51 protein-coding genes and 1 riboswitch (1 of these 52 running past the window's edge) are annotated in these 57,671 nt (G+C 52.4%); of the genes, 21 read left to right on the top strand and 30 right to left on the bottom strand.

What is annotated here, in order from left to right; all coding sequences use genetic code 11:
- Positions 1-161, top strand: the 3' portion of a protein-coding gene (locus tag BGK46_RS12235; protein WP_175418659.1) for a LysM-like peptidoglycan-binding domain-containing protein. It extends 448 nt beyond the left edge of the window; 161 of the gene's 609 nt are visible here — the last part of the coding sequence; the start codon falls outside the window, past its left edge; its stop codon occupies positions 159-161.
- 371 nt (positions 162-532) lie between these two features.
- Positions 533-2,164 carry a methyl-accepting chemotaxis protein gene (locus tag BGK46_RS12230; RefSeq protein WP_069589665.1) on the top strand — a complete coding sequence of 544 codons (1,632 nt, stop codon included), beginning with the start codon at positions 533-535 and terminating at the stop codon, positions 2,162-2,164.
- A gap of 89 nt (positions 2,165-2,253) precedes the next feature.
- Here the strand turns inward: BGK46_RS12230 and BGK46_RS12225 are convergent, their stop codons facing one another.
- On the bottom strand, positions 2,254-2,706 hold the full coding sequence (locus BGK46_RS12225; RefSeq protein WP_069589663.1) for a GNAT family N-acetyltransferase: 453 nt from the start codon (positions 2,704-2,706) through the stop codon (positions 2,254-2,256).
- A 78-nt stretch (positions 2,707-2,784) separates the two neighbouring features.
- A complete protein-coding gene (locus BGK46_RS12220) occupies positions 2,785-4,749 on the bottom strand; it encodes a bifunctional 2',3'-cyclic-nucleotide 2'-phosphodiesterase/3'-nucleotidase (RefSeq protein ID WP_069589661.1) in 1,965 nt (654 codons plus the stop codon).
- Between the two features lie 296 nt (positions 4,750-5,045).
- Here BGK46_RS12220 and cysG point away from each other — a divergent pair, with 296 nt between their 5' ends.
- The 5 genes from cysG to cysC are packed head-to-tail and all read left to right on the top strand — an operon-like array spanning position 5,046 to position 11,235.
- Positions 5,046-6,473, top strand: a complete 1,428-nt coding sequence (gene cysG, locus BGK46_RS12215) for a siroheme synthase CysG (protein WP_069589659.1) — start codon at positions 5,046-5,048, stop codon at positions 6,471-6,473.
- Between the two features lie 12 nt (positions 6,474-6,485).
- Complete coding sequence (gene cysD, locus BGK46_RS12210; RefSeq protein ID WP_069589657.1) at positions 6,486-7,394, top strand: sulfate adenylyltransferase subunit CysD; 909 nt, start codon at positions 6,486-6,488, stop codon at positions 7,392-7,394.
- Between the two features lie 9 nt (positions 7,395-7,403).
- Entirely contained in the window at positions 7,404-8,828 is a 1,425-nt protein-coding gene (gene cysN / locus BGK46_RS12205) for a sulfate adenylyltransferase subunit CysN (protein WP_069589655.1), read from the top strand.
- Positions 8,829-8,831: 3 nt separating this feature from the next.
- Complete coding sequence (locus tag BGK46_RS12200; RefSeq protein WP_069589653.1) at positions 8,832-10,574, top strand: SLC13 family permease; 1,743 nt, start codon at positions 8,832-8,834, stop codon at positions 10,572-10,574.
- Positions 10,575-10,608: 34 nt separating this feature from the next.
- Positions 10,609-11,235, top strand: a complete 627-nt coding sequence (gene cysC, locus BGK46_RS12195) for an adenylyl-sulfate kinase (RefSeq protein ID WP_069589651.1) — start codon at positions 10,609-10,611, stop codon at positions 11,233-11,235.
- Here cysC and BGK46_RS12190 read toward each other — a convergent pair.
- The 7 genes from BGK46_RS12190 to BGK46_RS12160 all read right to left on the bottom strand — a co-directional run bounded on the left by BGK46_RS12190 (position 11,232) and on the right by BGK46_RS12160 (position 16,571).
- Positions 11,232-12,134, bottom strand: a complete 903-nt coding sequence (locus tag BGK46_RS12190; RefSeq protein WP_069589650.1) for a TIGR03899 family protein — start codon at positions 12,132-12,134, stop codon at positions 11,232-11,234. The two genes, cysC and BGK46_RS12190, sit on opposite strands and share 4 nt — an antisense overlap.
- Positions 12,135-12,373: 239 nt before the next feature.
- On the bottom strand, positions 12,374-12,871 hold the full coding sequence (locus tag BGK46_RS12185; protein WP_069589648.1) for a DUF3299 domain-containing protein: 498 nt from the start codon (positions 12,869-12,871) through the stop codon (positions 12,374-12,376).
- A 3-nt stretch (positions 12,872-12,874) separates the two neighbouring features.
- Positions 12,875-14,134: an ABC transporter permease gene (locus BGK46_RS12180; RefSeq protein ID WP_069589646.1), complete on the bottom strand. Its 1,260-nt coding sequence runs from the start codon at positions 14,132-14,134 to the stop codon at positions 12,875-12,877.
- Entirely contained in the window at positions 14,131-14,826 is a 696-nt protein-coding gene (locus BGK46_RS12175; RefSeq protein ID WP_069589644.1) for an ABC transporter ATP-binding protein, read from the bottom strand. Before BGK46_RS12175 ends, BGK46_RS12180 begins: the two co-directional genes overlap by 4 nt.
- Positions 14,827-14,866: 40 nt before the next feature.
- The gene (locus BGK46_RS12170; protein WP_069589642.1) at positions 14,867-15,604 is read right to left on the bottom strand and encodes a ZrgA family zinc uptake protein; all 738 of its coding nucleotides are present in this window, start codon (positions 15,602-15,604) and stop codon (positions 14,867-14,869) included.
- 25 nt (positions 15,605-15,629) lie between these two features.
- Positions 15,630-15,917 carry a DUF2607 family protein gene (locus tag BGK46_RS12165; protein WP_069589640.1) on the bottom strand — a complete coding sequence of 96 codons (288 nt, stop codon included), beginning with the start codon at positions 15,915-15,917 and terminating at the stop codon, positions 15,630-15,632.
- A 96-nt stretch (positions 15,918-16,013) separates the two neighbouring features.
- Positions 16,014-16,571 carry a YtfJ family protein gene (locus tag BGK46_RS12160; RefSeq protein ID WP_069589638.1) on the bottom strand — a complete coding sequence of 186 codons (558 nt, stop codon included), beginning with the start codon at positions 16,569-16,571 and terminating at the stop codon, positions 16,014-16,016.
- Positions 16,572-16,943: 372 nt separating this feature from the next.
- On the opposite strand from BGK46_RS12160, the gene BGK46_RS12155 reads away from it, so the two are divergent.
- Positions 16,944-17,150: a DUF1107 domain-containing protein gene (locus BGK46_RS12155; protein ID WP_069589637.1), complete on the top strand. Its 207-nt coding sequence runs from the start codon at positions 16,944-16,946 to the stop codon at positions 17,148-17,150.
- A gap of 81 nt (positions 17,151-17,231) precedes the next feature.
- On the opposite strand, the gene msrA is transcribed toward BGK46_RS12155, so the two are convergent.
- The gene (msrA, locus tag BGK46_RS12150; protein WP_069589636.1) at positions 17,232-17,870 is read right to left on the bottom strand and encodes a peptide-methionine (S)-S-oxide reductase MsrA; all 639 of its coding nucleotides are present in this window, start codon (positions 17,868-17,870) and stop codon (positions 17,232-17,234) included.
- 183 nt (positions 17,871-18,053) lie between these two features.
- Here msrA and tamA point away from each other — a divergent pair, with 183 nt between their 5' ends.
- Together tamA and tamB are read left to right on the top strand one after the other, a co-directional pair.
- Positions 18,054-19,757 (top strand): autotransporter assembly complex protein TamA, encoded by a 1,704-nt coding sequence (gene tamA, locus BGK46_RS12145; protein ID WP_069589633.1) that lies wholly within the window; start codon positions 18,054-18,056, stop codon positions 19,755-19,757.
- Positions 19,754-23,524 (top strand): autotransporter assembly complex protein TamB, encoded by a 3,771-nt coding sequence (gene tamB / locus BGK46_RS12140; RefSeq protein WP_069589630.1) that lies wholly within the window; start codon positions 19,754-19,756, stop codon positions 23,522-23,524. Before tamA ends, tamB begins: the two co-directional genes overlap by 4 nt.
- A 51-nt stretch (positions 23,525-23,575) precedes the next feature.
- Here the strand turns inward: tamB and ppa are convergent, their stop codons facing one another.
- Both ppa and fbp read right to left on the bottom strand, forming a co-directional pair.
- The gene (gene ppa / locus BGK46_RS12135) at positions 23,576-24,103 is read right to left on the bottom strand and encodes an inorganic diphosphatase (RefSeq protein WP_069589628.1); all 528 of its coding nucleotides are present in this window, start codon (positions 24,101-24,103) and stop codon (positions 23,576-23,578) included.
- Between the two features lie 128 nt (positions 24,104-24,231).
- Positions 24,232-25,254, bottom strand: a complete 1,023-nt coding sequence (gene fbp, locus BGK46_RS12130; protein ID WP_069589626.1) for a class 1 fructose-bisphosphatase — start codon at positions 25,252-25,254, stop codon at positions 24,232-24,234.
- Positions 25,255-25,513: 259 nt separating this feature from the next.
- Here fbp and mpl point away from each other — a divergent pair, with 259 nt between their 5' ends.
- Positions 25,514-26,887, top strand: a complete 1,374-nt coding sequence (mpl, locus tag BGK46_RS12125) for a UDP-N-acetylmuramate:L-alanyl-gamma-D-glutamyl-meso-diaminopimelate ligase (RefSeq protein ID WP_069589624.1) — start codon at positions 25,514-25,516, stop codon at positions 26,885-26,887.
- A complete protein-coding gene (locus tag BGK46_RS12120; protein ID WP_069589616.1) occupies positions 26,877-27,497 on the top strand; it encodes a flavin prenyltransferase UbiX in 621 nt (206 codons plus the stop codon). Before mpl ends, BGK46_RS12120 begins: the two co-directional genes overlap by 11 nt.
- Positions 27,498-27,538: 41 nt before the next feature.
- On the opposite strand, the gene BGK46_RS12115 is transcribed toward BGK46_RS12120, so the two are convergent.
- The 3 genes from BGK46_RS12115 to argR form a co-directional block, all read right to left on the bottom strand.
- The gene (locus BGK46_RS12115) at positions 27,539-27,970 is read right to left on the bottom strand and encodes a universal stress protein (protein WP_069589614.1); all 432 of its coding nucleotides are present in this window, start codon (positions 27,968-27,970) and stop codon (positions 27,539-27,541) included.
- A 61-nt stretch (positions 27,971-28,031) separates the two neighbouring features.
- Positions 28,032-30,602 (bottom strand): TRAP transporter permease, encoded by a 2,571-nt coding sequence (locus tag BGK46_RS12110; RefSeq protein ID WP_069589611.1) that lies wholly within the window; start codon positions 30,600-30,602, stop codon positions 28,032-28,034.
- Positions 30,603-30,906: 304 nt separating this feature from the next.
- Entirely contained in the window at positions 30,907-31,377 is a 471-nt protein-coding gene (argR, locus tag BGK46_RS12105; protein WP_069589610.1) for a transcriptional regulator ArgR, read from the bottom strand.
- 293 nt (positions 31,378-31,670) lie between these two features.
- Between argR and mdh the strand changes: the two genes are divergently transcribed.
- Entirely contained in the window at positions 31,671-32,609 is a 939-nt protein-coding gene (mdh, locus tag BGK46_RS12100) for a malate dehydrogenase (protein WP_069589609.1), read from the top strand.
- An 81-nt stretch (positions 32,610-32,690) separates the two neighbouring features.
- Here mdh and ispB read toward each other — a convergent pair whose 3' ends face one another.
- Complete coding sequence (gene ispB, locus BGK46_RS12095; protein ID WP_069589608.1) at positions 32,691-33,662, bottom strand: octaprenyl diphosphate synthase; 972 nt, start codon at positions 33,660-33,662, stop codon at positions 32,691-32,693.
- A 364-nt stretch (positions 33,663-34,026) separates the two neighbouring features.
- On the opposite strand from ispB, the gene rplU reads away from it, so the two are divergent.
- The 6 genes from rplU (at position 34,027) to folA (ending at position 37,940) form a co-directional block, all read left to right on the top strand.
- A complete protein-coding gene (gene rplU, locus BGK46_RS12090) occupies positions 34,027-34,338 on the top strand; it encodes a 50S ribosomal protein L21 (protein ID WP_069589607.1) in 312 nt (103 codons plus the stop codon).
- A gap of 19 nt (positions 34,339-34,357) precedes the next feature.
- Positions 34,358-34,615 (top strand): 50S ribosomal protein L27, encoded by a 258-nt coding sequence (gene rpmA / locus BGK46_RS12085; RefSeq protein WP_069589603.1) that lies wholly within the window; start codon positions 34,358-34,360, stop codon positions 34,613-34,615.
- A gap of 219 nt (positions 34,616-34,834) precedes the next feature.
- The gene (cgtA, locus tag BGK46_RS12080; protein ID WP_069589601.1) at positions 34,835-35,998 is read left to right on the top strand and encodes an Obg family GTPase CgtA; all 1,164 of its coding nucleotides are present in this window, start codon (positions 34,835-34,837) and stop codon (positions 35,996-35,998) included.
- A 200-nt stretch (positions 35,999-36,198) separates the two neighbouring features.
- Positions 36,199-36,978: a threonine/serine ThrE exporter family protein gene (locus BGK46_RS12075; protein ID WP_069589598.1), complete on the top strand. Its 780-nt coding sequence runs from the start codon at positions 36,199-36,201 to the stop codon at positions 36,976-36,978.
- Entirely contained in the window at positions 36,975-37,439 is a 465-nt protein-coding gene (locus BGK46_RS12070) for a threonine/serine exporter family protein (protein ID WP_069589596.1), read from the top strand. Before BGK46_RS12075 ends, BGK46_RS12070 begins: the two co-directional genes overlap by 4 nt.
- An 18-nt stretch (positions 37,440-37,457) precedes the next feature.
- The gene (gene folA, locus BGK46_RS12065; RefSeq protein WP_069589594.1) at positions 37,458-37,940 is read left to right on the top strand and encodes a type 3 dihydrofolate reductase; all 483 of its coding nucleotides are present in this window, start codon (positions 37,458-37,460) and stop codon (positions 37,938-37,940) included.
- Here folA and apaH read toward each other — a convergent pair.
- The 6 genes from apaH to lptD are packed head-to-tail and all read right to left on the bottom strand — an operon-like array spanning position 37,937 to position 44,640.
- Positions 37,937-38,767, bottom strand: coding sequence for a bis(5'-nucleosyl)-tetraphosphatase (symmetrical) ApaH (apaH, locus tag BGK46_RS12060; RefSeq protein ID WP_069589592.1), 831 nt, complete (start codon positions 38,765-38,767; stop codon positions 37,937-37,939). The two genes, folA and apaH, sit on opposite strands and share 4 nt — an antisense overlap.
- Positions 38,768-38,788: 21 nt before the next feature.
- Positions 38,789-39,172 carry a Co2+/Mg2+ efflux protein ApaG gene (gene apaG / locus BGK46_RS12055; RefSeq protein ID WP_069589589.1) on the bottom strand — a complete coding sequence of 128 codons (384 nt, stop codon included), beginning with the start codon at positions 39,170-39,172 and terminating at the stop codon, positions 38,789-38,791.
- A gap of 14 nt (positions 39,173-39,186) precedes the next feature.
- Positions 39,187-39,993 carry a 16S rRNA (adenine(1518)-N(6)/adenine(1519)-N(6))-dimethyltransferase RsmA gene (rsmA, locus tag BGK46_RS12050; RefSeq protein ID WP_069589588.1) on the bottom strand — a complete coding sequence of 269 codons (807 nt, stop codon included), beginning with the start codon at positions 39,991-39,993 and terminating at the stop codon, positions 39,187-39,189.
- On the bottom strand, positions 39,990-40,976 hold the full coding sequence (pdxA, locus tag BGK46_RS12045) for a 4-hydroxythreonine-4-phosphate dehydrogenase PdxA (RefSeq protein WP_069589587.1): 987 nt from the start codon (positions 40,974-40,976) through the stop codon (positions 39,990-39,992). The genes rsmA and pdxA overlap by 4 nt, the downstream gene beginning before the upstream one ends.
- Positions 40,966-42,261 (bottom strand): peptidylprolyl isomerase SurA, encoded by a 1,296-nt coding sequence (surA, locus tag BGK46_RS12040; protein ID WP_069589586.1) that lies wholly within the window; start codon positions 42,259-42,261, stop codon positions 40,966-40,968. The genes pdxA and surA overlap by 11 nt, the downstream gene beginning before the upstream one ends.
- Positions 42,262-42,315: 54 nt before the next feature.
- Positions 42,316-44,640: an LPS assembly protein LptD gene (gene lptD, locus BGK46_RS12035; protein ID WP_069589585.1), complete on the bottom strand. Its 2,325-nt coding sequence runs from the start codon at positions 44,638-44,640 to the stop codon at positions 42,316-42,318.
- 154 nt (positions 44,641-44,794) lie between these two features.
- Between lptD and djlA the strand changes: the two genes are divergently transcribed.
- Complete coding sequence (gene djlA, locus BGK46_RS12030; protein ID WP_069589584.1) at positions 44,795-45,628, top strand: co-chaperone DjlA; 834 nt, start codon at positions 44,795-44,797, stop codon at positions 45,626-45,628.
- A gap of 12 nt (positions 45,629-45,640) precedes the next feature.
- Here the strand turns inward: djlA and BGK46_RS12025 are convergent, their stop codons facing one another.
- From BGK46_RS12025 to rapA, 3 genes are all read right to left on the bottom strand, one after another.
- Positions 45,641-46,618, bottom strand: coding sequence for a D-2-hydroxyacid dehydrogenase (locus tag BGK46_RS12025; protein ID WP_371440487.1), 978 nt, complete (start codon positions 46,616-46,618; stop codon positions 45,641-45,643).
- An 86-nt stretch (positions 46,619-46,704) separates the two neighbouring features.
- Positions 46,705-47,424 (bottom strand): bifunctional tRNA pseudouridine(32) synthase/23S rRNA pseudouridine(746) synthase RluA, encoded by a 720-nt coding sequence (gene rluA / locus BGK46_RS12020; RefSeq protein ID WP_069589580.1) that lies wholly within the window; start codon positions 47,422-47,424, stop codon positions 46,705-46,707.
- A gap of 39 nt (positions 47,425-47,463) precedes the next feature.
- Positions 47,464-50,373, bottom strand: a complete 2,910-nt coding sequence (gene rapA, locus BGK46_RS12015; protein WP_069589578.1) for an RNA polymerase-associated protein RapA — start codon at positions 50,371-50,373, stop codon at positions 47,464-47,466.
- A 311-nt stretch (positions 50,374-50,684) separates the two neighbouring features.
- Between rapA and BGK46_RS12010 the strand changes: the two genes are divergently transcribed.
- On the top strand, positions 50,685-52,058 hold the full coding sequence (locus BGK46_RS12010) for a PhoH family protein (RefSeq protein WP_069589577.1): 1,374 nt from the start codon (positions 50,685-50,687) through the stop codon (positions 52,056-52,058).
- Positions 52,059-52,094: 36 nt separating this feature from the next.
- On the opposite strand, the gene BGK46_RS12005 is transcribed toward BGK46_RS12010, so the two are convergent.
- From BGK46_RS12005 to BGK46_RS11985, 5 genes are all read right to left on the bottom strand, one after another.
- The gene (locus BGK46_RS12005) at positions 52,095-53,099 is read right to left on the bottom strand and encodes a GGDEF domain-containing protein (protein WP_069589575.1); all 1,005 of its coding nucleotides are present in this window, start codon (positions 53,097-53,099) and stop codon (positions 52,095-52,097) included.
- Positions 53,100-53,166: 67 nt separating this feature from the next.
- A complete protein-coding gene (gene thiQ, locus BGK46_RS12000) occupies positions 53,167-53,871 on the bottom strand; it encodes a thiamine ABC transporter ATP-binding protein (RefSeq protein WP_069589573.1) in 705 nt (234 codons plus the stop codon).
- A complete protein-coding gene (gene thiP / locus BGK46_RS11995) occupies positions 53,865-55,454 on the bottom strand; it encodes a thiamine/thiamine pyrophosphate ABC transporter permease (RefSeq protein ID WP_069589572.1) in 1,590 nt (529 codons plus the stop codon). Before thiP ends, thiQ begins: the two co-directional genes overlap by 7 nt.
- Positions 55,455-55,459: 5 nt before the next feature.
- Complete coding sequence (gene thiB, locus BGK46_RS11990; protein WP_069589736.1) at positions 55,460-56,446, bottom strand: thiamine ABC transporter substrate binding subunit; 987 nt, start codon at positions 56,444-56,446, stop codon at positions 55,460-55,462.
- Between the two features lie 52 nt (positions 56,447-56,498).
- Positions 56,499-56,600, bottom strand: a riboswitch (TPP riboswitch).
- A 38-nt stretch (positions 56,601-56,638) separates the two neighbouring features.
- Entirely contained in the window at positions 56,639-57,430 is a 792-nt protein-coding gene (locus BGK46_RS11985) for a DUF547 domain-containing protein (RefSeq protein WP_069589570.1), read from the bottom strand.
- Between the last annotated feature and the right edge of the window lie 241 nt (positions 57,431-57,671).

Genomic DNA, 57,671 nt, shown 5'->3' with positions numbered 1-57,671 from the left:
AAGGCGAAGGAAAACCCATTAGCCGTATCCAGCCGGGTCAATGGATTCGGTTTAAGCGCACCGACAGTGGCGCGCTCGACATTCTTCAAGTGGAAACGCAGGCAGGTCAGTCCGTATTGTATTTCCGTTTATCGGATGGAGGCTTTGCGCGCCAACGCTAGTCCTTCTTTTCAGGCACGGGTTCACCGTGCCTACGCTTTCCTTCTTGTTTATTTTTTAAACTTCCTTGCCGATAAATTCGCCGTTGGTGTTTTTTTCATCTACTTTTTAATAAATCAGTCAATATGGCTGGGTTTATGCTGTGATTTGGAGGTTTTTAGCGATTATTCGCTAAATTACGCGACCGTGCCTGCGAATTTGACCAGCGTGCATGACATACTTTTTCAGAAAATAATGAGTTTTATGTCACACTTTGGTGAATTTTTGTGCTAGTATTCGCGCCGGCTGTGTAGGGGATACACGCAAGCCGCCTCAACATGGATGTCCAGGCATTGACACGCTAACCATAAATCTGTTGAGGACTCGCTTTTCCATGTTGAAGAATTTGTCTATTGGTAAAAAGTTTATTGCGGCTTTTTCCCTGATTGGTGTCGCTGTCGCGATCTTTGGGTTTTACATTTTTACCCAAGTGAGCGGCATGCGCGATAATATGCTGAACTTTACTGACGATACCCTGCCTGCGGTGCTTGAGATCGAGCGACTCAATGAAGAGATAATACGTATTCGTCAAGACCAGTATGCTGTGCTTACCTTTGACGACCCAGCGACACGGCGTGAAATCTTGGGTGAAATCGAGGCGATGAAGCGCCAATATAGCCAAGATCTTGATGCCTATGAACAAAGCCTTTGGTATGACAACGAGAAGGCGATATTTACGCGTATCCAAAATAACTGGGATAAACACAATCAAGAGCTCAGTGCTTTTCCTGACCTTGTTGAAGACGGGCAACTGACCGCGGCACAACAAATTTTATCTAAGTCATTTGGTACTTTCGGCCAGTTAGATAAAGCGCTTACAGAAATGTCTGAGCTGACTCAAGGTTTTATTACCTCAAACCGCACCTCCATGCTGAATCAAGTGTCGACGGTGAGCATGACCATTATCGGCGTACTGTTCGCAGTAATCGCCTTTATGATTGTGGTAGCGGTAGTCTTCACCCGCGCGATTATTAATCCACTCCGTTTAGTGATGGAACAATCCTCTGCGATTGCCAAGGGCGACCTGACTTACCAATTAGATCGTAGCCAAATCGGTAACGATGAAATGGGGCAGTTGGCAGATTCGAGCATCGCCATGCAAGATAGCCTGCGCACGCTGATTGAAGAAGTGATTGCCGCGGTGACCCAGCTAAGCAGTGCGGTCGAAGAAGTCAGCGCGGTATCTAGCCAAACTTCAAGCGGCATGCAAAGTCAGCAACATGAGATTTCGCAAGTTGCCACTGCGATGGCGCAAATGAAAGCCACTGTCGCGGATGTTGCGCAGAATACCGAAAGCTCGTCGACCGCGGCTAACGAAGCCAGTGAGCAGGCGCGCCTCGGCGGACGTGATGTTGACAGTATGGTGGGAGCTATCACCAAAGTGGCAGAAGACATGCGTAAAACGGGTGACACAGTCAACGAGTTGGACCAGCAGTCGAAGCAAATCAACGTTGTGGTGGATGTTATTCGTGATATCGCTGAGCAAACTAACCTGTTGGCACTGAATGCGGCGATCGAAGCGGCGCGTGCCGGTGAGTCTGGCCGAGGCTTTGCGGTGGTAGCCGATGAAGTCCGCACACTGGCCGGTCGTACTCAGGACTCGACGGGTGAAATTACCGAAATTATCGAGAAGCTCCAGCAATTCGCGACCCAAGCGCGCGATGCCACCACTCAAAGCCGTGAGAGTATTGAGCAGTGTGTGGAGCAAGGTAGCCAAGCGCAGCAATTGATCCGTGGCATCGAAACATCGGTTGAGAACATTGCTGATATGGGCATGCAGATTGCGAGTGCTTGTGGTGAGCAAGACTCAGTTGCCGATGAGCTAAGCCGCAACATTGAGCGCATCAACGATTCGTCACAAGAAGTGGCGGGTGGTGCGGATCAAACCGCGCAAGCGTGTAGCGAGCTCAGCCAGTTGGCGCACTCGCTGCAAAGCACCATGCAGCGTTTCCGTTTGACCAAGTAACGCCACGGACGCTCGCAAAAAAACAGCTGAACTCAACACGCTTGTTATTTGCCTAGACATAAAATCCCGCGCGCTGTCGCGGGATTTTTTTATGGAGTGGAAAGGCGCATATCAATATGTGGGATCCCATCTTCCAGATAGGGCTCGGAAAAGGCCACAAAACCATGCTTTTGGTAAAAGTGTTGTAGGTGAGCTTGAGCGCCTATTTCGATGTCTTGCTCGGGCCATTGCTGTTGGCATATTTGAATGGCTTGGCGGATGAGCTGATGCCCCCATCGCCCGCTGCGATTTGCGGGGGCAATGATCACGCGGCCAATGCTGCTTCCAGAGTAACTCGCGCCCGGTGCAAGAATACGGGCATAAGCGGCTAGCTCGCCATTCAGCCAGCCCAGTAAATGCACGGTGTCTGGTGCGGTATCATGTGTGTCTAACTCTGGGTAAGCACACGCCTGCTCGACCACAAACACATCGACACGCAATTTCATCAATGTGAATAAAGTGCGAGTATCCAGTGTGTCAAAGGTTGCCCGTTGCCATTCCATACGACGTCCTCCTGATTAAAGATAAAAAATACCGCAGACAAGCTGCGGTATTCAAAGACTATTTATTGTGCAGGCTATTTATTGGCGAGGTTGGCTTAAATCGACGCGATAGACCGCGAAGCCAACGTCATCTTTACCGGCTTTAGTCATCGCCCAGCGGCCTTTTTGCTCAATAAACTGCGCGGCTTTCTCGCTGGGTGAGGTTTCAAAGTGCACGATGGCATCGCCTTTTATTGGGGCGATGGACCAGTTGTTGTCAGCACTCACCGTGACTTGGCCTTTTTCATCACTCACGCGGCTGATGTAGTTGGCGACCACGGTGCGGTTTTCATCCGGCGCGGCAAAGGCAATATGATCGCTGCCGGTGCCCGGGAACTTCGCCCCATAAGCGCGATAGTTGTTGGTGGCGATCAAGAAGGTTTGCTCGGGGTCAACCGGTTTGCCTTGATAGGTGAGATTGACGATCCGTGATGCGTCTGGATTCACTTCATTACAATCGCCGTCGTAACGAGCAGGTTGAGTAATATCAATTTGATACTCTACCCCGTCAATCACATCAAAGTTGTAAGTACGGAATCCGTCCCAGTTCACAAGCGTCTGAGGCTGCTTCGCATTGGGGTTGATTTGGTTAAATTGGCCAGCGCTGCACTCCAGCCATTGGGTGACTTCGGCGCCAGATACTTTCAGTGCGACCAAGGTATTTGGATACAGGTAAAGATCGGCGGCGTTACGGAAGGTCAGTTGGCCGGCTTCCACTTCAGTAAAGTTGCTCGGATCGTTTTTGCGACCACCGGCCTTAAAAGGCGCAGCAGCAGACAGTACCGGCAGCTCTGCTAAGTCGGGATCGCCTTGGATCATACGCTCGACATAGTCTTGCTGTGCCAAGTTAACAATCTGTACGGTGGGGTCGTCTTGGAGCAAAGCCAAATAGGAGTACATCACATCATTGGCTTGGCCAATTGGCTGATTAACGAACTCACGAGTGGCATTGTGGTCTTTTTCAACGGCGTTGAGCAGGGCTTTATCGGCATCGACCAACGCTTTTCCGCTGGTCCGATCAAAGATCGGGCGAGCATGCGCTTCACTATCCACCACTTGCCACTGACCATCGACTTGCTCGAGCTTCAAATCTATCACGCCGACATGGCTACCCCAGCGACCGGCCATCACACTGGCCACGCCATTGATGGTGCCCTTTTCAATATCGGCACCGGGAATATTGGCAAAATCATCGCTTGGGAATACTGCGTGTGAGTGACCAAAGGCAATCGCGTCAATGCCATCGACTTCTGAGAGGTAATAGACAGAGTCTTCAGCCATCGCTTTATACGGTGCTTGAGAGACGCCAGAGTGTGGAATAGCGACCACTACGTCCGCGCCTTTGGCTTTCATCTCTGGAACAAGCTTTTCCGCGGTTTGCTTAATGTCTTTGGCAATGACTTTGCCTTCAAGATTGGCTTTATCCCACGTCATGATTTGAGGCGGGACAAAGCCAATGTAACCGACTTTTATGGTGTGGCTGTCACCGTCTTCATCTTTGAGTTGGTATTCTTTAATTAAATACGGGTCAAAGTAATGCTCGCCAGTCTCTGCATCAAACACGTTGGCGTTGATATACGGGAAGTTGGCGTCATTAATCGACTCTTTTAAGAAGGCTAAGCCGTAGTTGAACTCATGGTTGCCGATGTTACCCACTTCATAATCGAGCAAGTTCATCGCTTTATATACAGGGTGCACCTCACCGGGTTTGATACCTTTGCTGGCCATGTAATCGCCCATTGGGCTGCCTTGCAACAGGTCGCCATTATCGACCAAAAGGGCATTTTGTGCCTCATCACGCGCTTGTTTCACCACAGTAGCGGCGCGGACCAAGCCGATTTTTTGCGAGGGCTTGTTTTTGTAGTAGTCGTAGTCCATCACGTTGGTGTGAATGTCGGTAGTTTCAATCACACGTAGGTTAACGGTGTCGGCAAAGGCACTGCCAGAGGCAGCAAGCAGGCCGGCAACTACCGCTGTAGCGACCGCAGAAGGCATCAAACGCATAACAAAGTCTCCAGTAAAAAAGTGTGCGTCAGGTATCAAGCGGCGCCATTATGCAACTTACATTATGACAAAAGCTGTGGTCTTGATCGGCTTCTGTCATTTTGTCGGAGTTGAGTGTTGAGGAAAGCGGCATTTTGAGACCGTCATCATTGCGTGGTAGATGGACGTGAGTGATTTCAGCGGATAAGTACGCGACTATTAATCACAAAAAAGAATAAAAAATGAATTTATAGAATTTCAGGTAATATTTGCTGGGCGATATAGTGGCTGCATTGTCATCAAGGGAATGCGCGATCATGGATTATCTCCCCCTCTTTGCTCAGCTTAAACAGCGTCCTTGCCTCGTGGTAGGTGGCGGCGAAGTCGCATGGCGCAAAACGCGCATGTTGCTCAAGGTGGGCGCGGCCGTCACTGTGGTTGCCCCTGACGTCGACCGTGAAATTGCAGAGGCGCAAGCGCAAGGAAAGCTGACGGTATTGCGTGAGGCGTTTCGTCCCGAACATCTGGACGGAAAGATGCTGGCGATTGCGGCGACTGACAATACCCTCGTCAATGAGCTGGTCTCCACCGCCGCTGATAGCCGCAATATCTTGGTCAATGTCGTTGATGACACCCCTAAATGCAGCTTTATTGTTCCTTCCTTGGTTGATCGCTCTCCCATCATTATTGCCATTTCATCGGGCGGTAAAGCGCCAGTATTGGCGCGGATGCTACGTGAAAAAATTGAAACCCTGGTGCCTCAGCATATTGGCAAGATGGCGGCAATGGCGGGTGCGTTTCGCGACAAACTGAAAGCGCGCATTCCGACCTTAACGGGCCGGCGCAAATTCTGGGAGGCTGCTTTTAGTGGGCGGTTTGCCGATTTAGTCGCGGCGGGTAAACACCAGCAAGCCGAGCAGGCGCTGGAGCAGCTTAGTGGACAAATCACCACCCAAGGAGAGGTGGCGTTGATTGGCGCCGGGCCAGGGGATCCTGGGTTATTGACCTTGCGTGCGTTGCAATTGATGCAGCAAGCCGATGTGGTGCTTTACGACTACTTGGTGGCTGAACCGATTATGGAGCTGTGCCGCCGAGACGCGGAGCTGATTTGTGTGGGCAAACGGGCGAGCTACCACAGTGTGAGCCAAGACGACATCAATCGTCTGTTGGTCGAGCATGCTCAAGCCGGAAAACGGGTGGTGCGCTTAAAAGGGGGCGATCCTTTCATGTTTGGCCGTGGTGGTGAGGAATTACAAACGCTTGCCAACGCCGATGTCTCATTTCAAGTGGTGCCCGGGATCACCGCGGCAGCAGGGGCGACGGCCTATGCCGGTATTCCGCTCACCCATCGCGATCATGCCCAGACCGCGCTGTTTATTACCGGCCATTTGAAAAAAGAACAAGACACCTTGGAGTGGGCGACGTTAGCGCGTCCGCGTCAGACCTTGGTGATCTATATGGGCTTGATGAAGTCGGCCCATATTCAAAGCCAACTGATTGCTCACGGTCGATCGCCGGATACCCCTGTGGCGGTGATTGAAAACGGCACGCGTCCGGAGCAGAAAGTCTTTACTGGTCAACTCAACAACTTACCGTCGCTGGCGGAGCAAGCTGCGTCACCCGCGCTGATCGTGGTGGGCGAGGTGGCGGCACTCGCCGGTCAGCTGACATGGTTTGGCGAGGGGCGCGCGGTAAGCGATGCCGACCCCACGCAAGCCCCCACCGCTGTGGTTAACTTCGCTTAAAGGATAGTTAGGATGGATGCAAAAACACTCACTCACCTCCAGCAGTTAGAAGCCGAGAGCATTCATATACTGCGGGAAGTCGCGGCGGAGTTTGATAACCCCGTGATGCTGTATTCGATTGGCAAAGACTCGTCAGTGATGCTGCATTTGGCGCGCAAAGCTTTTTACCCCGGAAAGATCCCGTTTCCGCTGCTACATGTCGATACCGACTGGAAGTTTCGCGACATGATTGCCTTTCGCGATCGCACCGCTAAAGAGCTCGGACTAGATCTGATTGTGCACAAAAACCCAGAAGGGATGGCTCAGGGGATCAATCCTTTCGATCACGGCTCCGATAAGCACACCGATATCATGAAAACCCAAGCGCTAAAGCAAGCGCTGGATCAGCATAAGTTTGATGCGGCATTTGGCGGCGCGCGTCGGGACGAAGAAAAATCTCGCGCCAAAGAGCGTGTCTATTCGTTCCGCGATAAGAACCATCGCTGGGATCCGAAAAACCAACGGCCAGAGCTGTGGCGCAACTATAACGGTCAAGTGAACCCGGGCGAGAGTATCCGTGTGTTTCCGCTCTCTAACTGGACTGAGCTCGATATCTGGCAATACATCTATTTGGAAAATATCGACATTGTTCCGCTTTATTTAGCGGCTGAGCGCCCAGTGGTAGAGCGCGATGGCACCTTGTACATGGTGGATGATGCGCGGATGCCGATTGGGCCCGACGAAACCGTGACCCATAAATCGGTGCGTTTTCGCACCCTCGGCTGTTACCCATTAACCGGGGCAGTAGAGTCGAAGGCTAATACCTTGCCAGAGATCATCGAAGAGATGTTGGTCGCCACCTCAAGTGAACGCCAAGGGCGGGCGATCGACCACGATCAGTCCGGATCCATGGAGCGCAAAAAGCGTCAGGGTTATTTCTAAGGAGCAGTCATGAATCCAGCAATTCAACAACAGGTGGCCGATCTGGGCATTGAGGGCTATCTGCAACAGCACCAACACAAAAGTTTATTGCGCTTTTTGACCTGTGGCTCGGTCGATGACGGTAAATCGACTTTGATTGGCCGCTTGCTGCACGACTCACAGCAGATCTATGAAGATCAGCTGGCTGCTGTCCATGCCGATAGCCAGCGTGTTGGCACCACAGGCGAGAAACCGGATCTGGCGCTATTGGTAGACGGCCTACAAGCCGAGCGCGAGCAGGGGATTACCATTGATGTGGCGTATCGCTATTTCTCCACCTCCAAGCGTAAGTTTATCATCGCCGATACCCCCGGCCATGAGCAGTACACCCGGAATATGGCTACCGGTGCGTCGACCTGTGATGTGGCGGTGATCTTAATCGACGCGCGCCACGGCATCTTGGATCAGACTCGTCGTCACTCGTATATCGCTAACTTGTTGGGTATTCAGCATTTTGTGGTGGCGGTGAACAAAATGGACTTGGTGGCATATAGCCAAGCCCGGTTTAATGAAATTCAAGAGCAGTATCTGGCGTTTGCTGATCAGCTCAACCCCGACTTGTCAGTGTCTATGGTGCCTTTGTCGGCACTCGAAGGCGACAACGTGGTCAATGCCAGTGACGCGATGGCGTGGTATCAAGGCGAGCCGCTGCTCAGCCAGCTAGAAGCCATCGATATTGAAAAATCGCGCGGGACGGGTGCGTTCCGTTTTCCGGTGCAGTATGTCAATCGACCGGATCTGAACTTTCGCGGTTACGCGGGCACCCTTGCCAGTGGCGAGTTGCATGTGGGCGATGAGGTTAAGGTACTCCCCTCTGGGCTTACCGCGAAGGTCGCGCGCATCGTCACCTTTGACGGTGATCGTGAATTTGCCTTTAGCGGTCAAGCGGTCACCCTCACTTTAGATAGAGAAATTGATATCTCGCGCGGCGATCTCTTGGTGCGAGCGGATGATGACGTGGCGGTGGGGCAACGATTTGATGCCGACGTGGTGTGGATGACGCAAACCCCACTGGCACCGGGGCGCGAATACGACATTAAGTTGGCCAGCAAGAAAACCTCGGCGCAGGTTGAGGCACTGTCCTATGGGGTCGATGTTAATACGCTTAATACTCATGACGCAGACACCTTGCCGCTCAATGGCATAGGTCGTTGCACCTTGACTCTGAGCGAAGCGGTGCCGCTGGATACCTATCACGATAGCCCGAATACCGGTGGCTTTATCCTGATTGATCGCCTCACCAATGTGACGGTTGGCGCGGGCATGATCCGTCATGTGGCGGAGGCGCAGCCGCAAACCACCTCGTCGTTCTCAGCGTTTGAACTTGAGTTAAACCAGTTGATCCGCAAGCACTTTCCGCATTGGCAAGCGCGGGATCTACGCCAACTGGGGTAAACGATGAGCTGGCAAGAAACCACGGTACTCACCTTGCTGGTGGCGATTGTCGCCGGCTTGGTGCTCACTCGAATAAAGCCGGTGCTCTTGTTTGCGGGGGCCGCGTTTGTGGCTTTCCAAACTGGGCTCACCTCGGTTGAAGCGCTGACGGCGAACTTTACCGCGCCATCACTGCTGACCTTGGTATTGCTGATTTTGGTTTCTTGTGCGTTGGAGAAAACCCATTTGACCAGCTGGGTTGCGCAGCAGGCGTCGCACGGCGCACTCCCCACCGTGATTGCGAAATTAGGTATCTCAAGTGCGTTGCTATCGGCGCTGGTCAATAACACAGCGGTAGTGGTGTCCATGATTGGCGCGATCAAGCGCAACCGACGTCACTCACCTTCACAGCTTTTGATCCCATTGTCATATAGCGCCATTCTCGGCGGCACCCTAACCCTGATTGGCACGTCCACCAATCTCATTGTGAACAGCTTTGTTGAGCGGGCGGGTTTACCCAGTTTGGGCTTTTTCACCCCAACGGTCATTGGTGCTGCTGCATTGGTGGCAGGGCTATTGGTTTTAATTCCGTTTAGCTATCGGTTACCACGCCATGATAGTGAACAAGAAGAGAGCTTGCCCTATATGCTCGAAGCACGGTTGGCCGCCGACTCCCCCTTATGCGGTCGCAGTGTCGCAGACAATGGCTTGCGGGCACTACGCCGCTTGTACTTGGCCGAAATTCATCGTCAAGACGGCATTATTGCGCCTGTGTGTCCGGATACGCCGTTATTGGCTGGTGACAAGTTGCAGTTTGCCGGCGATGTGGAAAGTGTCGCGACCTTACAAGAGATCCCTGGCTTGACCTTGTTCGGCCAGCATCACATTGATGGACAAAACTTGATTGAGGTGGTGGTGAGCCACAGCGCCAGTATTTGTGGCAAAACCCTCAAAGCCGCCCGATTTCGTGAGACCTTTGATGCCGTGGTGGTCGCCATTCGCCGCGGCCATGAAAAACTCGACGGTGGGTTAGGCAATATTCCTTTGCATGCCGGCGATACGCTGGTGTTGGTGCCGGGCAAAACCTTTCGCCAAGACAGCCAAGCGTTACGGCGTGAATTCGTGCTCTTTAATGGTTTGGAAGCCAGTACCCGTCTTTCCGAGCGTAAAAGCGTTGCGGTACTGGCGGGATTTGTCGCGGTGATTGGCGCGGCCTTGCTCACCCCGATGCCGCTGCTCAATGGCTTAGCGGCGTATTTAGTGGTGTTACTGGTCACCGGCATTATCTCTTTGCACGATTTACAACGCCGCTTTCCGGTTGAGGTGGTGGTGATTGTCGGCGCGGCGCTGACATTGGCACAACTGATGTTGGCGTCAGGGCTGTCGGCACGCTTTAGTGATTGGTTTATGGCGACCTTTAGCGCAGGAGGCGCGATAGGGGCGCTGGTGGCTGTGTACTTGCTGACCTTGTTACTGACCGAGCTTATCACCAACAATGCCGCGGCGGCGCTGGCTTTCCCGCTGGGCTATAGCTTGGCGCTAGGGTATGGGGTTGACCCTATGCCCTTTGTGATGGCAGTGCTGTTTGGCGCCAGTGCCAGTTTTATTTCCCCTTACGGGTATCAAACCAATTTATTGGTATACAGCGTGGGCAATTACCAGCTACGTGACTATTTGCGTCTGGGGCTGCCATTATCTGTGGTGTATTCCGCAGTGGTGCTCACCCTGTTACCGATTGTTTTTCCTTTAACGGCGGTGGCCTCTTAATCATGGCGTGGCCAACGAAATAGCGGAGACTTTCATGACTGACACTGTATCTGCGCCAACCGATCCCAATGTGATCTGGCATCAACATCATGTTGACCAAGCCCAGCGCAGTGAACAAAAACAGCAGCAACCTGTGGTGCTTTGGTTTACCGGCTTATCTGGCTCGGGCAAATCGACTATCGCTGGGGCGCTAGAGGCGGCCTTGGTCGCCGAAGGACACCATACCTATTTGCTAGATGGCGATAATATTCGCCATGGCCTATGTCGCGATCTGGGTTTTTCCGATCAAGACAGGCGCGAGAATATTCGTCGAATTGGTGAAGTGGCCAAGTTGATGACCGATGCGGGCCTGATTGTCTTGAGTGCCTTTATCTCACCGTTTCGCGCTGAGCGAGAGATGGTGCGCGAGCGTTTGCCAGAGGGGCAGTTTATTGAAGTCTTTGTCGATACGCCGCTGGCGGTGTGTGAGCAGCGCGACCCCAAAGGGCTGTACAAAAAGGCACGTGCCGGCGAGATCCCTGCGTTTACCGGCATATCGTCAGAGTATGAACCACCGCAAACACCGGCTATCCATTTAAGCGGTGATCACAGCGTCGCCGAGCATGTGGCGACCTGTCTTCACGTATTGCGTGAGCGCGGGGTATTGCGTCTGTCAGATTAAGCGTGAGTGTTGACCGTATCACCCACATCGCTGTGCATCTCAAAGCCTTCGGCGAGTAATTCACAAATGGCGTGGTGGTAATCGGGATGCACGCGTTTACCGACCAGTTTTGCTAGCTCATGGCCGGTGGGACTAAAGCGGTAGTAATAAAGACGCATCCCTTTGTGGAGCGGGGTAAGCATGTATTGGGTGTCTTGCAGTTTAAACGGCATCGCTGGTTGCATTTCAATCACGCCGGATTCGAGCTCAGTGCGCAGGATCAGCCCCAAGTCCATCAATAACATTAAGTCGGTATAAGACAGTTGATAGTGCCCCAGCGAAAGCTTATGGGGCGGCTCTGGGCGTAGCAGTTGCACCAAGCCTTGGCGGCGGCGAAAGCCGGTGACTAGCTTTTTAGTGCTGTCTTGCCCAAACGTGCTGGATAAGGCACAAGCGCGTTGCAGTGCTTGCGCTTCACGTTGCGTCATGGTTTCGAGAATGGTCAGGGCTTTAATCGAGGTGCTGCCGGGGCGGAGCATTTCGTGTTTGAGGATTTTCGCCCACAATTGCTGCATCGCGTGGCCGTGAATATTACGGGCTAAATCGAAAAAGCGAACCAGCCAATCAGGGTCGGGAGTGTGGGCGGTTTCGCTGTGACATTGATCGTAGGTGAGTGCGATGATGGCTTCGAGATTCGCTTGCTGCTTTTGCATCACATGGCGTTGTCGGTTGGCACTGCGATGAGCGAGATCTTCTTGTTCGACCTCTTGCAGGCGCGCATCGACGTGATACTCACTGGCAATCGCTTTTAGCCGCCCTTTACTACCGCGAAGATCGGCGTCTTCTTTACAATTATGTTCCTGATGTTGCCGTTTATCGGGATGGGCATCGATGACTACGGGTTTGTCTTGCTCTGCCATGCGCGTCTCACACTGATTGTCAGCAAAATTTAATGCTGGCAAATATGTTAATTAAAGATTAAATTTGTTAACATTATGAGCGTTAACAATCAAGTGTAGGGATGCGTGTGCGTAAGCAAAAACTCAACCCCATCAATCTGCTGTTGATTGCCGTGTACATAGGCGCACTGGCGATCTTGTCTCATTATATTGCCTGACAATATCGTGTGCGCCGATCGGGCTCACTGATTGATAGGGATTTATTCGTCGTCGTAGTCAGTTAATTGTGTGCCTTGTAGCACATAACCCACTTCTGCCAAGTCATGGCTGACATGTTCGGTTTTCAGCGTGCCTTCGACATAAACCACATCCCATAACTGTTGAATCGGCGCACCGCCAGCAAACTTTACATAAATTATCTGATTCGGGGGTGGGGGTGGAACATGAATACAGGCGCCAAGAAAGGGCACCAGCAGGAATTCCGTGACCACTTTATCGTCGCCTTCCAGTGGGATCACAAAGCCGGGAATTTTGACTTGGCTGTTATTGAGCTCTGGGCGAACCGAGCCAACTAAGCTTTGCGGGTTTTCACCGTCGTGATTGATTTCCGGCATACCCCGACTGTCGAATTGAGCACGTTCGTGCTCAGGAACCAAATCAATCCAATCCAGTTTGAGTGGTTCATTGCTCGCCCACGAAGGCGAGCTCAACACACCGCTCAGTAAGGCAATAAGCCCGAGCATTATTCGTTTTTTCATCTGTTATACCTTAATTGTCATGCCATCGGCGAGCGCCTGTTGGTAGGCGCGCCAAGCCGGAATTAATCCCACGATAAAGCCAGCGACCAATACACCGGCCATCAGTGATAGCTCGTAAGAAGACGGCCAGTCGACTGGCAAGAACAAGCCAAATTCACTGAGAATATAGGGCTGCGCCAGCGCGAGTCCACCATAAAGTAGGAGCACGCCAACGACGATTCCCGCAAGGGTGATCGCGACCGCCTCACTGACCAGAAGCAAAATAATATGCAAAGGGCGCGCGCCCATCGCACGTAAGATTGCCATTTCTCGTCGACGTTCATTCAAGCTAGTGAGCAGGCTTGAGAGCATACCCAACAGCCCCGCGACGGCCACAAAGCCAGAGATCACCAGCAGGGCTTGTTCGCCAACTCGCATCATGTCCCATAGCTCGTGCAAGGCAATGCCAGGCATGATGGCGGTTAACGGTTCGCGTGGATAGGTGTTGACCCAACGTTGGACAGCGAAGGTTTTGATTTTGCTTTTCAAGCCCACCATCACCGCGGTCAGTTGCTCCGGTTGCAACTCGCGTTGTTGCGCTTGCGCTTGGGTCAGGCCTTGGCCGAGTCGTGCGCCACTTTCCCAGCCGACATGAATCGCTTCGATGGCCTCGAGCGACACATGCACGCTACGGTCGACGGGGGTGCCTGTGGGTGCCAAGATCCCGGTGACCGTAAAGGGCAGGTTGTCATGCTGATTAAAGCCTTTGTCGGCCAGTCCATGGGCAATGACCAGGCTATCGCCCATCTTGTATCCCAGCTCTTTCGCCACTTGGGCACCAATCACGGTATCAAACAAGCCGGAAAATGGGCCGCCTTGGCGAAAGGCCAGTGGCTGCTTTTGACCATACTGGTAATGGTCAAAGTAATCATTGGTGGTACCAACCACCCGAAAGCCACGGTGAGAGTCCCCCAGTGAAATGGGGATGGTCCAACTCACATCCGGATGCTCACCAAGGCGCTGGTAACTGTCCCAGCCGATATTGTTGGTAGCGTTACCGATGCGAAACACGGAATAGAGCAGTAAATTGATCGGACCGGAGCGGGCGCCGACAATTAAATCGGTGTTGGAGATGGTATTGGCAAAGCTGGCTTTGGCTTGGGTGCGCACTTTTTCCACCCCGAGCAAGAGCACCACGGCAATGGTGACGGTCAGCAAAGAAAGCAGTGCGGTGGCGCGGCGATTCTTGAGGCTTTGCCCTGCCAATCCTAACAGTGAAATCATTGGTTGGCCTCCTCGCGATGCATGGCGCGATTAAGCGCGGGAAGCGAGACATCGCGGTCAAACAAGGGCGCCAATTGGCTGTCATGGCTTACAAACAATAAGCTGCTGTTGGCTTCCCGGCAGCGGTCTTGAAGCAACTGAATAAAGGTATTGCGGGTGTCCGCATCGAGCGCAGAGGTCGGCTCGTCAGCGATAATTAACGCCGGTGCCCCAATTAATGCCCGTGCCGCGGCGACTCGCTGTTGCTGGCCGATACTCAGCGCAGTCACTGGCTGATGGTAACAGTGTGCGGGAAGACCCAGCTTATCGAGTAAATTGGCGGCCTCTTGGTGTGCAGGCTGGCTGAGTGCCTGACGCCGCGTGTGAGAAAAGCGCAGCGGAACGGTGACATTATCGATCACCGACAAATAAGGCAGCAGATTAAATTGCTGAAAAATATAACCAATATGGTTGGCACGGAACTGATCCCGTTGGCGATCATTCAGTGCGGTAAGCGCTTGATGATTGACCGTTAGCGTTCCCGATTGTGGGGTATGAATGCCTGCAATCAGGCTCAGTAGCGTGGATTTCCCGCTGCCACTGGGGCCTTTTAAAAATACATGCTCGCCCTCACCGACCGCAAAGCTATCGATATCTAAGATCGGTTGCGGCTGAGCTGGCCAAGTAAAACGTAGTTGTTCGATGGTTATCATGCCTGACAGGGGCGCTGGATGCGCCCCGCCTCCTTGTTCACTACCACTGGATGTGCGACTTGGCACGATTCAAGGTTTCGACCCAGACCTTGTCATCAGTAAAGGCCTGAATTTTGATGGTTTCTGTGTTGGGGAATAGGCTAAACCAATCAGTTTGCAATTCGGTGAAGGCTTGCGGGTTTTGGCAAACGAATTGGTAGTTTGCCGATAAGGTGTTGTGGTTACCGTGATCATGCCCATGATGATCATCATGCTTGTCGTGATCATGATGGTCCTCATGCGCATGGTGGCTGTGATCATGGTGGTCACCATGATCCTCATGATGAGCATCTTTGCCGTCTCGGCCATCGCGACCGTCACGATGGGCGTGGCCATCTTCGCCATCTTCACCGTGAATGCTACTGTGCTCATGCTCATGCTCATGCTCATGCTTGTGGTCATGGTCTTCAAAGCTGCTCGTTACCTTGACGTCGACCAGCTGGCAATTCGCCGCTTCAGCAAGCTGGAAGCGTTTCCCGCCATCACGCAGCAGCGCATAAGCATCTTCGAGCGTTTGCTGATCCTTGGCGTTTTTAGGGTGGTGCTCAAACCCAACCACATCATGGCCGGGTGCGGTCAGTTCAATCAGCACGCGCTCACCGTCTTGGGCAAGGCTTGCGGTGACTTCACCGTGCACATGGGCATCGAACGACTGATAGTTGGCTTCGTCAGCAAATGTGGCTGTGGACGCGGTTGCGATAGCCATGGCGATAACATTGGGTAAAAAACGCGTTTTCATTGGGTTCTCCTAGTGAATAAATGGGTTAAATCATTGCGGTATTTATTCGACTAGGTGGGTCGCGTGCCGAAAAGGCAATGGCGATGTGGTAAGCCTGAGCTGGCTTTGAGAGTGCAATAATCTCGTTGACGATATAAGTGGGGGCAGGCGCTGAGACCGCATACGCGATCAGTGCGGGAGGCGCCAAATGACAGAGGCTGCAATGTTCGCTGTGATGTGTGGGCGTGAAGGTATCGAGGTGATGACGCGCCCACAGCCCAGATTGGCTGAGTATGACAATCAACAGCAAATGGACGATCAATGGCCGAGTCATGCAGGCATCCACACCTTCAAAAGTAATGTAATAACATAACAATTATAACCATCGACGCCAAGTGTTGAAAAACGCGGGCTTTGCCCGCGCGTGGCACTATTGATTGACCAGTTGAGTCACTAAGCTAATCACTTGGTTCACTTCGTCGGGACTTAATTTGCCCTCTTTGACAAAACGCACCGTGCCTTGGTCGTCGAGTACCGCGATCAGCGAGCTTTCTTCTTTTAAGCGCCACGCCTGTGCGACACTGCCGTTTTCGTCGAGCACAATTGAGGACCAACTAAAATCCCGCTTACTGTCTTCTGCTGACGATTTGACAAAGCCGCCGGTGCCCCAAATCGCATCATCTTGATTAATGATGGTGGTGGTTTGGTAACGAGAGTCGTCAAAGTCTGCGGCGGTGATGGCTTCCATCAAGGGGGCATTCATTTCTTTGGCGCTGCTGCGTCCGGCGATGGCTTGGATCACGCGTACTTTGCCCGGCAATTGTTCGGTTTGCCAAGCTTGATAAACAATATCGTCGCCATTCAAGGTCAGCTCGCCGTGCTCGGCGACTTTGGCTGAAGGTAAAGGTGCACCATTTTGGATCGTATGCGCCCAACTGGTGCCTGTGAATAGCGCAAAGGTGAGAGCAAGTAGGGTGGTCTTTTTCATTCTTTATCATCCATGTCTGTGGTCATTATTTGGCATCAGGTGCCAAGTTATCTATGGTTACGCCAGACGGTGAGTTGTGCCAAGTGGCAAAGGTTAATCCGTGCGCAAGATCGGACTTTTCTGCGTCGATCGAACTTGCGCTGCAAAACGTATTTATCTAAATCGGGAACTTCTGTTCGCAAGCAGGCTCTAATGCTGTGATTGCCATCTTATTGAGGTGGCACTTTGCTTGCTTAGCTTTATACGCGGAGATTGCCAGATAATATTCGGCGCTCCAAGGTGGCAATATCATACGGTCATCGTGGCTGTGAAAGAAATGAATTGCCGTTTCGGTCTGCTTAGACAGACTTTGAGAACAAGAAAGGGATCCTTATGCTTAGAATCTTTCGTCAATATCGGCCAACCCAGATTGCGCGGTATGTGAAACGATTTTTTAAGGGCCGACTCTATATTGAAGGTGTAGGCGCGTTTGAGTTTGATGGTGGACGTTTACTGCCGCCCGGGCATAGTGATAGACGTGCACTGTCGGTGATGACTGAGGTGAATAAAGAAATTAAAGCCATGGCCATTACCGCATAAACATCGCCACACTAAAAAACACGTCCAAACGGACGTGTTTTTTTACGCCTAGCCATTTAGCAGTGGTTAATTGCCAAAGGCTTATTGTGGTGGGAAACACACACCTGTGCCACCTAAGCCGCAGTAGCCTTGAGGGTTTTTGTGTAGGTACTGCTGGTGGTCAGTTTCAGCAAAGTAGTACGCGCCAGCCGGTGCGATCTCAGTGGTGACTGCATCGGACTTGCCGGCCTCTCTCAATGCCGCTTGATAGGTCGCCAGACTTGCCTCGACGCTGGCTTGGTCCGCCGGATCACAATAGTAAATCGCGGAACGATATTGCGGGCCAATGTCATTGCCTTGACGCATGCCTTGGGTCGGATCGTGGTTTTCCCAGAACACCGCCAGTAGGGTGTCTAAACTCACCACGGACGGGTCGAAAATCACATTGACCACTTCGGCATGGCCGGTTTTTCCCGTGCATACGTCTTGATAACGCGGATGTTGGGTGACGCCGCCACAGTATCCGACCGAGGTCATCACGACACCCTGCTGTTGCCACCATTTGCGTTCGGCACCCCAAAAACAGCCCATGCCAAAAATAACCTGTTTTTGACCGGCCGCGGGGGTGGCCGTGATAGGCTGATTAAATACCGCGTGCGGTTCGGCTGGAACAATCGGGTCGGTGCGATCGGCTATCGCATTCTCGGGTTGGGTAAAGGAAGATTGCATCGACATAGGCATCCTTTGACTGCTGTGGTGTAAAAGCGCAAAGCGGACTGCTGTGCGCGTCAGTGGGTTGGCGTACAGGCATGGATTCCGCATCTTGTCATCAACATGATGCTGGCATCCTGCCCCGCTCAACACGTAATATGGCAAGATATCATCAATTTAGCCGGGCGACACCCGGGTATTGGATCTCACTGCATGAATATACGGCTATTCCCCCTATTCGCGATCGCTATCAGCGTGATGTCTAGCATCGCCCATGCGGAAGTCGACATTGATATTGAAGGGCTCGATGGTATTGCACAAGACAACGTCGAGACCTATTTAGCCGCGATTGCTCCAGAAGAACGGGACGGTTCCTACCGCTTTATTGCCCGCGTTGAGCAGGATGTGCGTAAAGCGCTGCAAGCGGTGGGGTTTTATCAGCCTAAGATCACTACGCGAATGGACGGAGACGCTACGCTGGAGGTCAAGGTTGATCCGGGCAAACCTGTGCGCTTGGCACAAGTGGATGTGGTGTTTAGCGGTGAGGCGGGCATGGATGACGATTTTCATGCTCTCAAGGCTGACGGGCCGCAACCGGGCGAGATTCTTAACCACGGAGACTATGAATCCCTGAAAAGCCAAATCCAAAGCTTGGCGGTGAAAAAGGGATACTTTGATGGTCGTTTTACGCAAACACGTCTCGAAGTCTCTCCCACCCGCCAACAAGCGTTTATTCGTTTGCACTTTGCCAGTGGCAAGCGTTACCACTTCGGCGCGATTCGCTACCAAGGTGCGCAAATTCAGTTGCAGCGTCTTGATACCTTACGTGGCTTTTCACCGGGCGATCCGTATCAGGTCTCGGCATTGGGTGAGTTTAACCAAGCCCTTGCCAACACCGGGTGGTTTTCCAGTGCGCTAGTCCAAGCGGACATGGAAGAAGCTGAGGACACTGAAGTACCGATCAAGGTGACGCTGACCCCTGAAGCACGCAACAAGTTTGAAACTGGGGTCGGGTATTCCACCGATATTGGCCCGCGGCTCAAGTTTAATTGGCGCAAGCCTTGGTATAACTCACGCGGTCACAGTATCACCACATCACTGGCGATTTCTGAGCCCGAGCAGACGTTGACCTCGACCTACAAGGTTCCCTTGGAGGATGTTTCCCGCGAGTATTATCAAGTGCAGTTAGGGTTACAAAATACCGAACAACGCGATACCTCCAGCCTCGAGGTATCGACCTCGATTTCCAGGCATTGGCTGTATGATACCGGCTGGCAACGCAGTGTCTCGTTACGCTGGCTTTATGAGGACTACACCCAAGGGCAAGATGAAGATAGCGTCAGCGTGGTGCTGCCTGGGATCAATTTTACTCGAACCCGCGCTCGCGGTGGATTAATGCCGCATTGGGGAGACAAACAATCCATTACATTGGAAGCGGCCGATCCGATTTGGCTGTCCGATATTAGTTTGGTGCGCTTGCAAGGGCGGAGTGCGTGGATTCGCAGTCTCAATAAAAACCATCGCGGCTTATTGCGTGTTGATGGTGGTGCTCTGATTTCTGAAGAGTTTAGTGAAGCGCCGCCATCGTTACGCTTTTTCGCCGGGGGCGATAACAGTATTCGCGGTTATGGCTACGAGACCGTGTCGCCTGTCGATGACAGCGGTCAGCTCAGTGGCGCACGTTACATGTTAACCGGTACGTTGGAATATCAGTATCGTCTGGGAGGCAACTGGTGGTGGGCACTATTTGCTGATGGTGGTGACGCGTGGACCCACAATTTATCGTGGAAGCGTGCGGCTGGTACCGGTATTCGCTGGTCATCGCCGGTAGGCCCGATTCGTCTTGATGTTGCGCGTGGCTTTGATAATGACGATGATGATTTTCGTATACACCTTACGCTAGGGCCTGAGTTATGAGTCGTTGGTTAGTCAGGCTAACGTTTATTGCGTTAATCAGTATTTTTTCTTTGGTGGGGTTGGTAGCGGCCGCACTTTTTACACCTGTGGGCTTGCAGTTTGGGCTGTGGGGCGCGCAGAAAGCGCTACCTGGCCTATCAGTCGATGAGGCCGACGGCAGTCTACTCACCGGTTTTGTGCTGCAAGGGGTGCGCTATGATGATGCGCAGCTGCAACTGAATGCCAAGCAGCTAAAGCTTGTTATCCAAGGTAAGTGCTTACTGACGCCTGCGCTTTGTATTGATCAATTGGCCGCCGAGGGGGTCACGCTCGATATTGATTTGCCGGCGAGTGAGGAGGATGCATCCTCGCAAGACGTATCCACGCCGGCAATCCAAGCGCCGTTGCCTATTCATATCAATGCCTTTGCCTTTAAGGATGTGGCGATTCAGGTTGCCGAGCAGTCGGTGAGTTGGCATCAACTGCAAGGGGGCGTGCATTTTGTTGGCGACACCTTAACCCTATCGCCGACCGATTGGCAGCAGCTGGTGGTGAGCCTGCCGAGTGACACCGAGTCTCAAGAAAACACCGACCAAGCGGTCGGTAAACCGGATGGCGCGGTGGCAAGCCCGTCATGGCATTATCCGGGACTGGAATTACCCACGGTGGCGCTGCCGCTGGCTATCGAGGTGGAGCAGCTTCGCTTGCAAGATACGCGTATTGAAGCGGGCACAGTACAAACCCTCTCAGCGTTATCTTTGGCGGGTAGCGTTCGAGGCAGTGCGGTGACTATTGATAGTTTCTCGGTGACCGCCCCCCAAGGCACGGCAAGCCTTGCAGGTGACATTACACTTGAAGGTAAGTACCCACTTACCTTACAAGCCCAGTTGACCAGTAATCTTTCCCCGCTTCAAGGCCAAGCTTTATCACTGTCGGCCTCTGGAAGCCTGGCCGCGCTTGAGCTAAACGCGATCGCGCGCGGACCGGTGACGGCGACGCTGGAAGGAGAGGTAAACCTGCTGGCGGCAAACTTACCTTTTGCGGTGCAGTTGCAGAGCACAGCCTTGGCTTGGCCGCTGACGGGGGAAGCGATCGCGGCATTACGCGAGCTACACTTTCACGCCGATGGGGATTTGTCCGACTATCAGCTCGGTTTACAAACCGGCGTCGAGGGCCCTGAGATTCCGACCACCCAGCTGAATTTAACCGGCCAAGGCAATCTAACGGCGCTGACTCTCTCGCAGCTTGAAGCTAATACGCTTGGAGGTAAGGTGGCCGGTCGTGCCAGCGTGGATTGGTCCAGCGTACCTTTTTGGCAAGCCGAGTTAGGCTTTGCCAACATCCAACCTCAGCGGCAATGGCCAGAGATCACAGGAGATCTAACCGGCGCAATCAGCCATCGTGGCCGCTTAACGGCCCAAGGCGGGTGGGAGGTATCTGTGCCTACGTTGGTGGTGCATGGGGAGTTGCAAAAACTGCCACTAGCGGTCGCGGGCGCGCTTAACGCGCATGATCGTGATGGCGATGGTCAACCGAGCGTGTCGACACCGGGATTGACGCTGTCACACGGCCCTAACCAAGTGACGGCGCAAGGACAAGTGCGTGATGAGTGGCAAATGGGACTGTCGGTCGATATTGCCAACTTATCGCAATCCTTGCCCATGTTCACTGGTGTGATCCGCGGCGATGCGAAACTAAGCGGGCCGTTTACGCAGCCAACCGCAAAGTTGGCGATTCATGCTAAGCAATTGCGTTGGCAAGATGTGCGCATTAATCAGCTAACGGTAGACGGTGATCTGGCCGTGAAAGACCGCTTGGGTGGTGATTTGACGGTGTCGGTATTGGGCGGGCGCTATCAAACCGCGCGCTTGGATAACCTCGATTTAACTGTGCGCGGTGATGAAGCGGCTCATCAGCTAGATGTGCGCTGGCAAGGGGCACCGGCGTCTGGCGCGTTACGTATTGAAGGCGCGCTAGCGCGAGAGACAGGCTGGAAAGGGCGGTTGCTTAATACATCAGTGAACGTGGACGATCTTGGCGATATTGTGCAGCAAAGTGCGGCACCCATTGCGTTTAGTTTCGCTGATATGCAAACCGAGGTTGGCGAACATTGTTGGCAGTGGCAATCAACGTCTTTGTGCTTATCGCAACCGGCGACAATCGGCGAGCAAGGTGATGTCGTCGCTAAAATTGAAGGCTTTGAAGCGGCGCAAATCGCTGCCTTCTTACCGCCGGAATGGCAACTTGATACACGTGCCAATGCCGCGGTGCATGCGCGCTGGCAGCCTGACGCCTCGCCGGATGTGCAAGCTTCGATTGATATCGCGGATGGCAATCTGCGCCAGCAGGCCGACACGCCACTGGTGATTGGCTGGCAGCATGCCAACCTCAATGCGCGTTGGCATCAAGATGCACTGCAAGGCGCGCTGGCACTCACCTTGTCTGAGGGCGGCACACTGGCATCAGCCTTTACCTTGAATGATCTGTTAGCGTCGACACGTACGATTGATGGGAATGTGCACGTGAATGCGGTGCAACTTGCCAAACTGGAACCCTTACTCGGCGGCGACAAACAAGCCGATGTTAATGGCGAAGTGAATGCTAACTTACGCGTTAAAGGCCCGATTACATTGCCACAAGTCTTTGGCGAGCTTGATATCAGCGCATTACGTGTGAAAGGGCTATCATCGCCGGTTGATGTTAATGACGGACAGGTGACGGTCAACCTAGATGGTCAGCAAGGACAGTTAACCGGTCAGCTGATTACTCCCGATGGCACCTTGCGCCTCAAAGGCGAGGGTCGATGGCCGACCGTGAGAGATTGGTTGTTTAATCTGAATGTCGCGGGCGATGCATTGCGGGTGAATGTGCCTCCGATGGTCCGTCTTGATGTCGCGCCTGACTTAACGGTTTCAGCAACCCCGGAACAAGTGGCAATTCGCGGCGATATTGAGGTGCCATGGGGACGGATTGAAGTGGAACATTTGCCGGAGTCGGCAGTCACTGTGTCGGATGATACGGTGATCCTCAATCAAAATTATGAGCCTGAAGACGCGGAACAAAAAGACGCGGTTCCCTTTAATTTGGTCACGGATGTGCGCTTAGTGCTTGGCGATGAAGTACGGCTGGCAGCGTTTGGCTTGAAGTCGCGTTTGGCAGGTGAACTTAACATTAAGAATAACCGCAAAGGCGCCTTGATTGTCGGCAACGTGAGCTTGCTGGAAGGGACCTATCGCTCATTTGGACAAGATTTGATTATCCGTAAAGGGGAGATCTTATTTAATGGCCCCGTGGACCAGCCGTATTTGCAAGTCGAAGCGATTCGTAATCCCGAGCGCACTGAGGGCGATGTGGTCGCGGGGATCCGACTCACAGGGCCTGCCGATGAGCCGGTGGCGACTGTATTTATGGATCCGGCCGGTTCACAGGCCAATGCCTTGTCATACTTGTTACGCGGCCGCGCGCTTGATGCTGGCGCCGGTGATGCCAATATGACCTCGATGCTGATTGGTTTGGGCTTGGCGCAAAGTGGCAAACTGGTGGGCGAGATTGGTCAGGCGTTTGGGGTCGAGGATCTGACTCTCGATACCTCTGGTGCCGGCGATGAACAAAAAGTCGAGGTCTCGGGATATATTCTGCCTGACTTGGAAGTGAAGTATGGGGTGGGGATCTTTGATGCGATAGGGGTGTTCACGGTGCGCTATCGATTGATGAAAGATCTCTACCTGGAAGCGGTATCCGGTGTCGATCAGGCGGTGGATCTGCTCTATCAGTTTGAAATAAAATAGAAAAAAGCCCGCGTGTTGACGCGGGCTTTTAGCTTCATGGCGATGGCACGATTATTTTTGCGCGCGCTCAAATGAAGACAGGATTTCGTCTTTTGCCGCTTGGGCATCTTCCCAACCGTCTACTTTCACCCACTTGCCGGCTTCTAGCTCTTTATAGCGCTCGAAGAAGTGCGTGATTTGTGCTTTTAGCAGCTCAGGCAGGTCGTTCACGTCTTTCACGTGATCGTACTCTTTGGTCAGCTTACTGTGCGGTACCGCGATCACTTTGGCATCTTCACCAGACTCGTCGGTCATTTTCAGCACACCAACAGGGCGGCAGCGGATCACTGAGCCGGGTACCAATGGGAATGGGGTTGGAACCAGCACGTCAACTGGGTCGCCGTCCAAAGACAAGGTGTGGTTTACATAGCCATAGTTACATGGGTAGAACATAGGCGTTGCCATGAAGCGATCAACGAATACGGCGCCGCTGTCTTTGTCGACTTCGTACTTGATTGGATCGGCGTTGGCAGGAATTTCAATCACCACATAAATATCTTCAGGCAGATCTTTGCCCGCTGGGACCTGGTTCAGGCTCATGGGATGTCCTTTTGTTTATCAAAAAAGTGTGTGCCAATTATAACCACCGAGCGTGAAAATAACAGAGGCGACCGCCGTGGTCGCCTCTTAATCATGATTTGCGGTGAAATCTCACCGTCTTACTGCACCTAGTTATCGTCGTGATCGGGGTAGCGTTCGAGGAATTCACCGACTTTGTCCACCATATTGCTTGAGCCGACAAAGAAAGGCACGCGTTGGTGCAGCTCTTTCGGATCGATATCCATGATGCGCTGGGTACCATCGGTCGCTTTACCACCAGCTTGCTCAATAATAAACGCCATTGGGTTGCACTCGTAAAGCAAGCGTAGCTTGCCGTTTGGATACGCGAGTGTGCTGGGGTATAAGTAAATACCGCCTTTTAGCAGGTTGCGGTGAAAGTCCGCGACCAAAGAGCCAATATAGCGTGAGGTGTAGGGACGCTTCTCATTAGGGACGTTTTCTTGACAGTACTTGATATATTTTTTGACGCCTTGTGGGAATTTGATGTAGTTCCCTTCGTTAATCGAGTAGATGTTACCGTCTTGGGGAATGGTCATGTTTTCATGCGACAAGCAGAATAGCCCAAGCGACGGGTCATAGGTAAAACCGTGCACGCCATCGCCTGTGGTGTAAACCAACATGGTTGATGAGCCGTAAATGACGTAACCGGCAGCCACTTGGCGGTGGCCGGGCTGTAAGAAGTCTTCCTCGGTGGGGGGAGTACCCACCGGCGATACGCGGTGGTAGATAGAGAAAATGGTGCCAACAGACACATTCACATCAATGTTAGAGGAGCCATCCAGTGGGTCGATGAGGACCACATACTTGGCATTGCGGTTGAGTTGCTTGTTGAAAATAACCGCTTCGTCTTCTTCTTCACTGGCGACACCACAGACGTGGTCGCGGGCTTCCATGGCGGCTTTAAACTTTTCGTTGGCGTAGACATCGAGCTTTTGCTGCTCTTCGCCTTGTGCGTTTTCTGTGCCAATCGCGCCGGCAATATCGACCAGACCGGCTTTGTTGACTTCACGGTTAACAATTTTGGCGGCCAGACGGATGGAGGCGAGAAGAGAAGATAAATCACCGCTGGCGTGCGGGAAGGCGTGCTGTTTCTCAACAATATACTCGCCGAGTGTCTTAATGTCGGGCATTCTCAATCCTTAATGATGATGAACTTTCTTTCTGATGCAATCGGATACATGGGCAGTCAGCTGCCTCTTAAAATCGCGGATATTCTAGCGCCAGCGACTTTTTAATCGTACTGAAGAAATACATGGAGCAAGGGAAGTGTGATCGCCACATAAAAACCATGTCAGATGTACGCAAGCGATAAGACCCAAGCGCCAATCCAAGGCATAATGACAGCCTTATGCCGGATGGCTGAGTAACCAATACAACACAGTGAACGCTATGCATATTCATATTCTCGGCATCTGCGGCACCTTTATGGGTGGCGCCGCGATGCTCGCAAAACAATTGGGGCACAGGGTGACCGGCTCTGATAGCCATGTTTACCCCCCGATGAGTACGTTACTCGACTCTCAGGGTATTGAGATTATCGAAGGTTATGATGCGGCTCAGCTTGCCCCCGCTCCGGACCTTGTGGTGATTGGTAATGCAATGAGTCGTGGCAATCCCTGTGTTGAGGCGGTACTAAACCAAGGCTTACCGTATACGTCAGGCCCGCAATGGTTGCATGATTTCTTATTACGAGACCGCTGGGTGCTGGCGGTTTCTGGCACACATGGTAAAACCACTACCGCTAGCATGTTGGCATGGATCTTAGAAGATTGCGGCTACGCGCCTGGTTTCTTGATTGGCGGTGTCGCGGGGAATTTTAATGGCTCGGCACGATTGGGCGATAGCCCATTTTTTGTGGTAGAAGCCGATGAATATGACAGCGCGTTTTTTGATAAACGCTCCAAGTTTGTTCATTACCAACCGAAAACCTTGGTGATCAACAACCTTGAGTTCGACCATGCCGACATATTTGATGATTTGGCCGCGATTCAAAAGCAATTCCACCATGTGGTGCGAACTGTGCCGGGGATTGGGCAAATCATTGCGCCCTCGGACGATGCCAATGTCGCAGAGACGCTTGCCATGGGGTGCTGGAGTGAATGCGTTTATGCAGGACCAGATGGACAATGGCAGACGGTGAAAAAAGATCCAGCCGGCAATCATTTTTCGGTGTATTTTGCCGGCGAGCATGTTGGGGATGTGAACTGGGACTTGGTTGGCGATCATAATGTGCGTAATGCGTTAATGGCCATTGCGGCAGCGCGTCATGTGGGCGTGACGCCTGACTTAGCCTGTCAGTCGCTTGAGACCTTTATCAATACCAAGCGACGTCTTGAGTGGCGCGGCGAGCAAGCCGGTGTCACTGTGTATGATGACTTTGCTCATCACCCGACGGCGATCCGACTGACCCTTGAGGGGTTACGTGCGAAAGTCGGTAATGGCCGTATTCTGGCGGTGTTAGAGCCACGTTCCAATACCATGAAGCAAGGGGTTCACAAAGACACGCTGGCGGCGTCGTTGGCTCGTGCTGACCAAGTGTTCTTGTTCCAACCCCAAGGACTGGATTGGTCGCTTGAAGCGGTGGTGGATAGCTGCGAGCAGCCGGCGCATATTCATGCCGATATTGATGGGTTGGTAACCGCTTTATGTGAGCAAGCCCAAGCATGCGATACCGTGTTGGTGATGAGTAATGGTGGCTTTGGTGGTATTCACGACAAGCTGCTTAACGCGCTCGGCGATAAAGGGGAAAAGCATGGCGGATAAACGCATCACACTGGCGTGGACAGGTGCATCTGGCGCGCCATACGGGCTACGTTTGCTCGAATGCCTGCTTGCACAGGATTATCAGGTTTTCTTATTGATCTCATCGGCAGCACGTGTGGTGTTAGCCACCGAACATGGCCTGAAATTGCCTGCCGGGCCTGACGCGGCCAAAAAGGTATTGGTGGAACATTTACAGTGCAACACGGATAAGCTAGTGGTGTGTGGCAAAGAGGATTGGTTTTCGCCAGTTGCCTCAGGGTCAGCGGCACCGAAGCAAATGGTGGTATGCCCTTGCTCCGCCGGTTCATTGGCGTCGATTGCGCATGGTTTGTCCGATAACTTGATTGAACGGGCGGCGGATGTGGTGCTCAAAGAGCGCGGACAACTTCTGTTGGTGGTGCGTGAGACGCCATTTTCGACCTTGCATCTTGAGAACATGCACAAGCTGTCGCAAATGGGGGTGACGATTATGCCAGCTGCGCCGGGTTTTTATCATCAACCCCAGTCAATAGACGATCTCGTCGACTTTATGGTGGCGCGTATTTTGGATCATATCGGCGCAGAGCAACAGCTGGTACCACGTTGGGGCTATGATCAACGCGAACGATGAACGGCGCTCAGGCAAGCGTAGGCATGCCTGAGCACTACACACTAAGGTTTGAGTACCATCACGTGCACTGTCGCCCCTTCGAGCACTTTGGCGGCGACGGAGCCGAGCATCATCTTATTGACACGTGAACGTTTGTGGCTTGGCATCACGATGAGATCGCAGCCAATACGCTCGGCGGTTTTAATGATCCCCTTGTAAGGCTTTCCTTCCGCGATCGACACCTCACAGGCGATAGTTTTTGGCACGTATTTATCCGCAAAGCCTTGTAAGTTTCGCTTCATATCGCGTTTCATTTTGTTGGCGGCGTCTTCCGGGAAATAAGAGGCCACCATCGAATTATGAATGCCCGGCAGCACAGTCAGTAGGTGTATTTTTGCGCCAGATTGGCTGGCCAGCCAGACGGCATGATCGACGGCCTTGTCAGCAAAGCTCTCATCATTGAGGTCAACCGGAACCAAGATGTGTTTATACATAGCGATATCCTTTACGGTCTAAAAAAGAAAAGGGCACGCGGTAAAACACGTGCCCTTAACACTAGGCTTGGCGAATGCGACGGCGTTGATTCCAGCCGAGTAATGCCAAGAGCAACAAAGTTGGCACGAAGACCCATTCTTTCCATGGGCGGACATTGTCGACAGTCACGGCTTTGATTTGCCAGTCAAAATCGATGCCTGCTTTGTCTGCATCACTGCCAAACTGAATCATATCTACCAAAAGTTTGCCATCTTCTTCACGGAGCATGAGGCCTGTGTCACTGACGCGTGCTTCGCCGCTTTCCAAGCTGTGATCGATGGGGAGCACGACATGTTTCGCTATCTGCTCTCCAAAGAAGTTTTCCCCTTCCACTTCAAGCTGTAACGGCTCGCCTTCAGGCAAGGTGCCAGCGATACGCACTAACTCAGTGCCCGGATAGCTGGTGGTCGGTGGGTATACTTCGTCCCACCAAAAGCCAGGGCGGAAGAGCGAGAAGGTGATCACTAGAAGCAGTGCGGTTTCCCACCATTTATTCTTAGTGAGCCACCACCCTTGTGTTGCGGCGGAAAAAGCCAGCATTGCGATGGTTGCCGACACCACGGTTAAGATCAGGTGAATAGGGCCCTCTAGGTCTAGCAACAACAACTGGGTGTTGAAAATAAACATAAACGGCAGGATGGCGGTACGGATGTCGTAGGTAAAGCCCTGCACACCGGTACGTATCGGGTCGGATTTAGCAATGGCCGCCGCGGCAAAGGCGGCCAAGCCGACCGGTGGCGTGTCATCGGCAAGGATACCAAAGTAGAATACGAACAAGTGTACCGCGATCAACGGAATGATCAGCCCTTGTTGTGCGCCTAAGGTAACAATCACGGGCGCCATCAGCGTGGAGACCACGATATAGTTGGCGGTAGTCGGTAGACCCATCCCCAATAGCAAGCTGATGACCGCGGTAAACAGCAGCATCAAGAAGATGTTGCCGCCGGAGATAAACTCGACAAAGTCCGTCATCACTAGACCGATGCCAGTGAGGGTGACGGTACCCACCACAATCCCCGCAGCTGCGGTGGCAACACCGATACCAATCATGTTACGCGCACCGGTCACAAAGGCTTCGGCCAGATCGACCACACCGTCGCGGATTTCTTCTTTAAAGTTGGTCCGTTGATTGAAGTAAGCAATCAGCGGGCGCTGGGTGAGAATGATAAAGATCATAAACACGGTCGCCCAAAATGCGGACAAACCCGGTGAGAAGCGTTCGACGGTCAAACACCAAACCAATACGCCAATAGGCAACAAATAGTACAAGCCAGAACGTACGGTTGGGCCCGGCTCTGGTACCTCAGACAAATCGGCAGCAGCAGGGTCTTCTGCCGCTTCGGATTTGTACTGAGCGGAATAGCGCACCAACAGCACATAAGCGATTAGTGTCAGCAGGCCAATGATAACGGTTGCCATGGCACCGAATACATCTTTGGTCCAACCGATACCGTAATAGACCGCAGCGCTGAGGACCAGTAAGCCCACAAACACGGTCATAAATGAGAACAGTTTTTGTAGCAAGGTGCTGGTGTGGCGGCGCGGTAGGCCCTGCATCCCAGCCTTACACGCTTCTAAGTGCACGATGTAAATTAGGGCAATGTAAGAGATCAGTGCAGGAAGCAGTGCGGCTTTGATCACCTCGACGTAGGAAATCCCCACGTATTCCACCATCAAGAATGCTGCAGCTCCCATAATGGGTGGGGTGAGCTGGCCATTGGTCGAGGCGGCTACCTCAACCGCGCCGGCTTTATGGCTCGGGAAACCTACACGTTTCATCAAGGGAATGGTAAAGGTCCCGGTAGTCACTACGTTGGCAATTGATGAACCCGAGACTAAACCGGACAGGCCGGACGCGACCACTGCGGCTTTGGCGGGGCCACCGCGCATGTGACCGAGTAGTGAGAAGGCCACTTTAATGAAGTAGCCGCCAGCACCGGCACGATCGAGTAATGCCCCGAATAGGACAAACAGGAATACAAACGAGGTAGAGACGCCCAGCGCCACCCCGAAAACCCCTTCGGTGGTGAGCCACAGATGCGACATGGCTTTATTTAAGCTCGCCCCTTTGTGTGCGATCACATCCGGCATATAGGGACCGGCGAAGGTGTAGAGCAAGAATACACCGGCGACCACCATTAATGGCGGGCCAAGTGCACGGCGGGTCGCCTCAAGCATCAACACCATACCAATGGCTGCGACCGTGATATCCACGTCGGTATAAGCGCCGGCGCGTCCAGCTAGATCGTTATAAAATAAGAATAAATACCCTGCGGCAAAGCTTCCCGCTAAGGCGAATACCCAGTCGAGTAGGGGGATACGATCGCGGGGAGAGGTTTTTAATGCAGGATAAGCGGTGTAGGCCAAGAACATCGCGAAAGCGAGGTGAACGGCGCGTGCTTCGGTGTCATTGAGGACACCAAAATCGAGCATAAAGGGGAGAGGTGAGGCATACCATAGCTGAAACAGTGACCAAAAAAGTGGTACCAGCCATAAAATGCGTCCCGGCAGTCCATGAGGTGAGCGCGCACCTGTATCCGCTTGCGCGACCATGTCTTGCACATCAGGAGACGATTGACTTGTCTTCGTCATGCAGTTTGTCCTTATTATCATTTGCACCGCGAGAGCGGCAGCAATGTCCCGAGAAAAGGGTACTCTCTGTCACAAAGCATAGCCTGTAGACAATGACATCAGTGTCAACGATGAGTACCTAACCGTTAATTATAATGGGCCGATGGGTGGCCAATGCGTTAATCGATTGTTGGCGGTCAAACGCCGATAGTAACAGAGCGATAAAGAAAAATTAAAAGGATGTTATCGCTTTTGTGTGAAAAGGTGTGTAGCAAAGAGGGGAAAAGACAGACAGGCAGCGGGATCACGCTGCCTGATAAAAAGATTAGTAGTGGTATTCAAACAGGTCACAGACGGCTTCAAAAAGTGCCTCTGTGGTGGTGCCACGGGTTGGTGTGATAAAGATGGTGTCATCCCCAGCGACTGCGCCCAAAATCCCTTCTGCCTTGCCAAGAGAGTCCAGTAAACGGGCAATTAATTGTGCCGCGCCTGGACCAGTGTGAATGACGACAACCGCTTCGTTATAGTCGATTTCCATCACCAGCTCGCGCAATGCGCTGCCCGTGGTCGGCACGCCTAATTCGATAGGAAGGCAGTACACCATCTCCATCTTGGCATTTCGGGTACGTACAGCGCCGAACTTGGTCAACATGCGCGACACTTTCGACTGGTTAATGCCCTCAAATCCTTGAGCACGTAAGGCTTCCACGATCTCGCCCTGAGAACTGAACTTTTCTTCTTTGAGGATGGCTTTAAACGCCCGAACCAATTGGTCTTGTTTTTCTGAGTTACGCATGACGGCTGACTCGCAATGACAAACGAGTGGCTATTTTGCATATACATTCACCGAAGGGCAATTGCTGACCCCACAAATTGGCGACAGCATCACTGTTCCTAACTCGATTCACGCGATTTCAACGCAGCAAAAAGAAAAATGAGAGCTTTGGCTGATCATCACCGCTTGACGCTTGAGTGCACGCATAGGCGGGCATATGATGAGCCCACAGTTCGCACCATTACGTGGCGATTTGTGCCCGAACAGAAGCCGGACCGGATCCGGACTATAAGAAATATCGAAAGGAGAACGACATGAAAGTTGCTGTGATTGGCGCCGCGGGAGGCATTGGTCAGGCGTTAGCCCTACTGCTAAAAAATAACCTGCCAGCGGGTTCCGACTTGGCTCTGTACGATATCGCACCGGTTACCCCTGGGGTAGCTGTGGATTTAAGCCATATCCCAACCCCGGTTTCTATTAAAGGCTACAGCGGTGAAGACCCAACCCCAGCGCTGGAAGGCGCGGACGTGGTCTTGATTTCTGCTGGCGTCGCCCGTAAGCCTGGCATGGACCGCTCAGATCTGTTCAACGTAAACGCCGGTATTGTTAAGTCCTTGGCGGAAAAAATTGCCGATGTTTGCCCGAAAGCGTGTGTCGGTATTATCACCAACCCTGTGAACACGACAGTGGCGATTGCGGCGGATGTCCTCAAAGCCAAAGGCGTCTACGATAAAAACAAATTGTTCGGCGTCACCACCTTGGATGTGATTCGCTCTGAAACTTTTATTGGTGAGCTAAAAGGCATGGATCCGCGTGAGGTTTCCATTCCGGTGATCGGCGGTCACTCGGGCGTTACCATTTTGCCTTTGCTGTCTCAGGTGAAAGGAGTGAGCTTTACTGACGAAGAAGTCGCAGCACTTACGCCACGTATCCAAAATGCGGGCACAGAAGTTGTCGAAGCCAAAGCAGGTGGCGGCTCTGCGACCTTGTCGATGGGGCAAGCAGCGTGCCGTTTCGGCCTATCTCTAGTGCGCGCGCTACAAGGTGAGTCAAATGTGGTGGAGTGTGCCTACGTGGAAGGCGATGGTCAGCACGCGCGCTTCTTTGCCCAACCGGTGCGTCTGGGTAAAAACGGTGTGGAAGAAATCTTGAGCATCGGTGAGCTGAGCGCGTTTGAGCAAAAAGCGATGGACGATATGCTCGACACCTTGCGTAAAGACATTCAAATGGGTGAAGAATTCGCGGCGAAATAGCCCCTTCATCGATGAAAAAACGGCGCGATATGCGCCGTTTTTTATGCTTGCTTGTCGCTAAATAGCGATAGACGCGTGTGGTTACTTATTCCGGTTAACCGCCAATTTTGCCAACGCGACTAAGGCGGCCTTGTAATCCGAATCTGCTAAACCATCTAGGGCGCGAATCGCCTTTTCTGATTCTTGCTCTGCACGCTCACGGGTATAGGACAAGGAGCCACATTGGTCCATGCAGGCCAAAATCGTCTCGAGTTTGTCCCGTCCATTCCCCTTCTCAATGGCTTCGCGGATCATAGCCGATTGATGCTCAGTGCCGTGTTGCATCGCATGCAACAAAGGGAGCGTCGGTTTCCCTTCGGCTAGATCATCGCCGGCATGTTTACCCATTTCGTCATCCGCGCTGGTGTAGTCCATGACATCATCAATCAGCTGAAACGCCGTTCCCAAATAGCGGCCATAGTCTTGGAAGGCTTTTTCTGTCTCCGGATCCGCGTCGTTGAGAATGGCCCCGACCTGGGTCGCTGCCTCAAAAAGACGTGCGGTTTTAGAGTAGATCACCTGCATGTAGCTCGCTTCGGTGGTATTTGGGTCGTTACAGTTCATTAACTGCAGCACTTCCCCTTCGGCAATAACATTGGTGGCCTCACTCATCAGATCCAATATCTTCAATGAGCGCAAACTGGTCATCATTTGGAATGAGCGGGTGTAGATGTAGTCGCCGACCAGCACACTGGCGGCATTACCGAACATGGCATTGGCCGTTGCATTGCCACGGCGTAAATCCGATTCATCGACCACATCATCATGAAGCAAGGTAGCGGTATGAATAAACTCAATAAACGCGGCCGCTGTGGTGTGCTTTTCACCTTGATACCCAAGGGCTCGCGCCGCAAGAACCGCCAACATAGGGCGTAAGCGCTTACCCCCGCTGTTTACGATGTAAAAGCCAAGTTGGTTAATAAGCGCGACGTCAGAATTGAGTTGAGCCAGTATTTTTTGATCGACCTGCGCCATGTCATCACTGATCAAGGCTTGGATTGATTTGAAATCCATGAATAAAATCCGGGCTTTGTCCTAGTTGCTTGCTTGCCGCCACAAAACTGCACGTTTCTACGACGTGATGGATGAAAGACGCATGACGTATCAGCGTTGGCGTACTTTCAGGGTCAGTATCGGCGCTAGCGCGGGTGTTTAAGGTATCAATGGTACACCAAATCACGTGCGACGAGATAGCTCTCAGGCCTGCAAAAAGTGTGGGAATCTATGCTGAGCAGCTTTTCACCAATTTTCTTGCGATCCCCTCTTGCCTCAAATCAATTTCTACCGTAGAATTCGCGCCCTATTGATGAATTATATGCGCACCCCTTACTGCTCAAATATTAAACGCAGTAGGCCGTGCGGAAATGCGGAGTAAACCATGTACGCAGTTTTCCAAAGTGGTGGTAAGCAACACCGAGTAAGCGAAGGCCAGACTATTCGCTTGGAAAAGCTAGACGTTGAAACTGGCGAAAGTGTTGAATTTGACAACGTGCTGCTAGTAGCAAACGGCGAAGACGTTAAAGTTGGCGCGCCATTTGTTAGTGGCGGTAAAGTAACAGCGGAAGTTGTTACCCACGGTCGTGGCGATAAAGTGAAAGTCGTCAAATTCCGTCGTCGTAAACATTCTCGCAAGCAAATGGGCCACCGTCAGTGGTTCACTGAAGTGAAAATCACTGGCATCAGCGCTTAAGAGTTAGGAGAGAGAAGAGATGGCACACAAAAAAGCTGGCGGTTCTACTAAAAACGGCCGCGATTCAGAAAGTAAACGTCTAGGTGTTAAGCGTTTCGGTGGTGAGTCTGTTCTAGCAGGTAACATCATCGTGCGTCAGCGTGGTACTAAATTCCACGCAGGTACTAACGTAGGTTGCGGTAAAGACCACACTCTATTCGCTTTGACCGACGGTAAAGTGAAGTTCGAGACTAAAGGTCCTCAGAACCGTAAATTCGTTACTATCGAAGCTGAATAAGTTTCAACGCCAAGCGAATTTTGAAGCCCTGCCACTTGGCGGGGCTTTTTATTGTGTCTGGTGATCCCTCGTCGAGCCGCCGCCAATCCACGGTAAGCAGAAAGTCAGCCAAGGCTGAAAATTGATCCTAAGATCGATAAGATCGCCACACACCAATCTGGGATAAGGCTAGCAGCCCGGGAACGAGATGTTTCTGGCCGCTGGTGCGGAGAAGTTAGCATGAAGTTTGTAGATGAAGCGATAATTCGCGTAGACGCGGGTGACGGCGGCAATGGTACCGTCAGCTTCCGACGTGAAAAGTATGTGCCCAAAGGGGGCCCAGATGGCGGCGACGGTGGCGATGGCGGTGATGTATACCTGCTCGCCGACGAGAACCTTAACACCCTGATTGATTACCAATTCGAGCGCTTTCATGCCGCAGGGCGTGGTGAAAATGGTCGCGGTGGTAACTGTACCGGAAAACGCGGTGATGATTTGGTGCTGAATGTGCCTGTTGGTACCCGTGCTGTCGATGAAGATACTGGTGAAGTGATTGCCGATTTGACCCAACATGGCATGAAAGTCATGGTGGCAAAAGGCGGCTTCCATGGGTTGGGTAATACCCGATTCAAATCATCCGTCAACCGCGCGCCACGCCAAAAAACCATGGGGACTAAAGGGGAAGTCCGTCAGCTGCGCCTAGAGCTGTTGCTCCTCGCCGATGTGGGCATGTTAGGCTTGCCGAATGCGGGTAAATCAACCTTTATTCGCGCGGTGTCGGCAGCTAAACCAAAGGTCGCTGATTACCCCTTTACCACCTTGGTGCCAAGCCTTGGCGTGGTCCGTGTCGCTGCCGATAAAAGCTTTGTTGTGGCGGATATTCCGGGCCTGATTGAAGGGGCTGCCGATGGCGCGGGACTGGGTATTCGCTTCTTGAAACACCTTGAGCGCTGCCGTGTCTTGTTGCACATGATTGATCTAATGCCTGTGGATGGTACCGATCCGGTCGACAATGCGTTTACCATCATTGATGAGTTAAACCAATACAGTGAGAAGCTGGCAGATAAGCCGCGTTGGTTGGTCTTTAACAAAGTCGACCTCATGCCAGAAGAGCAGGCGCAAGAGCAAATCGACCGTGTGTTAGAGGCGCTCGCGTGGGATGATAAATATTACGCGATCTCTGCGATCAACAAGGCGAACGTCCAGCCACTGATTTACGATCTGATGGGCTTTATTGATACCTTACCGGCACCGACGCCAGAGGTTGAACCAGAGGATGAAACGGTGGCCTTCAAGTGGGATGATTACCACGAGAAGAAACTCAATCAGTCGGACGATGACGACGATGATTGGGACGATTGGGATGAAGACGACTACGACGTCGAAATCATCTACAAGCCTTAATCTGACAACCGCTGCTCACGAGCAGCGGTTTTTTTATGCCTATCGTCGCCATGTTTGATCGCCGCTGTATTGGCTGAGCGCAGAAAAAGGTACGCTGCCCAATTCCGACAAGGAAATCGGAGGTGTTTTATTTGCATCAAAGATTTTAAGCAGTTATTCATCAATACTGCGACAGTAGATAAAGGCGAGAGGGATAGCGGGTGACGAGACGGTTAACCGAACCAGAACAGCGTGCGATTTCACGTTTGGTCATAGAAGTCGGGCAGCGACTTTTGCAACATGGTGCAGAGAGTAAACTGGTGAGCGATGTTAGCATTCGCTTGGGCAAAGCGTTGGGGCTAGACAGTGTCGAGCTCGCGCTATCAGCCAGTTCATTGGTGGTCACCACCTTGAACCGCGGCCATTGCATTACCACGGCGAGACAGTGCCCCGACCGCGGGATCAATATGCAGGTGGTAACGGATATTCAGCGCACGGTGATCCTCGCGGAAAAGGGCATTCTCGACGCGCCAGCGGTGCGTAAGCGTCTCACCCGCATCAAGCCTCATCGTTATCCTCCTTGGCTAGTGGTGGGCATGATAGGGCTTTCCTGTGCCGCGTTTAGCCGGTTGGCCGGTGGTGATGCGGTTATCTTTGCCTTAACCTTTGTCGCATCGGCGTGCGGCATGCGTGTGCGCCAACTACTTGCCCACCGTCAGTTTAATCCTTTGCTCACTTTTGCGCTTACCGCCATGGTGACCACCTTAATTTCAAGCGTGGGGACGGTGATGAATTGGGGCAATGAACCTTTTCTGATCATGGCATCGTCGGTGTTGATGTTGGTGCCGGGTTATCCGCTCATTAACGCGGTCTCTGACATGGTGAAAGGATTTGTCGATATGGGGATTGCACGCTGGACCATGGCGTCGTTACTGACCCTCGCCACCGCGCTCGGTATTGTCGGGGCGATGAATCTTGTCGGCGCATGGGGGTGGTTATGAGTTTGCTGCTTGCCCTATTGGAAGATATGTTTTTTGCCATGATCCCCGCGGTGGGGTTTGCCTTGGTCTTCAATGTGCCTGCCAAAGCGCTCAAATACTGCGCTTACGGCGGCGCGATTGGTCATGGGCTAAGGTTTGTGTTGATGGAGTCGGGTATGGCTATCGAGTGGGCGACGCTCGCGGGCGCCACCACCATCGGGTTTTTAGGGGTGTATTGGTCTCAGCGCTTTCTGGCCCATCCTAAGGTATTTACCGTCGCCGCCATTATTCCCATGATCCCCGGCGTTTACGCGTTTAAAGCGATGATCGCCTTGGTGACTATCAATAACCAAGGATACACGCCGACCTTGTGGGCCAGCTTGATGGAGAATTTGATTAGCGCTGGGTTTATCTTGGCCGCATTAGCCATTGGTCTTGCGATGCCGGGGTTATTATTTTATCGTCGCCGACCAGTGATTTAATTCAATGAGGCCAGCGTAATGCGAGTCAGCTTAATTGCCGCAATGGCAAAAGACCGAGTAATTGGAAAAGATAACCAGATGCCTTGGCATTTGCCGGCTGATTTAGCGTGGTTTAAGCGCACCACCCTAGGGCATCCTGTGGTGATGGGGCGTAAAACCTTTGAGTCGATTGGCCGCCCTTTACCAAAGCGTACCAATATTGTGATCAGCCGCGATCCTGACTATCAACCAGACGGTGTGACCGTGGTCGCTTCGCCTGAGCAGGCGCTGGCCGCGGTGGGCGATGTGGCTGAGGTGATGGTGATTGGCGGTGGGACCATTTATGACGCGTTTTTACCGCGCGCAGACCGCTTGTATCTCACCTTTATCGACACCCATGTTGAAGGCGATACTCGTTTCCCTGATTGGGGTGAAGGGTGGACGCAAGTGGCTAGTGAAACTCATGCACCGGACGAGAAAAACGCCCACCCACTGACTTTTACGGTTTGGGAGCGTGGTTAAGCACCGTTATTGAGCGCTGGTTGGGTAAAGCAAACCTTGTCTTCCCAACGCAGCAAGGTTAACTCACCGCCCCAAACACAGCCTGTATCCAGCCCGTATAAGCCGGGCTGGATGGTTCCCCCTAAAGCCGCCCAATGGCCAAACACAATCGCGTGTCCCAGTGGTTGTTGGCGCGCCACCGCAAACCAAGGGATGAGACCAGTATCTGCCGCTTTCGAGGGAGGTAGCTTGCATTGCATATCGAGGCGACCATCGGGCCAGCAAAATCGCATCCGGGTCAAACTATTAATGATATAGCGGTAGCGAGGCAGGCCTTCCAACGTTTCCTCCCAGTGATCGGGTTGATCCGCATACATATGTCGTAATAACCACGCTTGCTCATTGCTGTGCAGTATGGCTTCGACTTCACGCGCGCAGGCGACAGCCGTCGCTTTATCCCATTGTGGGCTAATCCCCGCGTGGGTCAGCAAAAAGCCACCGTCGTCTCGCGCTGATTCGTCGATTAACAGAGGCTGAGCCGCTAACCATTGAAGCAATGTTTCTCGGTCTGGCGCGTCGAGGATCGGCTGGGTACGGTCTTTTGGCTTGGCCGGTTTAATCCCGTGTGCAACGGCTAATAGATGCAGATCGTGGTTGCCAAGGACTATCTTGGCTGACGCGCCGAGCCCATGAAGATAGCGCAATACGGATAAGGAGTCCTGCCCGCGAGCGACCAAATCACCAGCGACATAGAGGGTATCGTGAGCGGGGGAGAAATCAACGCGCGCCAACAGCGCGCGTAGTTCTTGGTAACAACCTTGAATATCCCCGATAAGATAGGTAGCCATGTGTGGCCTCCTTGAGGGACGTTAGTGAAGAATGTTAGGGAGCGCGAGGCGGAACGGCTCAATTTCCACTTTAAACTGGTTATCGGCTTGATCTTGCATGGTATAGAAACCCTGCATCACGCCCACAGGCGTTTCAATGATGGTGCCACTGGTATAGGTATACTTTTCTCCCGCGGCAATACTGGGTTGCTCTCCCACCACGCCTTCGCCCTCAATCTCGAGCTCTTTACCGTTGGCATCTGTGATTAACCACTTGCGTCGCATCAACTGTGCGGGCGCATCACCTTGGTTTTTAATGGTGACGGTGTAAGAAAACACAAAGCGCTCGTTGTCCGGCTCGGATTGATCTTCGACGTATTGGGTCGCGATATTAATCTCGAATTGCGGGTTATCGGTGGCTTGCAAGTCAAGGCTCCTGTTTATTGTTGATGGTTGGCGTCCAGCCAGTTTGCCAAGTTGACAAACTGCTCCAGCGTCAAATGCTCCGGTCGCAAACTAGGATCAATACCGAGCTCGGTCAGTGTGTCCACACTCACCAAGGATTTGAAACCGTTACGTATGGTTTTACGGCGTTGGTTGAAGCCCTCACGACAAACGCGCTCTAACCATTGCATGCTCGTTGCAGGGTGCGGCAGCGTTTTGTGTGGGATGAGGCGAACCACAGCCGAGTCCACTTTAGGCGCAGGTTTAAACGCGCTGGGTGGGACTTCTAGTACCGGAATGACCTGACAGTAATATTGCGCCATAACGGTTAATCGACCGTACGCTTTGGTTCCTGGACCCGCCGCCAAGCGGTTTACCACTTCCTTTTGCAACATAAAGTGCATGTCTTGCACATGGCCTGCAAATGAAAACAGATGGAACATCAAAGGGGTCGAGACGTTGTAAGGCAGATTACCGAAAATCCGCAAAGGCCCTTGCTTGGCAAGCTCGGCAAAATCAAACTGCATCGCATCCGCTTCGTGAACGGTTAACTTGCTGGCCATAAATGGGTGGCTACGCAGGCGGGCGGCCAGATCGCGGTCAAGCTCGACCACGTTTAGATGATCCACTTGCTCAGTGACAGGCTCAGTCAACGCGCCCAGTCCCGGACCAATCTCAACCAGATTTTCACCGGATTGCGGATTGATGGCCGAAACAATGCCGTCAATGATGTAAGGGTCGTTTAGGAAGTTTTGTCCGAAACGTTTTCTGGCGCGGTGGCCTTGGTGGACTTTATCGCTCATGCTTTGCTATCTACTAATTCAATGGCGTGGGAGATGGCCGTCCGCAGGCTTCCTGTATCCGCCGTACCAGTACCTGCTAAATCCAGTGCGGTACCATGATCTACTGATGTTCTGATAAAAGGGAGACCCAAAGTGATATTCACTGAGCGCCCAAATCCTTTGAATTTTAACACAGGTAAGCCTTGGTCGTGATACATCGCCAGTACAGCATCGGCATCTTGCAGATATTTCTCTTGGAAAAGCGTATCAGCAGGGAGCGGTCCGACCAAGTCCATCCCTTGCTCGCGTAACTCGTCGAGCGCAGGTTCAATGATGTCAATTTCTTCGCGACCCAGACAGCCGTCTTCCCCTGCGTGCGGGTTGAGACCACAGATATAAATACGTGGCTGCTTGATGGCGAATTTCTCTTGCAAGTCTTGATGCAAAATCGCAATCACATCATGCAGACGCTCTCGGGTGATCGCTTTGGCGACGTAGGCGAGCGGGATATGGGTAGTCACGAGTGCGACACGCAAGCCTTCAGTGGCCAGCATCATCACGACCTGATTGACGTTCGCGTGTTGGGCAAAAAACTCCGTATGACCGCTAAATGAAACACCAGCACGGTTGATAATGCCTTTGTGAACGGGGCCAGTGACAATGGCAGCAAATTCACCGTTGAGATTCCCTTCAGCAGCGCGTGTCAGTGTTTCAAGCACGTAGCGGCCATTGGCTTCATCTAATCGGCCCGCTACTACAGGCGCGCCGAGCGGTATATCTTCGACAATCAGCGTACCGGCTTGGTGTGGCGTGGCTGGCTGCGTGGCGTCGTAGTGCTCAAGCGTCACTGATAGACCAAGTGTCTTGGCGCGTTCTACCAACATGTCTCGATTGGCCACCACCACCAGTTGGTGTGGCCAAGGATGTTGTGCCATCGCTAAAATTAAATCAGGGCCAATCCCCGCAGGCTCTCCCGGGGTGATGGCAATACGCTTAACGGTCATCGCCGAGTACCTCAACGTACGCACCGGCGCGTAACTCTTGCAACCATGCTTGTGCTTCTTCGTTAAACTTGCGGTTAAACAGCATACGATAGGCTCGGTTTTTCACCGCTGCATCGGTTTTATCCACTTCGCGACGGTCGGTGACTTCAACAATATGCCAGCCATGTACCGTTTTGAATGGCTCGCTGATCTGGCCTTGTGGAAGGGCATCCACTTTGGCTTTAAAGGCAGGGACATAGACATCTGTGGTTGACCAGCCTAAGTCACCCCCATTGACGGCCGAGCCAGGGTCATCACTGTACTGTTTGGCCAAATCGGCAAAACTCTGATCACCCCGTTTGATCTGGGCGATGATGTCATTCAGCTCTTTTTGCGCACCTTTGTCACTAAGGACAATCGATGGCTTAATCAAAATATGACGCGCTTTTACCTCAGTCACCGCGACGGTCTCGAGTCCTTCTACATCGGTGATTTTAAGAATATGGTAGCCCACACCACTGCGGAAGGGGCCAATAATGGCATCTTTCCCTTGGTTACTGATCTGGTCGGCAAAGATGGTTGGCATTTCCTCTAAACGTAGCCAACCCCAATCTCCCCCGTCGAGCGCTTTCGGCCCTTTCGAGTATGCCATGGCCAAATCAGCAACTTTTCCACCGTGGCGTAGTTTGTCGACAAGCTCAAATGCTTGCTTTTTCACGGCTTCGCGCGTGGCTTTATCCGCGTCATCATCCAGCTTTAGTTGGATGTGAGACAGCTTGTAGCGCACTTTTTGCAATTGCTGTTCGTTCAGTTGTTTAGCCAAGGATTCGACTTCTTGCGGCAAAATACTGATCCGACGACGCACTTGGGCATTGCGTGCTTCTGAAATTGTCAGCTCGCGGCGCACTTGTTCGCGGTATTGCGCCCAAGAGGTACCTTGCGCGCTAACTTGTTTGCGCAGCTCATCAAGGCTCAGCGACTGTTCTTTGGCGATATTAGTAATTGCCTGCTGTAGCTGGCTATCGTCAATTTGAATGCCTAAACGCTTCGCTTCTTGTAATTGCAGCTCTTCAACAATTAAGCGTTCGCGCATTTGCTCTTCCAACACAGAAGCTGGCGGCAATTGACGCTCATTTTGTTGTGCGTTCAGGGTCACGGTGCGACGCATGGCTTCCATATCACTGTTCAGCACAACCCCGTCGTTAACTACAGCGACCACGCTATCCAGCTCTTTGGGCGCTGCGTGGGAAAAAGGTGTAAGCAACACTAAAACGCCAGTGATGAGGGCGTGACTCCATTTGTTCATGCTTTGTCCACTTCTAAAAAAATCGTTCTACTGTCCAGACCACAGTGCGCCGTGTTAGTTCTTCAGCGCAAAAGGATCGCGGTAGCCAAGGGCGTTTCCTGAGTCTGTACTGAAATTGAAACCGCTTTGTGCGCCGAGACCCAGCAGACTAAACGAGAGGGTGACGTTGTTGTCGTATTCAGGATCGCTGTTGATGTTAGAGCGCGAGAGCAAGTACTCATTGTAGCTCAGTCCAATGACCCAGCAGTCGGAGCGATAAGTCAGGCTAAACTGGTTTTCCAGCATGACATCTTGGGTAAGATCGCGCCAGTATTGCCCTTTAAAGCTCAGCCCATTCCAAAGTGGGAAGCCTGTCACGATCCCTGCTTGCGACAACCCATCGTCAGTTAGCTTGCTGATATCTCGGTTTGGCAAGGTCGACACTATGTAGTCCTGCGCCACGTAACGATAGCTGGTTTGCGCGTAAAAGCCGCTTTGTCGATATTCAGCAATCGCGTTACCGAATTGCAACTCACTCAAGTTGCTGTCGTACTGCATGGAGCCGCGAACAAAGAAATTATCGTTGAAATTAGCTTCCCCTTCGAGCGCCCACGCGGAATAGTCGAACGCATCCACATCGTCATCCGAGGAGCGATCAAAATAATAAATTTGACCAAACGACAGGTTAAAGCGCTCTTTATAACCGCTGTCGTAAAAGCGCGTGGTAGCCCCGTAGGTGAGCTGGTTAGCGGGATTGATAAAGTCGATACTACTGAACTGATTACCGCGGAATAGGCCATAGTAATCGGTTTGCAAGCGTGCGGTATCGTATCCGCCCCCGTTGTAGTTCACTGGGTTGTAGATATCACTTTGATTGACATCCTTGATATACAAGTACTGAACTTGTGGCTCAAGGGTTTGGCTAAAGTTGCGCCCCATCGCCCAGAAATTACGCTCAAGCACCAGCCCTGAGTGTAACCGCAATGTAGGGATTTTCCGCTCGACCGACTTACTCAGTTTGGCGGTCGACTCAGCATCCGGTGAGGCGTTATCAAAGCGCTGGTCATAATGGGTGTAGAGCATGCTTGCTTCGGCGGTAGCGCTAAACCAAGGACGCGTGAAGGGAATGCTTAAGGTCGGCGCCAAATGGGTCCGGGTGGCTTCAGGTTTGTTCGGGTCATCACTGGCAAACACGCTCAATTGTGCGGGCAAGCTAATATCCGCCCAGCCCAAGGTTTGCGGCGCATAGTAATTAAGGTCTAGCTGCGGCATGAGGCGATAGACACTGGTATTCTCAGTCAGTGCTTGGAAATCTCGGACACGTACCGTGCTATTCCAATCTAACCCGCGATAGCTGATTTCGCCGGTTTGTAGCAAGGTATTGTCTTCCCGTTTACCCACATCGGAGTCGATATTCTGAAAGTAAGCAATATCGCTGACTTTGCTGTAATCGGCCTCATAGCGCCAGTGACCTTGGACGCCACTGTGTTTCCAGTTGAAGCCCCAACGCTCATCCAGTTCAGGATTGAGTTGGTCGTCAGGAAGGTACTCGGAATATAACGAGCCGTATCCGAATGGCGCTAAATAACGAATATTGGTGTTAAGCTGAACGCCACGCTCCGACATGTATTTCGGCGTAATGGTGGCATCAAGTTGTGGGTGAATATTCCAATAAAACGGGGTTTCTAGCTCAACCCCGTCGCGATCACTCCACGACACCGATGGATAGAGGAAACCCGTTAAGCGCCCATCCTCGACCGGTACACGCAAATAAGGCAGGTAAAAGACGGGCACATTCATCACCTCAAATTTGGGGTGATACAAGTCGGCGAACAGGCTGTCTTCTTCTTTTTCGATTTTAGAAGCCGAAAAGCGCCAGCTTTTATCTTCATCCGGACAGGTGGTAAAGGTACCGTCTTCCATTTCATAGAAGGTAGTACCATTTTTAAATACCCGTTTGGCTTCACCGCGCCCCGGTGTACACAGCATTTTGTACTGTGCGTTATTGAGTGTGGTGTCTTCCGTGTCAAGGTTGGCCTGCAGGTAATCTGAGGTCACCATCATTTGCCCATCATTGAAGACCACATCGCCTTGGGCGGTGACAATACGCTCAGGGTCGCGCAGCGTAGCGGTATCCGCGGTCATTTTACGATGCCCTTGGGTAACCTCAACGTTGCCGCTGTAAATGGCTTTTTCGTTTGATTGGGCTTCGGCGCGATCAGCCACAACGCGAATCGGGGCGTTGTTCACATCTTGCGTTTGTTCACTGGGAGGAATACAGCGCGCCTCGCTGTCCGGGCAAGGTGTGTCGGCGGAGTCCGCATTGGCAAAAGCAAGCGCTGGGCCATAGAGCGCCAGGCTAATCATGGTGGCTAAAAAGCTGCGTGCAGTCGGTGACATTGAAGAAGACATTCCTGTTTTATCTGATAGCGTGGTGTACACGAAGGCAACGCATCAGTATGCTTTGGCTGCAAAATGCGATTATCATAAATCAATTTACGCCCGGCATCACCTGTAAATGTGCAGGGTGTGAAACCAGCAATGAGACCATGGCATGCAACTATATGGCAAGGTAATTGGCGCTTTTCTCGGCATTTTACTGGGAGGCCCATTCGGTTTTTTTCTTGGCCTGTTCTTAGGTCATCAGTTTGATAAAGCCAAACAACGCGCTTCACTGGGCGGTTTTGGCGGAGGTTTCGGTGCTCAAGGTGCCGAGGCGCAACGTGTCTTTTTTCATGGCACCTTTGCTGTGATGGGACATGTGGCAAAGGCCAAGGGGCAAGTCACACAGGAAGAGATTCGTCTAGCCAGCTTAATTATGGATCGCATGCAGTTGCATGGGGCGGCGAGGCAATCCGCGCAAGACGCTTTTCGAGAAGGAAAAGGCGGTGATTTCCCGCTCCAAGAGACTTTGAATGGGATCCGGGCGTTAAGCCAAGGGCGGCGCGATCTGCTTAGCTTTTTCCTTGAAGTGCAGGTACAAGCGGCGTTTGCGGACGGAGAGCTGCATCCGAAAGAGCGTGAGTTACTGTATATCATTGCGGAGGGATTGGGTTTTTCCGCGCAGCAACTTGAGCAGCGTCTGCGTATGCAAGAAGCCGCGTTTCGATTTAGCCAAGGCTACCAAGGAGATTGGCACCAGCACACGGGTGGGGCGGGAGCACCACCGCGTCAACGTGAAGTGGATGATGCCTATGAGGTTCTCGGTGTGGATTCCTCAGCTTCTGCTCAGGAATTGAAAAAGGCATACCGTAAGTTGATGAATGAACACCATCCTGACAAGCTGATGGCCAAAGGGTTACCCCCTGAGATGATGGAATTGGCGAAAGAAAAAGCACAAGAAATTCAAAAAGCTTACGATGTGATTAAAAAAGCCCGCGATCTTTAGCGGGCGGCCGTGTTAATTAATCAAGGTGTGCTGTGGTGTGCCTCGCAGATAGCCATCAATGTTATCCATCAGTTGCTGGCTGAGCCGATTCACCGCTTCATCTGCTCCCCATGCAATGTGAGGAGTAACGATTAAATTCGGCAGTGATGCGGTGATAAGCGGGTGATCATCAGGGGCTGGCTCTTCGCTCAGCACATCTAGTCCTGCGCCACCAATTTGACCGGTTTTTAGGGCGTCGAGGAGCGCGTGTTCATCAACTAACCCGCCACGTCCTGTATTGATCAATAAGGCATGATTTGGCATGCAGGCGAGGACATCACGGTTAATTAAAGCTTCGGTGTTCGGATTTAACGGGCAGTGTAACGAGAGGATATCGGCGCGGCTGATCACCTCATCAAAGGGTAGATAACCCTCCCGGCAATGAGTGGCTCCGTGGTGCTCAGCAAACATGACTGTCATGCCGACTGCGCGTGCCAAACGTGCAACGGCCTCGCCTAAAACCCCTTTACCGATAATCCCTAGTTTACTGCCGGCTACGCTGCCGATTGGGTGAGTAAAAAAGCAAAACTGACCATGCTGTTGCCATGCGCCATGTTGGACGTCGAGGTGGTAGCCGAGCAATTGACGTTTAAGTGCAAAGATCAGGGCGATGACGTGTTCAGGTACCGATTGAGTGGCATAACCTTGGACGTTACACACTTGCACTCCACGCGCTTGGCACGCGGCTAAGTCGACATTGTTCACCCCAGTGGCGGCCACCGCAATCAGTTTGAGGTTAGGACAGGCGGCGAGCACCGTCTCATCGATGACCACTTTATTGGTGATGGCGACCTCGGCCTCTTGCAAACGCGACACGACCTCATCAGGCTGTGTTTCACCATAGGCTTGCCAGTGATGGGGCGAGCGAGGTGTGGGCAGCACAATATGGGCTGGAATGGTGTTACGGTCGAGAAAGACGATATTGACGGGGGTACGCTGAGCCATGTTGATCTCCGTGTCTCAATCCATGGCTCTAGGGTGCGAAATATCGTCACATTGTGCAATCGTTTCAGCGAACGCGAGGGCAATTCGGGGTGCTAGGTCGCGCTGGGTGAGGCCAGCTGATACTCATCGGCAAGTCGATTAGTGGGCATCGTGGTATAAAACTCACAGGGGGCGTGAAAATGCATGACGTCGCCGGTTGTTGGGTGTAATAAACTCAGCTCGGCCGCGTGCAAATGAAGGCGAGAGGCATAGTCGAGTGCCTCTGGAGAGGCGTAAAACTCATCGCCAACGATGCTATGTCCCAACGATTGCATGTGCACACGAAGCTGGTGCGAGCGCCCTGTCAGCGGGTACAAGGCCATCAAACTGGTCTTAGGGAAGGTGTTTAAGCAGCGATAGTGTGTCTGTGATGGCTTCCCATGCTCAAAGCAGACCTTTTGGCGCGGGCGGTTAGGCCAATCACAAATCAGCGGCAAATCAATGTGCCCTTCATGATCAGCAGGATGCCCCCAGACTTCGGCGTAGTAAAGTTTGGTCGGAATACGATCTCGGAACTGGGCCTTAAGGTTTCGCTCAGCCTCTTTGTGGGCGGCAAAGGCCATCACACCAGACGTCGACATATCTAAGCGATGGACCAGCTCCGCTGCGGGAAAGGCGTCTTTCACCCGTGACCATGCACTATCGTAGTGGGCCGGATCGCGGCCAGGGTTGGCCAGTAAACCGCTGGGTTTATTGATCACCACCAAATCCGCATCTTGATAGAGAATATCAAGCCAAGGTTCGGTGGGGGGATGGTATTCTGTCATTGCCATAGGATATATCGGGGCCGGCTGGCCCCGCCTAACGCTTAATTATTGATGACTGACCACAATCAGACGCAAGGCGTCCAATTCAATCTGCGCGTGTTGAATGTGATGTGAAAGGGTGCTGATTTGCTCGCGTAGGGCATCCAACTCATCATCACGGATATTGGGGTTGACGGTTTTGAGTGCCTCTAAACGCGCCAAGGCTTGGGTCAGCTCGCTTTCCATTTCTTGGTGAGCACGGGTTTGAATCTCCCCCAGTGCTTTTTCAGCTAAAGGCTCACTTTTTTCAATCAAACGGTGAACTTGGCTTTGTACCGAGTTAACCATTTTGCTGCCCAAATGGCGATTGACGGGGCTTAACTGGCGATGGAAACCCTCAAACTCCACATTGGCGGATAAATCGTTGCCATTCGCATCCAGCAAGACACGTACCGGCGTTTGCGGTAAGAAGCGATGAATCCCGCTTGATTTCGGCGCTTGGGCATCCACCACATAGATAAGTTCGAGGAACAAGGTGCCCACCGGCAGCGCTTTGTTTTTGAGCAAAGAGACTGCGGTGGTGCCAATGTTTTCGCTCAGTAGCAAGTCGATACCGCCACGCACGATAGGGTGCTCCCACGAGACAAACTGGACGTCTTCGCGACTGAGCGCTGTATCGCGATCAAAGGTGATGGTGCAGCCATCGATGGGTAGACCCGGATAACTCGGAACCATCATATGTTCTGATGGTGTGACTACCAGCGCATTTTCCCCTTTGTCATCTTGGTTGACGCCGATGGTATCAAATAGCCCCAAGGTAAAGGTGACCAAGCCGGTATCGCCATCTTGGTCGGCAATCGTCTGCGCTAACTGTTTCGCCGCATCCCCACCATGTGAATGCATTTCTAACAGTTTATCGCGACCTTGCTCCATTTCCGCTTTGAGGCGCTGGTTCATGGCAGCGCTGTCTTCGATCAGCGTGCTGAGGGCGTCGTCTTGTTGGTTTGCGGCCAGCAGGGTCAGTAAGGTCTCGCCGTATTGCTCGAACACCGCACGACCGGTTGGGCAGGTATCTTCAAACGCGTCGAGACCTTCGTGATACCAGCGTGCCAAAATAGTTTGCGCGGTGCCTTCAAGATAGGGGACGTGAATGGCAATATCTTGTTGCTGGCCGATACGGTCAAGACGACCGATACGCTGCTCCAAAAGGTCTGGGTTCATGGGTAAGTCGAACATCACCAACTGATGCGCAAACTGGAAGTTCCGGCCTTCTGAGCCGATCTCCGAGCAGATCAACACCTGCGCGCCCCCTTCCTCTTGGGCAAAGTAAGCCGCGGCTTTGTCTCGCTCGACAATCGACATGCCTTCGTGGAACACAGTGCCACGAATGCCTTCGCGCTCACGCAGCGCCTGCTCTAAGGTCAAGGCGGTTTGCGCCCGTGAACAAATGATCAGGACTTTATCGTTACGGTGCGTTTTCAGGTAATCGAGCAACCAATCGATACGCGGATCAAAGCCCCACCAGCTGGCACTGTCGCCTTCGAACTGTTGATAAATGTCTTCAGGATAAAGGTTTTGTACCGCCTTTTGTTCCCCTGCGAGACGGCCGCCCATCATCTCGGCAACGCGCATGGCTGTTTGATACTGTTTAGGTAAAGTAAGTGCATGCATGTGCAGCTTTCTGGTTGGAAATCCGCTGATTGCTGCACGAGTATTACGGAAGAGAACACGACCGGTCCCGTGGCGGTCCATGAGATCGTCAATTAACTGTTGGCGAGCATCGCGCTGAGTCGACTCATCATCACTGTGGATGAGCGCCAAGCGCTGCTCCAAATTGTCGCTTTGGAGCAAGGTGCGGATGCTATGTTGTGCCGCATCACTCAGAGGCGCATCGGCAAGCAAAGCTTCAACCGCTTCTGCTACTGGCGCGTATTGCACTGCCTCTTCCACAAAGGCGTCGTAATCGTAGAAGCGATCTGGGTCGAGCAGACGCAGGCGAGCAAAGTGGCTTTGTTGGCCAAGTTGCTCCGGTGTGGCAGTGAGTAGCAACACGCCCGGTGTATGTTCGGCGATGCTCTCAATGATTTGGTATTCGCGGCTGGGGGCATCCGGTGCCCATGACAGGTGATGCGCCTCATCGACCACTAGCAGATCCCAGTGGGTCTCACAGACTTGTTCGACACGACGGCGATTTTTACGCAAAAACTCCAGCGAACACAGGACCAACTGTTGGGTATCAAAGGGGTTGTAGGCATCCGCTAGGGCCTCAACACAGCGCTCTTCATCAAAAATTGAGAAGTGCAGATTAAAGCGGCGCATCATCTCGACCAACCATTGGTGCTGCAAGGTTTCGGGCACCACGATCAAGACTCGCTCTGCGCGACCTGCCAGCACCTGCTGGTGGATGATCATGCCCGCTTCAATGGTTTTACCCAAGCCGACTTCATCGGCAAGCAATACGCGTGGCGCATGACGGCGACCGACTTCATGAGCAATGTAAAGCTGATGGGGGATCAGGCCGGCACGCATGCCGGTTAGACCGCGTAATGGGCTGCGCAGTTGCTGGTGTTGATTGGTCAGCGCACGATAGCGCAGGGCAAAACGATCCATGCGATCAAGTTGGCCAGCAAACAGCTTGTCTTGCGGTTTGTTAAAACGAATCTGGTGACTGAGCAAGATTTCGCGCAGAGACACCTCGTCTTCGCCAGTATCATTGCGTGTACCGATATAGGTTAATACCCCGTCGTTTTCCTCAACACGCGAGACTGTCATGGTCCAGCCTTCATGGCTTTCCACCTCATCGCCCGGGTTGAACATCACCCGGGTAACGGGTGCATCGTGGCTGGCATACAGCCGTGTTTCATCACTAGCAGGAAACATTAGGGTCACGGTACGGCCGTCAACAGACACCACGGTGCCCAGTCCTAGATCATGCTCCGTATCACTGATCCAACGTTGTCCAAGCGCAAATGACATAGGGGAAAACCTCTGAATTAACTCGATTGTCGAAGACGCAGCCCCGCGACAGCGGCGCCGTTTAAATACTGTGCTATTCAGTGTGGCACTGAAAAAATTGGCCGCCAATAGTACTCGAACTTGTGAGGAGCGTCACGATGAAACTCAATGAATCCCCGCAAAGGTCACGCTGACACACAAACGTCATTATCACGCGGCAAAGATAAAAGCGTGACGTGGCGCAGCGAAATAGATTGGGAATTCCCAATGCCAGGTCTACGCTTAACTTAAGCGCTGTCACCGACAGTGAACTGCCGACACAGGAGGTGCCTATGGGCGACGCCGACCGGAAGCTGTTTGTATTGGATACCAATATTCTCCTCCACGAACCCTTCGCTATTTACTCCTTCCAAGAACACGATGTTGTGATCCCCATGACCGTCCTCGAAGAGCTTGACCGCATCAAAGACAGCAAGCGTGATGTCTCACGAGATGCGCGTGTCGCGATTCGAGCGTTGGAAGATATCTTTAAAGAAGCAACTCCCGATGAAATCGGCGAGGGTATTGCCGTCGGTAAAGGGGATGCGACGGGCACCGTATCGATACTGGCCGACTTTGAAATTAAAGAAACGGTACACGCCTTTGCTGACAAGGCTGGCGATAACCGAATTTTAAATGCGGTGCTATATCTACAAACCAAACGCTCACCACGCAAAGTCGTATTGGTGACCAAAGATATTAATATGCGACTGCGCGCTAAAGGCGCGGGAGTGATGTATGTGGAAGACTATCGCACGGATCAATTGATTGACGATGTGCGATTGCTGACCAAAGGGTTTCATACCTTTGAGGGCAGTTTTTGGGACAAAGTCGGGGAATGTGATAGCCAAGCGTATGGCTCAGATACCCTCCACACCTTACCGTCTGAATTATTGGAAACGCCGTTCGTTAACCAGTACTTGTTGGATGAAAGCGACGATTTCGCGGCACGCATTCAAGCCATCAATGGTGAAAAAGCGATCATTAAAGACCTTAGTCGCGAGCGACTGATGCACCGCACCGCTTGGGATGTAAAGCCGAAAAATATCTACCAAGGCATGGCGATGGACGCGTTACTGGACCCGACCATTGATCTAACCATTTTGACCGGGCCGGCAGGGTGCGGAAAAACCATTCTGGCGATGGCCGCCGCGCTAGAACAGGTGGTGGAAAAGGGAATGTATGACAAGATCATCGTTACCCGAAACACTCCAGATATTGGCGAGTCGATCGGCTTTTTGCCAGGCACGGAAGAGGAGAAAATGTTGCCTTGGCTGGGTGCGGTGACCGATACGTTAGAAGCGCTGCACATGAATGATGAATGCACGGATGGCTCGATGCGTTACATCATGGAGAAAGCCAACTTACAGTTTAAGTCGATTAACTTTATGCGTGGTCGCTCGATTCAAAACGCGTTTGTGATCTTGGATGAGTGTCAGAACCTGACTGCCTCGCAACTGAAGACCATTATCACTCGCTGTGGTGAAGGGACTAAGCTGGTTTGCTCAGGCAACTTAGCGCAAATCGACTCCCCCTACCTCACGCCGGTCACCTCAGGGCTGACTTACATTGTCGAGCGATTTAAAAATTTCGAGGGCAGTGCGTGCGTATACCTCAACGGGGTAGTACGCAGTCGTCTTGCCGAGTTTGCCGAAGAAAACCTTTAACCGAGCCGGCGGCTTAGCCGCCGTGTTTTTCTAAAGTTAAAACAGCTCGACATCGTCGGCGGCAACAAAGGTTTTGATGATGCCGCTTTCCAGCAATTCTTCGTAGAAAGCCACTTGATTGCGACCGTTTTGCTTGGCGTGATAAAGCGCCTGATCCGCATTACCCAATAAGGTACTGGTGCTCTGATGCGCTTTATCGATACGCGTTGCGCCCATGGAAATGGTCACGGTTTCCGCCGCGCCAAAGTCGCGCGCGTTGACATTGGCAATAAAGGTATTGGCTTTTTGTTCGGCCATGGCGCGTGTGCAAGGATGAAGTAACACCACAAATTCATCCCCGCCGTAGCGAAACAGGGTGTCTTCGACAGAAAAGGTTTGTCGCATTAAAGACGCGAGCAACAAAATGACTTCATCGCCAAATACATGGCCAAAGTTATCATTAATTTGCTTGAAATGGTCGACATCAAAAATACAAATCCAAGGATAACTCGCCTGATCCAAGTCGCTGTCCATCGCCGCGGGCGCTTGCGCTAAGCGATCACTAATCAGGTCTAATTTTTTGGTCAGTACCTTGCGATTGAATAGACCGGTGAAGCTGTCTCGCTCGCTGGCCATAATGATTTGTTGATAGTTCTCATAGATGTGAATGAGGCCAGACACCATAGCGAGCTGTTCCTCGTTTAATTGCTCTGCGCGGCCACATAAGACACCGCGAATGTCCTCGTCTTTTTCGTAATAGATAGGGACAGCAACCAAGGTGTGATCGTAAGCCTGATGCATGGTGACCTCTTGGCTCTCGAGGCAGTCTTCCAGCAGTGCATCTACTTGTTCGATATTTTCTTGCTGAAAGGCGCTGTTGTCATTGGTACCCAGCACCGTAAAAGGGGGATTCAGTCCAGAGCAGTAATCGAGTAACACTACTTCACTGACAGGCGTCAGCTCAAGGATCGACGTCAGTAGGCTCTTGGTAATCGCATCAACTTCAGTTTTGGCCGTGAAATCGACGATAGAGTCGAGTATCTGAATGCTACTGGCGAGCACAAAGCGCCTCCTTAAAAGGGTCTATTCCTGTTGTCAGTATAGAAGCCAATCGAGGAGGCGCCATCTATTAGGGGGATTCCATCATGCCCATATAACGATGCATGGCCGGTGGGGGTGCATTCAGATCCGCCACGGGGCGAGATAAGGCAATCTGTCCCTCATCGACGTAGAGAAAACGAGAGGCAATGGCTTTCGCATCGTCGGGGTGATGGGTCACCATCAAAACGGTTGTACCTTGCGCGTGGGCGGTCCGTTTCACTAAGGCTAACATGTCTTTTTTCAACGCAGGGTCAAGGGCTGAAAAAGGCTCATCAAGTAATAACAGAGGCTGTTGACGCGCAATACTTCGTCCGAGTGCAATCCGCTGGCGCTGCCCGCCGGATAATGCGCCGGGTAAACGATCTAAATAAGGTGTCAGCCCCACTGCGTCCGTGGCGCTTCTCACGCTCTCTTTTTGTGCGTGACTGAGCTTGAGTGAGGGCGAAAGTCCAATCGCCATGTTGTCAAACACCGATAAGTGGGTGAAGACATTATGCTCCTGAAACAGGATGGAGAGTGGGCGCTGGTGAGCCGGCGCGGTAGTGACTGGCTTACCTGCAATCAAAATCTCGCCATTATTAGGAGCAATCAATCCTGCAATCAGAGAGAGTAAGGTACTTTTCCCGGCGCCGCTTGGGCCGAGTACAGCAACAATCTCCCCCGGCGCAATGTGGGCGTCGAAGTGCATCCACGCTTGCTGGTAGCGATACGTGATATTGGAAAGGGTTAGCATGCGTGTCTCCATTGGACGAGGCGGATGATCAGAGCGTAGCTGCCTAAACTGGTCGCTAATAACAGCATGGCCGCCGCGGCGCCCGCATCCATTTGATAACTGCCCATCAGACGAAATAGATACAAAGGCAGTGTTTGAAAGTGTTGGCTACCAAATAAAGAGATGGCGCTGAGATCGCCCATCGAGAGGACAAAGCTGACCGCGAGGCCACGTGCTATTGGGCGGCGTAAGCACTGCCATTCAATTAAGCGCAAGCGAGTGATCCCACGCACGCCTAAGGTGGCACAGAGTGCATGATAAGATTGCGCCACTTGATAGGCGGGGGCACTGAGCACCTTAATCAAGTAAGGTAACGCCATCAGGGCATTGACTCCCATCACCAACCACAAGGCGAGGCTAAAGACATCGCTAAATTGGCGAAACAGCAAAAACAGTCCTGTACTTAATACGATACTGGGCACTACCAGAATCATGGCTCCTAGCGTCTCAATACCATCGGCTCGCCTTTTTTGACCATGAAACCGCCAGTGACGGCTGGCTAAGATCACCGCAATTGCCAACACAAATGCGATAGCGGTCGCGCCGGTGGCCACCCATAATGAGTGCATGGTGGCTTGCCATAACGCTGTATCGGCAAGGACAGTGAGCGCACTTGGGTTGAGCCCGCGATACAGCACCACACCCAGTGGCGGCAATACGAGAAGCAAGACCAAGGTTATCCAGAGCAGATCCCAGCATTTCGCCGCTCGGCTATCGAGGGCATGCGGCAACGGTAATACTTCACTGGGTGTATTCGGCACCGCGCGTGTGAATGTTTGCACCACAAACGCAATCGTGCCGCACAGCATCATCTGCCATAGCGCCAATGCCGCGCCGGTTTGCAAGTCAAAGTCAAAGCGAATGGCTTGGTAAATGGCCAGCTCTATGGTGGTGGCTTTGGGGCCGCCGCCAAGCGCCATGACGGTAGCAAAACTGGTAAAGCAGAGCATAAACACCAGTCCGACGATGTGGGGCAAACTTTGGCGAAGATAAGGCCATTCAAGGTGACGAAAACGCTGCCAGCCACCTAAACCTAATTGCGTCGCTAAGCGGCGTTGATCGGCGGGGATCCCCTCGAGCGCTTGCACCATGATCTGGGCGGAAAATGGTAAGTTGAAAAACACGTGTGCCAGCAAAATGCCGCTCAATCCATAAATGGAAAACGGCATGGAAAGATCAAAATGTTGTAGGGTGTCGGCGATCAAGCCGCTGCGACCAAAAATGGCCACCAAGCCAAATACCCCGATCAGCACAGGCAGCACTAAGGTCATGGCAAACAGTTTCAACAACCAACGTTTACCGGCAAACTCGCGACGCGACAGGGCGTGGGCAACAGGAATCGCTAATCCCACGCTGAGGATCACTGATAAAGTGGCTTGCTTGAAGCTAAATACGGTGACGTGACGAAGGTAGGCATCTTGCCATAGTGCCTCAAGGTTAAGATCTTGGCTGTGAGAGAACAGCGCCCATAGGGCGCTGCCAATTAAAAGCACGACGAGACTGGCCGCGAGACTGCCCGGCCAGGTGCGTGAAGGATTGAGCATGACGACTATTCAACCAACGCTGTTTGCCAGTCACGCACCCATTGTTGACGGTTGCCCATCACTTCATCGGGTTGATAAAGCAGGCTCTTCTCGGGTTTATTCAAGGTATAGAAGGCATCTGGTAACGTGATATCAGTAACAGGATACATCCATTGCGTAAGGGGAATGATCGACTGCGCTTCATCGCTAATCATAAACTGTAAAAACGCATCCGCCAGTTCTGGCTGGTCGGTGTAGGCTGATTTCGCGGCCACTTCAATCTGCATATAATGGCCTTCTTCAAACGTCGCGGCGGCAAAGCGGTCATCATCATCTGCAACCAGATGGTAAGCCGGTGATGTGGTGTAAGAGAGCACCATGTCTGCTTCCTTGTTCAGGAACATATTGTACGCCTCGGTCCAGCCTTTGGTCACGGTAATGGTGTTCTCCGCGAGATCACGCCATGCTTGCTGACTTTGATCGCCGTATACTTTCTGGATCCACAGCATTAAGCCTTGGCCAACGGTGGAGACACGGGGATCTTGGTAAATCACACTGATGTCATCACGATCTTCAATCAAGGCTTTCAAGCTCTTGGGCGGATCGAGCAGGCGCGTGGTGTCATACACGAAGGCAAAGTAGCCGTAATCGTAGGGGATAAAGTAGGGATTATCCCAACCGCCGGGTACCTGTAGGCGCTCCGTATTCACTGCGTGCTCGGCGACAATGCCGCTCCGCTCCGCTTCTTTCATTAAATTGGTGTCCATACCCAGCACGATATCGGCGCTGGTGGTACTGCCTTCAATCCGCATGCGGTTGAGCAAGGCTGCGCCGTCTTCAAGGGACACAAACTCGACCTCACAGTTACAGCGTTTCTCGAAGGCGGTTTTGATTTTCGGCCCTGCGCCCCACTCGGCGATAAATGAGTCGTAGGTATAAATAGTCAGCGGGTCAGCGGCGCGGGCGCCAAGCGATAACAGAGACAAAGAAAGTACGGTTAAAACAGACGTAATGACTTTCACAGCACGCTCCTAAGTTGGGCGTGGGTGTTGAGGCTGGTTGATGACATCATCAAGTCTCAATCCCTACGCCAGTGTTAGCTGGATCAGGTTCGATGGGTTTAGCGCGGCGCGCAATCTCAGCCAAGAGGCTCCCCAATGAGTACCACGCCATTGTACTGATTGGCTTAGGGTTAACCAAGCCTTTTAGTCAGCGGTTCGGTTAAGCGCCCAGTCGTAGTCATAGTCTAAGCGTGCATCCTCGGGAAGCTTGATATCGCGGTATTGATTGATATGGGCGATCACCCCTTGTTCACTGCCGCCAAAATCGGCCTTAAACCACTCATAGATAGAAGAAAGCTGCCACTGTTCGCCTTGCTGACTGACGCCTTTATCACTGTTAATAAAGGTGTAGGCGGCTTGTTCTAATTGTGCCTCCAAGGTGTCGGCTTGAAAGGCTTGTGGCTGCAGGTTCGGACAGCCAAGGCTGGCACAATTGACCGCATAGTGGGTACGCGGATCTTGCCATAGCGGGCGCAGAATGCGGTGTTCAATATCATTCAAGGTAAGGGGTTCACCTGCCACCGTGACCACCTCATCATCCCAAGGTCCAAAGCTAAACAGGCCACCGAGTTTGGTGATTGAACGGACAGGATACGCGTCCAAAATGAGCTTTACGGTGACTGAATTGTAGAGATTAACCCAATACGCGTATTGTTCGTCTTTGGTCAGGGTGCGCGGGTCGCGCGCGGTGAGCATGCCAATGTAATGATCGAGAGTCGCTTTATCGGCCTCGGTGACGGCTGCGTAGTTAAATAAGGTGTGCTGTCCTTGAGGCTGTAAATACTTATCGAGTAATACTTGCCAGCTGTGATGAGTAAATGTGGCTTGGCTGGCGGGGTTGTGCGTATCCCACATTGCCCAATAATCGGCTTTCGGGGCGGCCAAGGCTGGAAAAGCAACGAGTAACCAAAAAATGAGCGTGATCCGTGTTCGCATACCGCTTCCTCAATCGCGAGCGTATCTTGTTTATATCCTAGACCAGCTTGCGCCATGTTTGCTTTCATGGCCATAAAAAACGCTGCTTGAGCAGCGTTTTAGCCTGAATTCAGATAATAAGTGCAACACTCATGGTTAAACTGGCGAGAGGAAGTCAACTGCTGATAGTGGTACGCTTCTCATCGCCAAAACCAAAATGACTTGATTACCATGAGTTACCAGCAGTTGACCGAAGGACAAC

This window comes from Salinivibrio sp. SS2, from assembly GCF_001722075.1.
GTDB lineage: Bacteria > Pseudomonadota > Gammaproteobacteria > Enterobacterales > Vibrionaceae > Salinivibrio > Salinivibrio proteolyticus.
Note: the sequence above shows the minus strand (reverse complement) of the source record. Positions and strands in the feature narration are given on the sequence as shown.

Coding starts and splice junctions, on each gene's coding strand:
- BGK46_RS12230 (WP_069589665.1), top strand. CDS start 533: ATGTTGAAGAATTTGTCTATTGGTAAAAAGTTTATTGCGGCTTTTTCC.
- BGK46_RS12225 (WP_069589663.1), bottom strand. CDS start 2,706: ATGGAATGGCAACGGGCAACCTTTGACACACTGGATACTCGCACTTTA.
- BGK46_RS12220 (WP_069589661.1), bottom strand. CDS start 4,749: ATGCGTTTGATGCCTTCTGCGGTCGCTACAGCGGTAGTTGCCGGCCTG.
- cysG (WP_069589659.1), top strand. CDS start 5,046: ATGGATTATCTCCCCCTCTTTGCTCAGCTTAAACAGCGTCCTTGCCTC.
- cysD (WP_069589657.1), top strand. CDS start 6,486: ATGGATGCAAAAACACTCACTCACCTCCAGCAGTTAGAAGCCGAGAGC.
- cysN (WP_069589655.1), top strand. CDS start 7,404: ATGAATCCAGCAATTCAACAACAGGTGGCCGATCTGGGCATTGAGGGC.
- BGK46_RS12200 (WP_069589653.1), top strand. CDS start 8,832: ATGAGCTGGCAAGAAACCACGGTACTCACCTTGCTGGTGGCGATTGTC.
- cysC (WP_069589651.1), top strand. CDS start 10,609: ATGACTGACACTGTATCTGCGCCAACCGATCCCAATGTGATCTGGCAT.
- BGK46_RS12190 (WP_069589650.1), bottom strand. CDS start 12,134: ATGGCAGAGCAAGACAAACCCGTAGTCATCGATGCCCATCCCGATAAA.
- BGK46_RS12185 (WP_069589648.1), bottom strand. CDS start 12,871: ATGAAAAAACGAATAATGCTCGGGCTTATTGCCTTACTGAGCGGTGTG.
- BGK46_RS12180 (WP_069589646.1), bottom strand. CDS start 14,134: ATGATTTCACTGTTAGGATTGGCAGGGCAAAGCCTCAAGAATCGCCGC.
- BGK46_RS12175 (WP_069589644.1), bottom strand. CDS start 14,826: ATGATAACCATCGAACAACTACGTTTTACTTGGCCAGCTCAGCCGCAA.
- BGK46_RS12170 (WP_069589642.1), bottom strand. CDS start 15,604: ATGAAAACGCGTTTTTTACCCAATGTTATCGCCATGGCTATCGCAACC.
- BGK46_RS12165 (WP_069589640.1), bottom strand. CDS start 15,917: ATGACTCGGCCATTGATCGTCCATTTGCTGTTGATTGTCATACTCAGC.
- BGK46_RS12160 (WP_069589638.1), bottom strand. CDS start 16,571: ATGAAAAAGACCACCCTACTTGCTCTCACCTTTGCGCTATTCACAGGC.
- BGK46_RS12155 (WP_069589637.1), top strand. CDS start 16,944: ATGCTTAGAATCTTTCGTCAATATCGGCCAACCCAGATTGCGCGGTAT.
- msrA (WP_069589636.1), bottom strand. CDS start 17,870: ATGCCTATGTCGATGCAATCTTCCTTTACCCAACCCGAGAATGCGATA.
- tamA (WP_069589633.1), top strand. CDS start 18,054: ATGAATATACGGCTATTCCCCCTATTCGCGATCGCTATCAGCGTGATG.
- tamB (WP_069589630.1), top strand. CDS start 19,754: ATGAGTCGTTGGTTAGTCAGGCTAACGTTTATTGCGTTAATCAGTATT.
- ppa (WP_069589628.1), bottom strand. CDS start 24,103: ATGAGCCTGAACCAGGTCCCAGCGGGCAAAGATCTGCCTGAAGATATT.
- fbp (WP_069589626.1), bottom strand. CDS start 25,254: ATGCCCGACATTAAGACACTCGGCGAGTATATTGTTGAGAAACAGCAC.
- mpl (WP_069589624.1), top strand. CDS start 25,514: ATGCATATTCATATTCTCGGCATCTGCGGCACCTTTATGGGTGGCGCC.
- BGK46_RS12120 (WP_069589616.1), top strand. CDS start 26,877: ATGGCGGATAAACGCATCACACTGGCGTGGACAGGTGCATCTGGCGCG.
- BGK46_RS12115 (WP_069589614.1), bottom strand. CDS start 27,970: ATGTATAAACACATCTTGGTTCCGGTTGACCTCAATGATGAGAGCTTT.
- BGK46_RS12110 (WP_069589611.1), bottom strand. CDS start 30,602: ATGACGAAGACAAGTCAATCGTCTCCTGATGTGCAAGACATGGTCGCG.
- argR (WP_069589610.1), bottom strand. CDS start 31,377: ATGCGTAACTCAGAAAAACAAGACCAATTGGTTCGGGCGTTTAAAGCC.
- mdh (WP_069589609.1), top strand. CDS start 31,671: ATGAAAGTTGCTGTGATTGGCGCCGCGGGAGGCATTGGTCAGGCGTTA.
- ispB (WP_069589608.1), bottom strand. CDS start 33,662: ATGGATTTCAAATCAATCCAAGCCTTGATCAGTGATGACATGGCGCAG.
- rplU (WP_069589607.1), top strand. CDS start 34,027: ATGTACGCAGTTTTCCAAAGTGGTGGTAAGCAACACCGAGTAAGCGAA.
- rpmA (WP_069589603.1), top strand. CDS start 34,358: ATGGCACACAAAAAAGCTGGCGGTTCTACTAAAAACGGCCGCGATTCA.
- cgtA (WP_069589601.1), top strand. CDS start 34,835: ATGAAGTTTGTAGATGAAGCGATAATTCGCGTAGACGCGGGTGACGGC.
- BGK46_RS12070 (WP_069589596.1), top strand. CDS start 36,975: ATGAGTTTGCTGCTTGCCCTATTGGAAGATATGTTTTTTGCCATGATC.
- folA (WP_069589594.1), top strand. CDS start 37,458: ATGCGAGTCAGCTTAATTGCCGCAATGGCAAAAGACCGAGTAATTGGA.
- apaH (WP_069589592.1), bottom strand. CDS start 38,767: ATGGCTACCTATCTTATCGGGGATATTCAAGGTTGTTACCAAGAACTA.
- rsmA (WP_069589588.1), bottom strand. CDS start 39,993: ATGAGCGATAAAGTCCACCAAGGCCACCGCGCCAGAAAACGTTTCGGA.
- pdxA (WP_069589587.1), bottom strand. CDS start 40,976: ATGACCGTTAAGCGTATTGCCATCACCCCGGGAGAGCCTGCGGGGATT.
- surA (WP_069589586.1), bottom strand. CDS start 42,261: ATGAACAAATGGAGTCACGCCCTCATCACTGGCGTTTTAGTGTTGCTT.
- lptD (WP_069589585.1), bottom strand. CDS start 44,640: ATGTCACCGACTGCACGCAGCTTTTTAGCCACCATGATTAGCCTGGCG.
- djlA (WP_069589584.1), top strand. CDS start 44,795: ATGCAACTATATGGCAAGGTAATTGGCGCTTTTCTCGGCATTTTACTG.
- rluA (WP_069589580.1), bottom strand. CDS start 47,424: ATGGCAATGACAGAATACCATCCCCCCACCGAACCTTGGCTTGATATT.
- rapA (WP_069589578.1), bottom strand. CDS start 50,373: ATGTCATTTGCGCTTGGACAACGTTGGATCAGTGATACGGAGCATGAT.
- BGK46_RS12010 (WP_069589577.1), top strand. CDS start 50,685: ATGGGCGACGCCGACCGGAAGCTGTTTGTATTGGATACCAATATTCTC.
- thiQ (WP_069589573.1), bottom strand. CDS start 53,871: ATGCTAACCCTTTCCAATATCACGTATCGCTACCAGCAAGCGTGGATG.
- thiP (WP_069589572.1), bottom strand. CDS start 55,454: ATGCTCAATCCTTCACGCACCTGGCCGGGCAGTCTCGCGGCCAGTCTC.
- BGK46_RS11985 (WP_069589570.1), bottom strand. CDS start 57,430: ATGCGAACACGGATCACGCTCATTTTTTGGTTACTCGTTGCTTTTCCA.